The 41717-nt window shown below is 60.2% G+C and carries 39 protein-coding genes and 1 tRNA gene; 20 read left to right on the top strand and 20 right to left on the bottom strand.

The genetic code is table 11. The annotated features are described in order from the left end of the window. Together VE23_RS27375 and VE23_RS14190 are read right to left on the bottom strand one after the other, a co-directional pair. Positions 1 to 797, bottom strand: a 797-nt coding sequence (locus VE23_RS27375; protein WP_232316943.1) for an MFS transporter, incomplete at its 3' end; no start/stop codon positions are given. Between the two features lie 134 nt (positions 798 to 931). Then, positions 932 to 2092, bottom strand: coding sequence for a winged helix-turn-helix domain-containing protein (locus tag VE23_RS14190; RefSeq protein WP_049868326.1), 1161 nt, complete (start codon positions 2090 to 2092; stop codon positions 932 to 934). A 250-nt stretch (positions 2093 to 2342) separates the two neighbouring features. On the opposite strand from VE23_RS14190, the gene VE23_RS14185 reads away from it, so the two are divergent. Further along, positions 2343 to 2900: a GNAT family N-acetyltransferase gene (locus tag VE23_RS14185; protein ID WP_049868325.1), complete on the top strand. Its 558-nt coding sequence runs from the start codon at positions 2343 to 2345 to the stop codon at positions 2898 to 2900. 124 nt (positions 2901 to 3024) lie between these two features. Here the strand turns inward: VE23_RS14185 and VE23_RS14180 are convergent, their stop codons facing one another. Continuing rightward, a complete protein-coding gene (locus VE23_RS14180; protein ID WP_232316941.1) occupies positions 3025 to 3900 on the bottom strand; it encodes an aldose epimerase family protein in 876 nt (291 codons plus the stop codon). 254 nt (positions 3901 to 4154) lie between these two features. On the opposite strand from VE23_RS14180, the gene VE23_RS14175 reads away from it, so the two are divergent. Continuing rightward, on the top strand, positions 4155 to 5603 hold the full coding sequence (locus VE23_RS14175; RefSeq protein WP_048746498.1) for an HD-GYP domain-containing protein: 1449 nt from the start codon (positions 4155 to 4157) through the stop codon (positions 5601 to 5603). A 121-nt stretch (positions 5604 to 5724) separates the two neighbouring features. After that, positions 5725 to 6723, top strand: coding sequence for an L-glyceraldehyde 3-phosphate reductase (mgrA, locus tag VE23_RS14170; RefSeq protein ID WP_048746501.1), 999 nt, complete (start codon positions 5725 to 5727; stop codon positions 6721 to 6723). A 176-nt stretch (positions 6724 to 6899) separates the two neighbouring features. Here mgrA and VE23_RS14165 read toward each other — a convergent pair whose 3' ends face one another. Then, positions 6900 to 7118 carry a hypothetical protein gene (locus tag VE23_RS14165; protein ID WP_048746503.1) on the bottom strand — a complete coding sequence of 73 codons (219 nt, stop codon included), beginning with the start codon at positions 7116 to 7118 and terminating at the stop codon, positions 6900 to 6902. A 216-nt stretch (positions 7119 to 7334) separates the two neighbouring features. Here VE23_RS14165 and VE23_RS14160 point away from each other — a divergent pair, with 216 nt between their 5' ends. Continuing rightward, positions 7335 to 8867, top strand: a complete 1533-nt coding sequence (locus VE23_RS14160; RefSeq protein ID WP_069202475.1) for a sensor histidine kinase — start codon at positions 7335 to 7337, stop codon at positions 8865 to 8867. Between the two features lie 171 nt (positions 8868 to 9038). On the opposite strand, the gene VE23_RS14155 is transcribed toward VE23_RS14160, so the two are convergent. Beyond that, positions 9039 to 9473: a universal stress protein gene (locus VE23_RS14155; protein ID WP_021879319.1), complete on the bottom strand. Its 435-nt coding sequence runs from the start codon at positions 9471 to 9473 to the stop codon at positions 9039 to 9041. Positions 9474 to 9738: 265 nt separating this feature from the next. On the opposite strand from VE23_RS14155, the gene VE23_RS14150 reads away from it, so the two are divergent. Further along, positions 9739 to 9814: transfer RNA gene (locus tag VE23_RS14150), tRNA-Thr, on the top strand. 99 nt (positions 9815 to 9913) lie between these two features. Here the strand turns inward: VE23_RS14150 and VE23_RS14145 are convergent. The 3 genes from VE23_RS14145 to VE23_RS14135 all read right to left on the bottom strand — a co-directional run bounded on the left by VE23_RS14145 (position 9914) and on the right by VE23_RS14135 (position 13597). Then, complete coding sequence (locus VE23_RS14145; RefSeq protein WP_021879320.1) at positions 9914 to 10174, bottom strand: zinc/iron-chelating domain-containing protein; 261 nt, start codon at positions 10172 to 10174, stop codon at positions 9914 to 9916. A gap of 351 nt (positions 10175 to 10525) precedes the next feature. Beyond that, complete coding sequence (locus VE23_RS14140; protein ID WP_021879321.1) at positions 10526 to 12277, bottom strand: vWA domain-containing protein; 1752 nt, start codon at positions 12275 to 12277, stop codon at positions 10526 to 10528. A 24-nt stretch (positions 12278 to 12301) separates the two neighbouring features. Further along, on the bottom strand, positions 12302 to 13597 hold the full coding sequence (locus tag VE23_RS14135) for an AAA family ATPase (protein ID WP_048746508.1): 1296 nt from the start codon (positions 13595 to 13597) through the stop codon (positions 12302 to 12304). 215 nt (positions 13598 to 13812) lie between these two features. Here VE23_RS14135 and VE23_RS14130 point away from each other — a divergent pair, with 215 nt between their 5' ends. Together VE23_RS14130 and VE23_RS14125 are read left to right on the top strand one after the other, a co-directional pair. Continuing rightward, on the top strand, positions 13813 to 14316 hold the full coding sequence (locus tag VE23_RS14130; protein ID WP_049868323.1) for a metallophosphoesterase family protein: 504 nt from the start codon (positions 13813 to 13815) through the stop codon (positions 14314 to 14316). 138 nt (positions 14317 to 14454) lie between these two features. Beyond that, positions 14455 to 15339, top strand: coding sequence for a hypothetical protein (locus tag VE23_RS14125; RefSeq protein WP_049868322.1), 885 nt, complete (start codon positions 14455 to 14457; stop codon positions 15337 to 15339). Positions 15340 to 15421: 82 nt separating this feature from the next. Here VE23_RS14125 and VE23_RS14120 read toward each other — a convergent pair whose 3' ends face one another. Continuing rightward, positions 15422 to 16087, bottom strand: coding sequence for an NUDIX hydrolase (locus tag VE23_RS14120; RefSeq protein ID WP_049868321.1), 666 nt, complete (start codon positions 16085 to 16087; stop codon positions 15422 to 15424). 162 nt (positions 16088 to 16249) lie between these two features. Here VE23_RS14120 and VE23_RS14115 point away from each other — a divergent pair, with 162 nt between their 5' ends. Beyond that, the gene (locus VE23_RS14115; RefSeq protein ID WP_049868320.1) at positions 16250 to 18034 is read left to right on the top strand and encodes an ATP-binding protein; all 1785 of its coding nucleotides are present in this window, start codon (positions 16250 to 16252) and stop codon (positions 18032 to 18034) included. Between the two features lie 280 nt (positions 18035 to 18314). Next, on the top strand, positions 18315 to 19400 hold the full coding sequence (locus tag VE23_RS14110) for an FUSC family protein (protein WP_048746514.1): 1086 nt from the start codon (positions 18315 to 18317) through the stop codon (positions 19398 to 19400). A gap of 87 nt (positions 19401 to 19487) precedes the next feature. Here VE23_RS14110 and VE23_RS14105 read toward each other — a convergent pair whose 3' ends face one another. The 5 genes from VE23_RS14105 to VE23_RS14090 all read right to left on the bottom strand — a co-directional run bounded on the left by VE23_RS14105 (position 19488) and on the right by VE23_RS14090 (position 23304). Continuing rightward, positions 19488 to 19784, bottom strand: a complete 297-nt coding sequence (locus tag VE23_RS14105) for a hypothetical protein (RefSeq protein WP_021879326.1) — start codon at positions 19782 to 19784, stop codon at positions 19488 to 19490. A gap of 29 nt (positions 19785 to 19813) precedes the next feature. Further along, positions 19814 to 19957, bottom strand: coding sequence for a hypothetical protein (locus VE23_RS27050; RefSeq protein ID WP_021879327.1), 144 nt, complete (start codon positions 19955 to 19957; stop codon positions 19814 to 19816). 334 nt (positions 19958 to 20291) lie between these two features. Next, entirely contained in the window at positions 20292 to 20891 is a 600-nt protein-coding gene (locus VE23_RS14100) for a TVP38/TMEM64 family protein (RefSeq protein WP_021879328.1), read from the bottom strand. 17 nt (positions 20892 to 20908) lie between these two features. Continuing rightward, complete coding sequence (locus tag VE23_RS14095; RefSeq protein ID WP_049868319.1) at positions 20909 to 22105, bottom strand: MFS transporter; 1197 nt, start codon at positions 22103 to 22105, stop codon at positions 20909 to 20911. Positions 22106 to 22146: 41 nt separating this feature from the next. Continuing rightward, a complete protein-coding gene (locus tag VE23_RS14090) occupies positions 22147 to 23304 on the bottom strand; it encodes an MGDG synthase family glycosyltransferase (RefSeq protein WP_049868318.1) in 1158 nt (385 codons plus the stop codon). Between the two features lie 252 nt (positions 23305 to 23556). Here VE23_RS14090 and VE23_RS14085 point away from each other — a divergent pair, with 252 nt between their 5' ends. From VE23_RS14085 to VE23_RS14075, 3 genes are all read left to right on the top strand, one after another. Continuing rightward, on the top strand, positions 23557 to 24531 hold the full coding sequence (locus tag VE23_RS14085) for an aldo/keto reductase (protein ID WP_049868317.1): 975 nt from the start codon (positions 23557 to 23559) through the stop codon (positions 24529 to 24531). A gap of 409 nt (positions 24532 to 24940) precedes the next feature. Continuing rightward, positions 24941 to 25147 carry a hypothetical protein gene (locus VE23_RS27045; protein WP_049868316.1) on the top strand — a complete coding sequence of 69 codons (207 nt, stop codon included), beginning with the start codon at positions 24941 to 24943 and terminating at the stop codon, positions 25145 to 25147. Between the two features lie 293 nt (positions 25148 to 25440). After that, the gene (locus VE23_RS14075; protein WP_232316938.1) at positions 25441 to 25629 is read left to right on the top strand and encodes a kinase/pyrophosphorylase; all 189 of its coding nucleotides are present in this window, start codon (positions 25441 to 25443) and stop codon (positions 25627 to 25629) included. A gap of 850 nt (positions 25630 to 26479) precedes the next feature. Here VE23_RS14075 and VE23_RS14070 read toward each other — a convergent pair. The 3 genes from VE23_RS14070 to ilvA form a co-directional block, all read right to left on the bottom strand. Continuing rightward, positions 26480 to 26875, bottom strand: a complete 396-nt coding sequence (locus tag VE23_RS14070) for a hypothetical protein (protein ID WP_021881792.1) — start codon at positions 26873 to 26875, stop codon at positions 26480 to 26482. Next, a complete protein-coding gene (locus tag VE23_RS14065; RefSeq protein WP_049868314.1) occupies positions 26872 to 27102 on the bottom strand; it encodes a hypothetical protein in 231 nt (76 codons plus the stop codon). The genes VE23_RS14070 and VE23_RS14065 overlap by 4 nt, the downstream gene beginning before the upstream one ends. 171 nt (positions 27103 to 27273) lie before the next feature. After that, on the bottom strand, positions 27274 to 28584 hold the full coding sequence (gene ilvA, locus VE23_RS14060; RefSeq protein ID WP_084781480.1) for a threonine ammonia-lyase IlvA: 1311 nt from the start codon (positions 28582 to 28584) through the stop codon (positions 27274 to 27276). 336 nt (positions 28585 to 28920) lie between these two features. Between ilvA and VE23_RS14055 the strand changes: the two genes are divergently transcribed. The 3 genes from VE23_RS14055 (at position 28921) to VE23_RS14040 (ending at position 31045) form a co-directional block, all read left to right on the top strand. Continuing rightward, positions 28921 to 29460 (top strand): hypothetical protein, encoded by a 540-nt coding sequence (locus tag VE23_RS14055; RefSeq protein ID WP_021881795.1) that lies wholly within the window; start codon positions 28921 to 28923, stop codon positions 29458 to 29460. A gap of 335 nt (positions 29461 to 29795) precedes the next feature. Beyond that, positions 29796 to 30608: a hypothetical protein gene (locus VE23_RS14045; protein ID WP_127507203.1), complete on the top strand. Its 813-nt coding sequence runs from the start codon at positions 29796 to 29798 to the stop codon at positions 30606 to 30608. Then, on the top strand, positions 30605 to 31045 hold the full coding sequence (locus VE23_RS14040) for a flavodoxin (RefSeq protein ID WP_049868313.1): 441 nt from the start codon (positions 30605 to 30607) through the stop codon (positions 31043 to 31045). Before VE23_RS14045 ends, VE23_RS14040 begins: the two co-directional genes overlap by 4 nt. Before the next feature lie 87 nt (positions 31046 to 31132). Here the strand turns inward: VE23_RS14040 and VE23_RS14035 are convergent, their stop codons facing one another. Continuing rightward, positions 31133 to 36040, bottom strand: coding sequence for an endo-1,4-beta-xylanase (locus VE23_RS14035; RefSeq protein ID WP_049868312.1), 4908 nt, complete (start codon positions 36038 to 36040; stop codon positions 31133 to 31135). Between the two features lie 227 nt (positions 36041 to 36267). Between VE23_RS14035 and VE23_RS14030 the strand changes: the two genes are divergently transcribed. The 5 genes from VE23_RS14030 to VE23_RS14010 all read left to right on the top strand — a co-directional run bounded on the left by VE23_RS14030 (position 36268) and on the right by VE23_RS14010 (position 39284). Further along, positions 36268 to 37047, top strand: a complete 780-nt coding sequence (locus tag VE23_RS14030) for a kanamycin nucleotidyltransferase C-terminal domain-containing protein (protein WP_048749230.1) — start codon at positions 36268 to 36270, stop codon at positions 37045 to 37047. Beyond that, the gene (locus tag VE23_RS14025; protein WP_048749228.1) at positions 37044 to 37562 is read left to right on the top strand and encodes a GNAT family N-acetyltransferase; all 519 of its coding nucleotides are present in this window, start codon (positions 37044 to 37046) and stop codon (positions 37560 to 37562) included. Before VE23_RS14030 ends, VE23_RS14025 begins: the two co-directional genes overlap by 4 nt. 175 nt (positions 37563 to 37737) lie before the next feature. Next, positions 37738 to 38358 (top strand): deoxynucleoside kinase, encoded by a 621-nt coding sequence (locus VE23_RS14020; RefSeq protein WP_021880112.1) that lies wholly within the window; start codon positions 37738 to 37740, stop codon positions 38356 to 38358. Between the two features lies 1 nt (position 38359). Beyond that, complete coding sequence (locus VE23_RS14015; RefSeq protein ID WP_021880113.1) at positions 38360 to 38995, top strand: deoxynucleoside kinase; 636 nt, start codon at positions 38360 to 38362, stop codon at positions 38993 to 38995. A 61-nt stretch (positions 38996 to 39056) separates the two neighbouring features. Beyond that, positions 39057 to 39284, top strand: a complete 228-nt coding sequence (locus tag VE23_RS14010; RefSeq protein WP_021880114.1) for a hypothetical protein — start codon at positions 39057 to 39059, stop codon at positions 39282 to 39284. A 150-nt stretch (positions 39285 to 39434) separates the two neighbouring features. On the opposite strand, the gene VE23_RS14005 is transcribed toward VE23_RS14010, so the two are convergent. Beyond that, positions 39435 to 39818 carry a VOC family protein gene (locus tag VE23_RS14005; RefSeq protein WP_198156172.1) on the bottom strand — a complete coding sequence of 128 codons (384 nt, stop codon included), beginning with the start codon at positions 39816 to 39818 and terminating at the stop codon, positions 39435 to 39437. A 219-nt stretch (positions 39819 to 40037) separates the two neighbouring features. Continuing rightward, entirely contained in the window at positions 40038 to 41105 is a 1068-nt protein-coding gene (gene rsgA, locus VE23_RS14000) for a ribosome small subunit-dependent GTPase A (protein WP_373864532.1), read from the bottom strand. Between the last annotated feature and the right edge of the window lie 612 nt (positions 41106 to 41717).

The following is a 41717-nucleotide window of genomic DNA, read 5'->3' as shown; positions in this document are numbered from 1 at the left end:
GCGAACTGGAAATCGACGATCTGGATCGACAACGCGCCGAGCAGGCCGAACAGCATCGTATTGCGCAGCAGCCTGTTCCGGAGGATGAAGCTCCAGCCTTCTTTCCACATTTGGCGGAACGGCAGCGGCTTGCCGCCTTCAGAAGAATCGCTGCCATTGCGGGCAGAGCCGCAGACGGCCGCAGCTTTCCCGTCAATGGCATTGATCTTGATGAACAAAAGCATGGCATAAGAGAAAAGCCGCATGCAGACATTGAATCCGATGCACCATGCGGGGGAAAGGACCGTCAAGGCCAATCCGCCCAGCAAGGGGCCGGCGATTTTGGAGCTCTGGTTCACGAGGCCGTTCAGCGAGGCTGCCTGCAGCAGCTGATCCTCCCGCACGAGGCTGCGGGTCAAGGACTGCTGGGCCGGCACATTGAGCGCGGAAACGGCGGAACGCAGCGCGAGCACCGGCAGCAGCCAGAACATGTTCGGAACGAGCAGCAGGGCGGCGGTCAGCGCAGCGGTAAGCAGATCGCACCATCGCATCAGCTGCAGCTTGTTGAGCCGGTCTGCGGCCACTCCCGCCACGGATCCCAGCACGATGCCCGGCAGCGCCAGGCTGACCGGAACAAGCGCCAGCATGAGCGGACCGGCTTCCCAGCGATAGGCGACCAGCACTTGGATGGCGAGCATATCGAACCAGTCGCCGAAGGATGCTGCTGCGTAAGCGGTGAAGGTGCGCCTGTACAGCTTGTTGCCGAGCAGGCCTCTTTGGGTGCGTTTATGATTGATCGTCGGCATTTCAATTCCCATGGTGATCTTCCCCTGTCCGTTGGCATCGGCCGTTTGTTGAGCCGAGTATACCGCCGGATTGTCAGAGAAATATCAGGAGGAGGAACGTCTTGAAGGCCGTTGCGGTTCCCGTGCCGTCATTCATCCTTCGGATGTCAGTCCGACAAGCAGTCGTCCAGCAAGGCTTCGATATTCGGCAAGAGGCCTGGAAGTCCGCAGCGGGCTTGCGCCTCCGCGAACAGCTCCGCGTATTTGCGTGTCACCTCGGGACTGCCCTTGAAGGCGGTTCTTCGGCAAAATTGGACGATGCGGTAAAGCCCGAACAGCCTGATCGGGACGAATCCGGACAGCTCCAGCACGCCAAGTCCCTCGTCGAGCAGCGCTTCGCCGGAGCGGCGCTCGTTCTTTCTCAGCCGCCACAGCCCGCTCACGATGGAGTAGCTGCCGATTTCCCTCAGATAAGGCTTGGCCGCAAGGAGCTGCTCGATGGAAGTGGAAATGGCTTGCAGCTCCCGGTCGCCCGTGCCGCTTAGGAGATGGGCGTACATCGCGGATGTGGCGGCCGGCGTTTCGAAGCTTTCATACCCGGGATCCTCCAGGATCAGGCTGCGTGTCCGCTCGATCCGCTCCAGAGCCTTGTCCGGCGCTCCGGCCAGTGTGTACAAATCCAGAATGTTGAGCATCTCGATCTCGCGGTGCTGGGCAGGAGGAAGCTTCCCGGTCTCGAGCACCCGCTCGCAATAGTCCAGGCTGGCCTTGGGCTCCCCGGCGAACAGGTGGAACAAAAGCAGCCAGTAGACCCGTTCGGAAGTTGGCAAGCCTCCTCCCTCAAGCAGCCATCGCACGTCTCCCTGGACGAAGTGAACGTAAACCGTATAGAACGGGTCCAGCTCATAACCGAGAATATCCTGCTGCCGGGCAAGCGCGAGCATCGAAGTCCCTTGGCCGTAGCGGTGATATTTGGCGAAAATATCGCGCATCTGCTCCCGCAGCTCTTCGTCGGCAGCCGAAGGGACCGCATGGATTCCCGCCGGCCGGGAACGTACGGTGAGGCAGTAGCCGTAGCTGCGCACGGTTCGAATCGCCAGGCCTTCGATTGGAGCCAGCTTTTTGCGGAGCCTGTAGATATGGTCGTCTACGGTGCGTTCGACCGGATATTCGAGAGGCCATACCCGGTCGAGCAGCTGTTCCCGGCTGAAGGCGCTTCCTTGATTGCGGTAAAGAAATCGCAGCAGGGCGTATTCCTTGGCGAACAGCTCGACCGTTACCCCGTTCGAGGATACCTTATATCCGTTTTCGCTGAATTCCAGCATCATCCCGATCCCCTTTTCTTTGCTTCGGGTCATTATAGCATTTTCGGGGGAAATCCGGCGCGGACATGGCAACAGTGCATCCGATGGGCAGAAGCAGCCGAATCACAGAAGCCGAGGAAGAATCAGGGGGCTCGCGCGGATGAGGCCGCCGCGATACAATGGGGGTACAAGGCCCGCCGCGTCAGATGGCTTCCTCAAGCCGCGATCTTGGATGAGGAAGCGCGGGCAAACCGCTGGAAGGGACGGGATCGCTATGAATGGAATTACGATGATGCGCGCGGAAGCGGGCGGATTGACGGTCGAGAGGCTGCGGCCGGAAGGAACGGCGGAAGCGATGGATATGCTCCGGGGCATCGCCGGATGGCTGAAATCCAGCGGTTCCCTGCAGTGGAACGGCTTGCTCCGAGGAGAGGACAGCCACGGCTTGGAAGAGGCGGCGGCCAGAGGAGAGGCGTTCCTGTTCCGGGCAGGCCCGAAGGCCTCGGCGGAGGAGAGTCGGCCGCTTGCCGGAATGGTCATCCTGCTTCAGCAGCCCGGCGAGTGGGACAAGGAGCTGTGGGGAGAGCAGGGCCACGAGCCCTATCTGTACCTGCACCGGCTGGCCGTCAATCGCGACTATGCCGGTCAAGGCATCGGCGCGGCCATCCTGTCCTGGGCGGAGACGGGCGCCGCTTGCGAAGGCAAGTCGGCGATACGGCTCGATTGCATCGGCAGCAACGACAAGCTCAACGCATTTTACAGCGGTTTTGGATATACGTTCATGGGCAGATCGGACAACGGCTTCTGCCTTTACCAAAAAGAAATCCGATAATGGACATGCAACCAAAAACGGACCTGATTCCCCTTGGAGAGGGGAACAGGTCCGTTTTTGGTTTGGGCACACCAGCCGGGCACACCAGCCGGCACAGCGGCGATGCCGCAGCGGCATCAAAGCATCACAGCGTATGGGATGCGCCGATGACCAGCTCGGCCTCGACGGGCTCGCCCGGCTGGACGAGCACGAGCTCCTCCTGGCGGTTAAGCTCGCCGTTCAGAGCCATCCAGGGCTCCACGCAGACGAACGGCTTGTCCTCTACGCTCCACAGGACGACGTAGCGGAAGCTGCCGCTGTAGCGCATCCGGACCGCAAGGTTTCCGGAAGGCTTGAAGGCGATCTCCGGAGCCTCCGCATCCAGCAGAGCGGCCGATTCCTTCATGCTCCCGAGATCGAGGGAGCCTTCGTACGGCTTTTCCTGTCCGTCGTTGTAATCCAGGTACCGGGTAGCATCCGTTCGATAGGAAAGGTTTTTGGCATCCGCGGCAAAGTAGGGATGGAAGCCGGGATACATCGGCATCGGAGAATCCGACAGATTACGGTATTGCTGGGAGATGGACAGCTCGCCGTTCTTGAGGGTGTACGTGAACAGCAGCTCGAACTCGAACGGGAACTGCTCCAGCGTCCGCTCGCTGCTGCGCAGGCGGAGGGTGACGGAGGCTTCCCGGTCATCGGAGATGCCGGCGATTTCCCAGGCTTCGGTGCGCGCGACTCCGTGATTGCGCATGCGGTATTTGCGTCCGTTCCACTCGTATTCTCCATTGGCCAGCTGGCCGCTGATCGGGAAGAGCACGGGATTGCCCCCGCGTATGTTCGCTTCCGGATCCAGGAACGTGGCCTCGTCGAGATAGAACAGCTCATAGCCGTTCAGCCGGCATTGCAGGGCGATGCCGCCGCGTTCCGGACAGATCAGCACGCGGGAGCGGGTTGCCGCCTCCGTCAGCTCGACCATTTCGAATTTTTCTTTGTATGTTTTGACTTCATATTGATATGACAATAGGTCTCAACTCCTATAGAAATAATTCCTTTCAAAAGACAGCATCTTCCATCATTCGTCTTTCATACGGGACCTAAAGGTCATAAATTTGAATATTGGCTCTGTTCAAAGCTTTCCAGGATAAGGTATGCTACGGATAAAGCTTATTTTTCCCATATTAATGCAGCGGCCGTTATTTGTATAGGCATCCATAAGTCCTGCCTTTTATTCCACCATTCGTCCCGATGCGGTCATACGAGGTGATCTTCAGTCCCATGCGCGCTCCTCACCGGAAGCTGCTTACGGCTGCTGCATTCATACTGCTGCCCCTGATTCTGTTCCAGGCTTTGAGATGGTCCGGAACTCTGGACATCTATTGGCATTCCCCAGTCGGACATTTTTATATCGTGACGATCGTTTCCGTCTTCTCCTTGCTGCTGGCGGGGGCGATGGGCTACACCGGGATGAAGCTGCGCAACATCGGCGTATCGTTCCTGGCGCTGGCCTACATCTCCATGACGGCGCTGATCATGCTGCACGGACTCGCCACGCCGGGATTCATCATGGAGCACAACTCCGTCCAGGGCATTTCCTCGCAGCTGGGCATCCTCATCGCCTCCGTATGGCTGGCGCTGTCCGGCGTGAACGCGGCTCGTCCGCTCGTCCTGTTCCTGGGGCGCTTCCACCGGTGGCTGGTTCCTGCCTGGACAGTCGTTCTGATGCTTTATTTCTTCTCCGCCATGAACCACCCCCATATTCTCGCGGGGTGGTCGGAGAGGGACTCCACGAGAACCGCATCGACGGCGATCGTGCTTATCCTGCTCGCCAGCGCCGCACGGAGTTATTGGAAAGGCTACAAGGCCGCCAGGATGCCGCTGCAGCTCTCCATCGTCTACAGCTGCGGCTGGCTAGGCGCGGGTCAGCTCATCATGGTTCTCGGCGAGCCGTGGCGTCTGAGCTGGTGGCTGTACCATGTGCTGCTTCTGCTGTCCTTGCTGGCTGTGGCGGCGGGCATCCTGCTCCAATATGCCAGCTCCCATTCCTTGCTGGATTCCATGAGAGCCTTGTTCCGCTCGGATCCTAAGGAATGGCTGCAGAAATGCATCTCGCCGAGCGTCCAGGCGCTCATCCAGGCGACAGAAGAGAAGGACGGCTACACGGCGGGCCATAATTACCGGGTCGCCCTGTACGCCCTGAAGCTGGCCGAGCGCATGGGGCTGGCTTCATCCGACCTCATGGCGATCGGCCAGGGCGGCATCATCCATGACGTGGGCAAGCTGCAGATTCCGCAGTCGATCCTGAACAAGCCCGATGTGCTAACCCAGGAGGAGCGGGCCGTCGTCGAGCTTCATCCCGTACACGGCTATGAGCTGTGCCGCAAGCTAGGCTTCATGCGGGAAGAGCTTGCCGTCATCCGCTCCCATCATGAACGGTGGGACGGCACCGGCTATCCGGACCGGCTGCGGGAGAAGGAGATTCCGCTGTTCGCGCGCATTACGGCTGTCGCGGACGTGTACGACGCGCTTACCTCGTCCAGGTCCTACCGCAAGGCGATGACCCATGAGCAGGCGCTCGGGATCATCTCGGCTCAGCGCGGCCGACAATTCGATCCGGCTTGCGTCGATGCCTGGCTGAGCCTGGCGGAGGAAGAGCCCGGGTTTTTCGCGGAAACGGCTACCGACATGCATGTCGTCCCGCCGCGCACCCGCACGCTGACCGTCTGAGCCGGTCCTGGATCGGCCAAGCCAGCGCCGATTTCTCGAGGTATAATGAGCATATTAGCTGGACGCCGGTTTCATCATGACCGCTGCCGGCGATTATAGAGGTTCAAGGAGGACAATGGAGATGGGATATCAAGCTCATTCCGGGCGGTACGAATCGATGAAGTACAACCGCGTCGGACGCAGCGGGCTGAAGCTGCCGGCAATATCGCTCGGACTGTGGCACAACTTCGGAGGAAACGACCGCTACGAGAACGGCAGGGAAATGGCGCGCAGGGCATTCGACCTGGGCATCACCCATTTTGATCTGGCGAACAATTACGGGCCTCCGCCTGGTTCCGCCGAAGAGAATTTCGGCCGGATGCTGAAGGATGATCTTGCGCCATACCGGGACGAGCTCGTCATCTCGACCAAGGCGGGCTATTACATGTGGGAGGGACCTTACGGCGAGTGGGGCTCGCGCAAGTACATCCTCTCCAGCCTCGACCAGAGCCTGAAGCGGATGGGCCTGGAGTATGTCGACATCTTCTATCACCATCGTCCGGATCCGGATACGCCGCTCGAAGAAACGATGTCGGCTCTGGACCATGCGGTCCGTTCCGGCAAGGCGCTCTACGCCGGCATCTCGAACTACAGCGCCGAGCAGGCCAGGGAAGCGGCGTACATCCTGAAGCAGCTCGGCACGCCGTGCCTGATCCATCAGCCGTCCTACTCCATGTTCAACCGCTGGATCGAGGACGGGCTTCAGGATGTGCTGGAGGAAGAGGGCATCGGCTCGATCGTCTTTTCCCCGCTGGCGGGCGGCATGCTGTCGGACCGCTATCTGCAGGGCATACCCGCGGATTCCCGGGCCGGCGGACCAAGCGTATTTTTGAGCGGCAGCCAGATTACCGAGGGCCGGCTGGCGCAGATCCGCGAGCTTAACGCTCTTGCCCAGGAGCGCGGCCAGTCGCTGGCGGCGATGGCGCTTGCCTGGACGCTGCGCGGCGGGCGGGTCACCTCCGCCCTCATCGGCGCAAGCCGGGTATCGCAGATCGAGGACAATGTCCGCGCGCTCGACAACCTGGAATTCAGCGGAGAAGAGCTAGAGAAGATCGAGAGCATTTTGCGCCGCGAGGGTTAAGCAGGGAATGGGTACGGGCTGACCGGACAATCATCCATAAACGCCAAGCAGGCGCAAGGGAGACACTCTCCCTTGCGCCTGCTTGTGCTGATGCCAAAATCCATTGAGAGGCCGGACGGAGTTCAAGCCTTCTGCCGGAGCAGGGCGGCCCGGACTGAGCCGCCGGCGGGCAGGGCCTAGCCTACTTCCAGATAGAGCTTCGTTCCGTCATGATATTGGAAGATCGCCACGTCGCGCGACATCTCGACGGATGCGATCTCTTTCCATCGTTTGCGAAAATCGAAGTTGAGCTCAAGCTCCCTCAGCTTGCCCGGGAGCGCCTTCAGCGCTTCCTCCTGTCCCGGGGGGTAGTAGACGGGGACAGAACGGTTTTTGAACGTGATCGGCTGCATCATATCGGACAGCACCCCCTTGTGAAATTAATCTTTCCTTCCCTTATTTTACATTAAACGCATTAAAGGAATATGAACGAAATAGGAACATTATTCAACAAGCATCGTTATAGAGCCTGTTATTCGCATGAAGGGAGGAGGGAAATGACAGGCAATGGATGATGAAGGCTGAGAATTGATGTAGAATATAGGCATACAAAGAAACTGACGGAGGCTGGCATGGCACTATCCAAAGTTTTCTTCATGAACATCAGCCTGCTTATCACAATCGCCTATTTGTTCAATCTTGGCTATAAAACCGCCTTCCAATGGCTGCGGCCCGGCATACAGGAGGCGCTGGCCTCCATCATCTTTATCGCATCCGGCTGGCTGACGATGGTATTCGGCCTTCGGGTGAACGACCATATCCTGTTCGATCTCCGTTATGTGCCGCTGATCATGGCGGTCCTGATCCTCAGCAAGCCTTGGCAGATTATGGCTATCGGAATCGGAATCGGCTTGGGCAGGCTTCTATTCGGCATCCATGCGGCCTCTCTTGCCGGCATGGGCAACATGTTCGTCCTGGGCGCCGCCGGAGCGCTGCTCGCCTTCTTCCTCGGCCGGAGCCGCTGGACCTTTTTCCGGAAGGCCGTTGTGATCATACTCGTCATCAACATGCTCAACTGCATCAATATATCCTGGCTCGGCGTGCTTCCATTGTCCGTCTATTGGAGCGAGTACGCGCCGCTGACGCTGCTGCTCTCGCTTCTCCTCAGCGCCTTCTTCGTGTACATGATCCGCGACTTCAGCCTCGATCAGCAGCGGATGGTCGATCTCAAGAATATGAACCTGATCCTGCGCAGGCAGACCAAGGAGCTGAGGGAAGCCAAGCGGGATGTGGAGGACAAGGCTCGCCAGCTGCTGCTCTCGTCGCGCTACAAGTCGGAATTTCTGGCCAACATGTCCCATGAGCTCAAGACGCCACTGAACAGCATGCTGCTGATTTCGCAGCTGATCCAGGAGAGCGGCGACGAGGCGTACGGCGAAGAGGACAAGCGTTATGCGGGCATTATAAAAGCAGCGGGAGTGGATCTGCTGCATCTTATTGACGATATTCTCGATCTGTCGAAGGTCGAAGCCGGCAAGCTGCAGCTTACCCTGGAGAACGTTCCGGCCATCGAGCTGCTGCATTCCGTCCAGGCGCAGTTCCAGCCGGTCGCCGACCGAAAAGGGCTCCCGTTCCGGGTCGAGATCGAGCCGGATTCCCCCCAGATGCTCTTGACCGACGCTCTGCGCGTCAATCAGGTGCTTCGCAATCTTCTGACAAACGCCTTTAAGTTCACCGAGACCGGCTTCGTGGAGCTCAAGGTTTCCGGTGAACGCAGGGCGCTGCTCCCGGCACCGGACGAAGAACTGTTCGGAACCCGCGCGTCCGCACGGTTGCGTAGCAGGGGGAATTCCCGGCAGCCGATGCCGGCCTTGCCCGAAGTGGACTGGATCGTGTTCGCCGTCAAGGACACCGGTATCGGAATCGACAAGGAGAAGCAGAACCTCATCTTCGAGGCCTTCCAGCAGGAAGACGGCAGCATTACCCGCCAGTACGGCGGAACCGGCCTCGGCCTCTCCATCAGCCTGCAGCTGTCCAAGCTGCTCGGAGGCATGCTCGAGCTGCAGAGCGACAAGGGAGAAGGCAGCACGTTCATCTTCCGCATGCCTGCCGACAGCAGCTTCGGCGGGGCTGGAGAGGAAGGCGATGAACCGCAGCGGATATGAGCGGCCGCCCTTCGTTCCCGCAGCGGAAGGGCTTGTTCTACTTCCTGAGCGGCATATGGGAAGCCGACAGACATGCAAAAGCGGAAAAGAGCCGTCCGGCTCTTTTCCGCTTTTGTCCGTATGGCTCCCTTTGAAAAGCCGTGCTGGAACACGCTTTGTCCGGCTGTCCGCCTATTTGACGACGAGCACCGGCACCTTGGCATGCTGGGTCACGTAATGGCTGACGCTGCCCGTGAACAGCTCCTTGAAGCCGCCTTTCCCGTGGCTTCCCACGACGATAAGATCGGAGCCGCGTTCCTCCGCCATCGATGTGATCGTCTTGCCGGGATCGCCCTCGGCAATAAGCACCTCGATCGGAGTATCCGTTACCGAGGAGATGATGGTGCGGGCTTCCGCAGCTACCGTCTCGGCTTCGAGCTTCATGGATTCCGTTGCCGCGGGCGGCGAGCCTGCGACCGTCTCGCCAACGACGATCGGCGTCAAATTATAGACATGGACGACTTCAATCAGCGCTTTGAAGGTAGAAGAAAGCTCCATCGCCGATCTCAGGGCACGGACGGACTGTTCCGAGCCGTCGTATCCAACAATGATTTTGGAATAGGGCATGTTCGATGCGCCTCCGTTCTGTTATGCTCGCTCCGGTCCGGACCCATTCCGGCATCCTTATGCAGCGCGAGTCTTACTTGTCGTTACATTACCCGCCGCTGGCATAGCGGAAACGGCGGACATAAATTCGTCACATGTGCAGCGGCAGAAACCCGTCGACAAATGCTTGACATTATTCGCGAAAATGCGTATTCTATAAAAGTCGCCGCTGACGAAAACTTGGTTTAAAACAAGGACAAGCAGACGTCGCGACAACCAAGGATTTGCTGATGTAGCTCAGCTGGTAGAGCAACGCATTCGTAATGCGTAGGTCGGGGGTTCGAATCCCTTCATCAGCACCATTTCAACTTTTCAGGATTCATTCCCTTCGCAAAAACGTTGTTTTCGACATCTGTCGGGAGCGGCGTTTTTTTATTTTTTCCGACAAAAGCTCCCGGTCGTCATGCGCCGGGAGCGGTAGCTTTTTCGAGCCATTCCAGATAGGCGAGGGCATCGTCGCGGGAATCGCCGCACATATCGGCTGCTGCATGAAGCTCTCCGCATACGGCAGGCCTGTCGGGCTTGCCGAACAGGGCGCAGCGCAGATCCGGCAGCAGCTGCACGCAGGGAACTCCGGCGGGCTTGCCGTCAGGCATGCCCGGAATCGGAGACGAGATCGAAGGGGCGATGCAGCAGGCGGCGCAGCCGCTTCGGCAGATCATAACGAGTCACCTCTTTGCATAGAATAGATTCAATCGCCCGGCAGACCGGACGCGAAGTTTGTGAAAACGCTTCACGGGGTAAGACAAGTCAACCAAGCTCCGTCTAAATGGCGGCCGCAAGGGCCATAATGTATCCATTACGGAAAACAGGGAGAGATGTCTCATGATTCGACGGGAAGGCCATTTGCTGACCGGATTGTTGAACGGACTGGCTCTGTCGCTGCCGTTTTGGGCGGCCTGCGCGGCATGGCTGGCGACCCGCTGAACGCAGTTCAAGGCGGCGGGCGGCAAGGACGGCGGAAGAATAGAAGACAGAGGCTGCGCGCAAGCGCAGCCTCTTTGCTTTGGGAATCAAAAGAGCAGTCTCCGCCGGCGGCTCTCCCGCTTATCGCCCGCTGCGGCGAATACGTCGAGCAGGAGGCTCCCTGCTTCGGCATCGCGGGAATCCCAGGCCTGAGCGAAGCGGACCACGTGGGAAACTCCTAGAATATCATATTCCGCGGCAAGATGCTGCCTTGCCGAGCCGACAATCAGCGTATGGAGGCGTACGCTCCTGCGGGCGGAGAGCCGTGCGAGACGCTCCCGCAGCGGGGGAGTTATCTCGCCGACGCCGTCGGTCAGCATGACAAAATCGGCGGCGGCAAATCCGCGGACATGCTCCACGATGTCGATGCCTCTCGCGAGGGGAGCGTCGAAGTTCGTACCGCCGCCATAAGCGAGGGAGGCCATGCCGTAGAAACGGTCCCAGTCGGGCCGCTGATGATAGAGGCGATGCTCGATGACCTCGCCCTTCGCGCCGAACAGCAGCAGCGTGAAGTCCCTGCGTTCCGCCAGCGCGAATGCGGCGAACGCGGCCGTGAACACCTGGACGAGACGAAGCTTGGACCCGCGCATGGAATGGGAAGTATCCATCATGCAGATGACCGGGCCGCGCTGGGATTCCTCGGCCTCTCCTTCCGGAGAATAGGCGAGCAGCTTGCGGTCCAGCAGCTTCATCAGGAAATAGGGCTCGAAGTCGGGATCGGCAAGCAGGCTTGCTTCTCCCGGAAGCATGCGGGCGATGTCGCCGGCGAGCTCCAGTCCTCCATAAGCTTCATGGACGCGCAGCGAGGAGGCTTTCTTGCGCATAGCTTTCAGGGAGTGCACGCTGCGGCCGACATCCTCCAGAAAAGCGAGCAGATCCTTGCGGCCCCGCAGCTGCTCGATCCAGCGGCTGTATTCCTCGAACGTCTGGCGCCGCAGGCGGCCGAGCTCGCTTCCCCAGCGCCGGTTGGCCAGCCGCTGGCTCGCCTGCATGAGTCCGAAGATGTCGCCGCTGTCCCGGCTCTCCCGCTCCAGCGAGCCCCGCAGCGACTGGCCGAGCCAATCGCCGAGCTCATCCTCGATGCGCTGCATGGCCGCCGCCTCGCGGGCGCTGACACGGGACAGACGGCGTTCCAGCTGCTGCAGCTCGGCTTCGGCCTTGGACAGCTTGGCCCTCAGCTTGTCGCGGCGCAGGAAGTCGGTTCGCATCGCCTCGCGCAGCTCATCGACCCGCTGACGCAAGGCGCGGCGCTCCTCGAGGTCCAGCGGGCGGCTGTCCTGCTCGCGCTGCTTGTCCTCTACCGTGCGCCGGCCCTGCTGGAGCCGGTAGCCGACGAGCTGCAGCTGCTCCAGCTGGCGCTCGCTGAGCCGCTCTTGCAGCTCCCCGGCAGCCTCGCTGCCTCCGGGGCCCTTGTCCTGCTCGCCGGCCGACAGGATCGGCCTTTTCTCCCGTTCCCGCCGCTTCGCCTCCTCCTCGTAGGATTCCGCCAGCCAGGACAGCGCCTTGAGCGCCGTCTTGAACGAGGCATTCACTTCGCCGATCGTCTGCGGATGGATGAGGCGGTAGAAATGCTGCCGCCGCAGGGAGGCGAGCATCCAGCGATGGAACGGATCGCCTCCGACGGGATGCTCGAATACGGGCTCCGCCAGATAGAAGCTCATGAAGAAATCGGCGAACAGCTCCAGATCGAACCATGGGGCTTGCCGTTCGGCCTCCTTCATCCATTCGCGGGCGGTCCGCGAGGAGCGGACGAACGCGTCGAACTGATAGCGGTCTACCCGGGCGCTGCGAATCAGCATCGGCCTGCCTCCTTCCGGTTGCCGTCAAAGGGTATAGTCATAGGAAACGCCGGGAATATCCTTGTCGAACAAAGTGCGGTACAACCCCTGGAGCTGCTGGAGAACCTTCTCGCCTCCGATGCGCAGATGCGTGAAGCGGACAGCGTATTCATCGGCATGCAGGATGAACACCGATTGCGACTCGATCCATGCGGGCAGCTGCTTCTCCTTCTCCTGCCAGGCGACTAGACGTCCTTGCAAGGAACGGGCGGTTTCCTCAAGCTCGCTCCTCGCCTCGTCCGTCATCGAAGCGAGCCGTTCCGCCTGCGTGCGGCCGAGGGAAGAGCCGACCTCTTTGCGGAACTGGAAGCCGCTCAGCTCTTCCTCGCGGGACAGCCATTTCTGGAGCGTATCGCGGTAGGAGGCCAGAGGCAGCTCCTTGTCCATTTCCTTGGCCAGCAGCTCCTGCCAGACGCCGGCAAAAATGCCGCGCAGCTCCTCGAGGTCCTCGGGGAAGTCCCAGAGCAGATGCGGAGTCAGCACCGTATCCCAGACGCTGACGGCATCGCGGCCATGGATAGCGGCGCTTACCTGCCAAGTGCGGCCGATCCGGCGCCAGCGGCGGTCCGATAGGATGTATTCCTTTTCTTCCATCAGCGTCTTGAGCCGGAACAGCATGACGAGCACCGGCTCAGGCAGGGCGACCCCGGAGGCGGAGTCCTGGATGCGCCGGACATCGCCGGCATCGAGCAGGGCGGGCGGGGGCGTATCCGGCCCCTGGAACATCCGCTCGAAGCTGGCGATCTGCTGGAGATAGCGGGTTTCGTAGCGGAAGAGGAAGCGGTCGTAGAGGGCGGCGAGCCCTTCCTGCTCCTCCGGCAGCTCGTTGGACGCAGCTATGAGCGAGAGCAGAGGCACTTCCTTGGCTTCCGCCCCATTGTAGAAGATCCGCTCGTTCAGAATCGAGAGCAGCGAGTTCAGGATGGCGCTGCTCGCCTTGAAGATCTCATCGAGGAAGGCGAAGCGGGCCTCGGGCAAATAACCCTGCGTCTGGCGGACGTAGCGGTCCTGCTTGAGCTGCTGCAGGGAGACGGGGCCGAACAGCTCGTCGGGCGTCGTGAACCGGGTCAGCAAATAATCGAAGCTGCGGCTGCTGCCGAACAGGGCGGCAGCGCTCCGGGCGAGCTGGGACTTGGCCGAGCCTGGAGGCCCGACCAGCATCAGATGTTCGCCGCTCATCAGCGCCAGCAGGAGAACGCGGATCAGCTCCTCCCGTTCCTGGAAGCGGTTCTCCAGATGGGCGGCGGCTTCGCGAAGCTTATTGGGTAGGTTATGGCTCATGGCGAATGCAGCCCTCTTGCCGGAGCAGCGCCGGCGGGTCTGCTCGATCCCCCTTGTTCTTGTTCGGATGCCGCGGTAGCGGTCTTCTTATTGTACCAGAGCGGCCCGGCCGAATACGAATCGATGCGGCGATCAAAGCGTTCCTGAAGCGTATCGGGAAGGATCTTATTTGTGCTAAGCTGGAACCGAAGCTGCGAAAGAAAGGGGACGGACTCATGCGGATTGGACTCGTATCGGATACGCATCTTGGCGCTTCGGCATCCAAGCTTCCGGATGCGCTTGTGGAAGGGCTGCGCGGAGTGGACTATATCCTGCATGCCGGAGATTGGACGCATCCCCGCGTCGCCGGCCTGCTGGAGGACATCGCGCCGGTAGACGGAGTCGCGGGCAACAATGACGGCCCCGAGCTCGTGCGCCGCTACGGCAGGCGCAAGCTGATCGAGCTCGCAGGCTGCCGGATCGGCATCGTGCACGGCGACCTGGGCCAAGGCCGATGGACGGAGCAGAAGGCGCGGTCGAATTTTCCTGACGACGGGGTCGGCCTGATTCTGTTCGGCCACTCCCATGCCCCTTACAGCAAGCGGGAGGGAGACCTGCTCCTGTTCAACCCCGGATCTCCGGTCCAGAAGAGGCGCCAGCCCCGCTATTCTTACGGAATTCTTGAACTATCGGGCGGGCGGATGCACGCCGAGCATCGTTATTACGACGACCGAAGCTGACCGGAGCGGACCGGAGCTGACCGGAGCGGACCGGAGCCGAGTGGAATTCACCGGAGCAGACCGGAGCGGAAGGCACTAGCCCGAGGGCGGCTGCATATCCTGTGGTAGCAACCTATGGACCAGGGAGGGCCTTCCACGATGATTATTCCCAATTTTCCAAGCGATCTGCTTGAAGAACACCGCCGGTGGCATCATGCCAACCATGTCATGGACAACGACAATCCTCCGATTGGATGGGGAGACAAGTTCCTGAGCTTCCACCGGCAATATATCCGCAAGGTGCTCGACTGGTACCGCGGCCAAGGGCTCGACATGTCGCTGGTGGCTCCGTGGAGCGAAGTTCCGCAAGGCATCCGCATGTCCTCCTGTTACGACGGGAACGGCGAGATGCGCGTCCGTTACCAGCCGCAATCCTTTGCGACGTCGGACGATCTGGGCCGCTTTATCGAGCATATCCACGCCTGCATCCACGATGCCGGCTCCGAGGTGCTGGGCGAGCCTATCCTGCGGGATCTGGACATTGCCCCTCGCTCGACCTACTTCTACCAGATCCACGGACTGATCGACAACTGGTACTCCAACTGGCAGCGGAGCCAGGGTGCGGGCGGATTACCGGGAGGCCTATCGCCGCAGCCCGGCTTCATGCCAGGAATGCAAGGTATGGGAACAATGCCTGGAATGCCCGGAATGCAAGGTATGGGGACAATGCCTGGAATGCCCGGAATGCCTGGAATGCCTGGAATGCCCGGCTTGAGCGGCTTCGGAGGCGGAGTGCCCGGGCCGGGAGCCCCGGGACCGATTCCCGGCCTGCTGAGCAGCGTCGTTCCGGCGGGAAATGTCCGCAAGAAAGCTTCCAGACGCGGAAGCGCCCGCAAAGCGGGTGCAGGATCCGCCCGGAAGGCGGCTGCAGGATCCGCCCGCAAAGCGGCTGCGGGATCCGCCCGGAAGGCGGCTGCACCTGCCGCCCGCAAAGCCGCCAAAGCCCTGAAAACCGCCAGGGCTGCAAAAAGCCGCCAGGTCTAACAAAGCCGCCAAAGCCCTGAACGGCGTCGCATTGCCCAAAAAGCCTTGCCGGCTCCCGATGGAGAAGGCAAGGCTTTTTGGTTCAAGGAAGCTCGCTGAGACGCCTGAACAGCGAGGCGTAGTAACCGGCCGGACGAGGAACAAAGTCCTCCGAGCGGATTTTCCGGGTGACCGGCACAAGCCCGGTTTCGGATAGGGCCGTATCCGCCCCCGAGCCTGCGAGCTCCGGCCATTCGGCTCCCTGAACGGATAGCGCCTCCAGCCTGCCTTCGAACAAGCCGATCAGTCCCTCGGCCGGCGCCTCGTAAATGCCGGCCACCTCCTCATGCTGGAGCCGGTGCTCCAGAAGGGGGAGGGAGCAGCGGAGGGCGAACTCCTCCGAGCGCTCGTGGTCCACGAAAGGGACGCCTCCCGCTATTCCCTCCGACCTTTCAATCGAATAGCCGAGCGGCAGCAGGTCCTCAAAGGCGGCGGAGATTCCAAGCTCCTCCTCAAGCTCGCGGACGGCATCGCGGATATCTTCCCCTGCGGACAGATGGCCGGCGGCCGTAATATCGTACAAGCCGGGATAGGTATCCTTGCTTTCCCGCCGCTTCTGAAAGCGGATGAGGGCGCCTTCGCCGGAGCCGCGGACGAGCCAGCAATGGAAGGAGCGGTGGCGCAGGCCGAGCCGGTGCGTTTCGGCGCGGGTGGCTGTTCCGATGCGGGTCCAGCTGTCATCGAAAATATCGAACAGTTCTTTTTTCATGGGCGGATTCCTTTCATCTGCTGCTGCGGTGAACGGATGGAACGGCATCGTCAAAAAGACGATTCTTCATTCCAAAAGGATTTTTCGCGGGTACGTCGAATTTCAAGGCAAAATCCATTTTTTTGCAGCCCATTTCTTATACAGAACGGGATGATTTCGACGATGCAGCTTGACCATGCCTTCTACATGTCCTTAGCTTATACGATCATCGTCTTCTCCGCCTATACGATGTTCAGCATGGTTGGTAATTTGAACAGCCGCCGCCCGTTCCGCCATTACTGGTTTCTCGGCTCTTCAGCCGTATTCGCCCTCGGCGTATGGTCCATGCATTTCGTCGCCATGCTGGCTTCCAATTACCTGGTATCGATTACGGCGGAATCCTTCCTGGCGTTGTTCCTGCTGGGAGGAGCGGCTTATTCCGCCTTTCTGCTGCTTGGAGAAGGGGGGACAAGCAAGCTCCGGCTGGGGGCTTCTTCCCTGATTATCGCCTCTTCTGTCGCTTTCATGCACTACATGTGCGTCTTGATGCACCATGTCCGGCTTTTCGACTTGAATCCATCGCTGCTGGCCGCCGGTTTGGCTGTCTTGCTGGCCGGTACCTACTCTTCCTTGCAAGTCTATATGAAACATGGGGGAAAACGCCGTTTTCCGGCCAGCTTCGTCTTCGGAACCGGGGCGATCGCCTTCCATCTGCTCGCCCTCGAGTCCCTCTCCTACGGCCGGGGCTCGTCGGAGCAGCCGACCGCCAGGATCGACCAGTACCTGATGTTCATGGGGCTGCTGCTTGCCCTTGCAACTGTCATCATCTTCAGCTTCAGCATCGTCGCCTGGGTTGCAGACCGCCGCTACGGATTGATCAATGAACGCTACAAGCTGCTGGTGGAGAATTCCATCGATATGATTGCCGTCATCAGCGAAGGCAAGTGGGAATTCGTGAACCGTTCCGGACTGAGGATGTTCGAGGCGGCGGATGAATCCGACATGGTCGGCAAGTCGGTCTACCGGTTCCTGTGTCCGGACTGCCACGAGCGTCTGCGCAGCCATCTGGCCCGCCATCCGCGCGGAGGCAAGCCTTCAAGCAGGCCGTCTCCCCAGGCTCCCGCGGTCGCGATCGAGCTGGACTGGTTCACATTGGGAGGCCGGCCGATCAGCACGGAGCTGATCCATTCGGAATCGACCTTCTCCGGCCAGCCGGTGGCGATCGTCATCATCCGCGACATATCCGAACGGAAGAAAAACGAAGAGCTGCTGATCAACTCCGAGAAGCTCTATGTGGCCGGTCAGCTCGCAGCCGGAATCGCGCATGAGATCCGCAATCCGCTCACCTCGCTGAAAGGCTTTCTGCAGCTGATCGCCAGCGGCCGCACTTCCGGCAGCCCCTACTTCGACATCATGAAATCCGAGCTCAACCGGATCGAGAATATCGTCAGCGAGCTGCTGATGCTGTCCAAACCCCAAGTATATGAGATGGATTATACCGACGTGCGCGAAACCATGCTCGACACCGTGCTGCTTCTGGAGTCTCAAGCTTCCCTGTACGGCATCGAGATCGAGGCCGTATACGGATCCGAGCCGCTCTGGATTTACGGCGTCGAGCCCCAGGTGAAGCAAGTGTTCATCAACGTGCTCAAAAATGCGATCGAGGTCATGGTCGAGGGAGGCAAGATCATCATCTCCACCGAGCTCAGGGAGGAAGAGGTGCTCGTCACCGTCAAGGACGAGGGACCCGGCATCGACGAGGAGCAGCTGTACAAGATGGGGCAGCCCTTTTATACGACCAAGGATAAGGGGACGGGGCTTGGCCTGATGGTTTCCTACAAGATCGTGGACAACCACAAGGGAAGGATCCGGGTGGCGAGCGAGCTGGGAGAAGGGACCTCGTTCCAGATCTATCTGCCCTACTGCGCGGACGCGAGAAGAAGCTCGCTGGGCAGCCTGGGCTCGTGACGGCGGGGCGGAGGAGCGAGGAGCAGGACCTGCCGATAGGAGCGCAGATCGGGATTCATGCCCGGTCCGCGCTTCTTTTTTGATCCAAGCGATGTTGCTCTGGTTTCAAACCGGGAGGCAAGCCGATGCCAGGTATAAATTGAAATGAAAAAAATGTACAATATAGCAGTTGCCCGAATTCGAGCGGGCATGGGATACGTTACAGGCAATGGAGCAACAGGGTATAAGAGAAGAAGAAGAATACCCATTCGCCTGCCTGAGAAGGAGGATTTCAACCCTTATGACCATCGGGGCCCGAGTGCTAAAAACCGGCATCGCCGTTGCGCTGGCCATCTACCTGAGCGAGCTCTTCCAGTTCAGCTCTCCGATTCTGGCTGCCGTTTCAGCCATATTCACCCTGCAGCCGTCCATTTTCCGCTCGTGGCAGCAGGTGAGCGACCAATTCCAGACCAATCTGCTCGGCGCGATGATCGCGCTGGGAGCCGTGCAGCTTATCGGCAACAATCCGATCGCGGTCGGCATTGTCATCATAGCCGTCATACTCGTCAGCATCCGCTTGAAAATGGAATCGACGGTGGGGCTGACGCTCGTAACCGTCGTGGCCGTCATGGAAGCCAATGCGACCGGCTGGACGTTCGCCGTGGAGCGTTTCCTCCAGGTATTGACCGGCATGGGAGCGGCCTTCGCCGTCAACGTGCTCGTCTTCCCGCCGAGGCCGCGCAAGCAATTCCACAGCGACGTGCACCGATCCTACCAGCAGCTGTCGCTGCTCCTGCGCACCTCCATCTCCGACGAAATGAAAGAGCAGGTGTACAACGACGAGAAGGCCAAGCTGCACGGGACGATCGGCAAGCTGGACGAACGCTACAAGGTGCTCGTGGACGAGCGTTCCCTGCGGGCTTCGAGCCGCGCCGAGCGGGCGCGCCAGCTGCTGCTGGCCAAGCAGCTCATCAAGGCGGTCACCAAGGGAGCCGACCTGCTGGACGTCGTGGAGGAGCATTACTTCGCCTCTCCCGGAGCGGAGGATTGGGCGGTCAAGCTGGACGCCCAGATCGAGGAGCTGACCAAGTACCACGAGCATCTGCTGCTCAAGCTGGACGGCAAAATCAAGCCGCATGCCTGCGTGCCATCGGAAGCGATTACCGGAACTCGGCTGGCCCGGCAGCTGACGGATTACCTGCGGGACGATCCGGATCAGCACCGGCGGCTCGTGTTCGTCGCCGCCGCACTGTTCGAATACGGCTATCATCTCCGGCGGCTGGAGAAGATCATTGATCAGGTGCACAGCAGGGACAGGGAAGCGGAGGACAGCCGTCCGGCGCTTGCAGCCTCCGAAGAAGCAGAGCCGAGCCGAATCAAGAACTGATCCATTCGGCTTCGGCTGAATTCCGCTTGGCCGGCACCATAAAAAAGGCGTACTCTCTATGAAGAGGGTACGCCTTTTGCTTGTCGCTTATTCGTCTCCGCGATGCTCTTTGTGCTTGTGGCGGCGCGGATGCTGCAAGTGGTTCTCGGGGTCGTTCGCGCTGTCATGCGGGATTTCACGCGGGTCGGTATGGCCGGCATGATGGTTGCTGAATTCAAGCTCGGCCAGCTTCCACTCCGTCGTTCCCCACATCGGATCCGCGGGGAAGGCATCGCCGCGCTGCAGCTTTTCCTGACGGCCCCACTGGTTCGTATAAACGCCGTCGACCTCGACATGCTCACCCGAGATCGGCTCCATTTCATTATGGCTAGGCTTCTCGCTCATGCGATCCCTCCTGAGTGTATAGGGTCTGGTTAGACGCCGTGCTTGCGGACAGCGGCGGCATCCGCTTCGGACTGCTTGGCGCTGGCCGCGGCTTTGCCTTTGCCGGAGCGGTCTGCTTCCGACTGGGCTTTGCGCGCGAAGGTCTGCTTGAATGAAGGCTGTTCGCCGGACATGGCCATCCTCCTTTCGCGGGAGATGCCTATACAGTTTGTGTAGGGGAAGCGGCCGCTAATCGGAGCCGAAGCGGCCAATATCGACCATAGCCGTCAAAGAGATGCCTGATGGGGAAGGGAGTGCCGGCTTTCCTTGCCTGGCCGCCGCGCAGCTGCGCAAGCGGAACGAACGCCCAAAAGGCCCCGTCTTCCGGACGAGGCCAAACGGAGGGCGCCATATCCCCTATTTCAACCGCGGCAGAAAGGAGAGAATCTGGGGACGACAGCGAACAGAAAATGATTTCCGTCTGCTGCGACTCCTTTTTCCGAGGCCTTCCGCTGGACAAGGCTTGTCTTATTTAGCCAGGTAACGGGTTTCGAGTCTTTTTCCGCCCAGCCACATAATGACCATGACGCATACGGCAAGCACGATGCGCCATGGCGCCAGATCGCCGATATTGAAGCTCAGCAGGGAGATGATGAAGATCATGACCGCCTTGCCGAGAACGACCGCGACGAAGAAGGTGCGGAACGGGACGCTGCTGAGGCCCGATGCGATGTTGACGAGCACCGAAGGGGAGAACGGGAAGCAGGCGAGCAGGAAGATCGGCGTGAAGCCCCGGCGCTCCAGCCAGTCGAAGAATACGCCCACGCGCGGAAAGCGGCGCTCCAGCCACATCCCGAGGCCTCCGCCCATGGAGCGGGCGATCCAGAATACGCAGATGGAGCCTGCAGAGACGCCGATCCAGGAATACAGGAAGCCCCAGCCCAATCCGTAAATATTGGCATTTGCCGCAATGAACAGAAAAAGCGGCAAAAAAGGCATGAATGCCTCGGCGAGCGGCAGCAGAATTCCCGGCAAAGGGCCGTAGGAGGAAAATTGCTGCAGCGTATGCTCCAGCTGCTGGGGGTTCATGGTTTTGATTTCGCGTATCCAGTCCTGGACGATGCTCATGCTTCACACAACCTGTTCTATTTGGGATCGAGCTTGCCGGCTTCGGCCAGCGGAAGAAAACAGTAGCAGACGCCGATCAGTCCGAACAGCAGGGCGCTGATCCAGACGACGAAGGGCTCTCCTCTCCAGGAGGCGATCAGCCCTCCGAGCACCGGGCCGATCATGCCGCCGATGCCCTCCACAGTGCTGAGCAGACCCCAGCCGAGTCCTTGCTGGCCCGGTGGAATATAGGCTGCGAGCAAGGCGTTCCATGCCGGCAGGACGGCTGCGTAGGACAAGCCCAGCAGAGCGGCGATGACGATGCACAGCCAGAGGCCCGAAGCGTAGGCGAGAGCGTAGAGCGCAGCCGCAACGGCGAAAAAGCCGATGACGAGAAACCAGCGGCGGAACGATCGCAGCCGGTCCGACAGCTTGCCGAACGGGACGAGCCCGGCGAGCGTGAATACGCCTCCGGCTGTCAGCAGGAGGGAGTATTGGGCGCCGGTGAGGCCCAGCCGGCCGGTGGCCAGCGTCGGAAGCACGGTCACGAGCATGCCTGCGCCGGCCGTCTGCAGCACCATGCCCGGAAGCAGCAGCCTGATCTGGGACAAGCGCTGCTTCATGGCGGGCAGCTGCTCCCGCAGCGGCACCCGCTCGACGGCCGAGCGCTGCTGTCCGCTGATGAAGAGCGACAGAACAGATGCCAGCAGGACGCTGGACAGGATCATCAGATAAGCCGCGCGGCTGCTGTGGTCCATGACTATATTACATACAATCGGCCCTGCGCCAAGTCCCCCGAGCCAAATCATGTATAAAAACCCCATCTGGGCCGCTCTTCGTTCCTCTGTCACCTGGGTCAGGCAGACGATCCAGATCGGCGAGATTCCGATTCCGTAAATGGCGGCCGCGAGAATGAACAGCCAGGGAACGTCCGCAAAGGGGAGAAGAACGACGCCGGCGACCGATGCGATCATGCCCGCCATGACGACAAAACGGATGGAGAAGCGGTCAAGCAAATAGCCGATGGCCATCTTGAGCACGGTATCGGTGAGATAATGCGCCGTAATGGCGGCACCTACCGCATCCAGCGTAAGTCCGAGCTCACGCTTGCCGTACAAGGGCAGGAAGCTGATGAGGACAGCGCCGCGCGCGAATTCCACGAGCAGAAGAATGACGGCATAGAGGGGGATCTCGGTTCCTCCGATGCCAAGGGAGCGGTTCAGGAATCGATTCATGTACGGGTTCCTCCTTGCTCGGCTGGTAAGGCCTGTTGCCATTAAGTATACCCGCCCAGACGCCATAGCAAATCCTCGGCGACGGCATCGGCGCCGCCGGGGAGGCCCAGAGAGGAGCTTGCGAACCTTCTCTCGGTAAGACGTTCAGGACTGGCAAAGAGTTTCATGATTTCTTCCGCGAGCCGGGCCGGGGACCGGACGATTTCCACGGCTCCCTTGGAAGCGAGATAGGAGGCGTTGCCGAGCTCTTGTCCCGGCACCGGGCGGTAGACGAACAGAGGAACCCCGGCGGCCAGCCCTTCGGCCAGCGTGAGGCCGCCGGGCTTGGTCACGAGGCAGGAGGCCAGCGGCATAAGCTCGGGCATCGTCTCGACATAGCCGAACAGATGCAGCCGCGACCGTTCCGGATGCCGCTCGAACCTTCGGGCGGCCGATGCCCGAAGCGCTTCATTCCGTCCGCAGATGACGGCGATCTGAAGATTGTCCATCCTCAGCAGGCGGCTGCAGGCGTCGAGGATTCCGCTCATGACGCCGCTGCCTCCGCCCATGATCAGCACGAGCGGCAGACGGGGGTCGAGGCCGTAGCGGGCGAACGGCTCCGCCGCCCGCTCGGGGCTCTCCGGCATGCGGAAGCCCTTTTTGACCGGAATGCCGCTGACGCAGATGCGCGAGCCGGCGATGCCCAGAGCATGAAGCTCCCGGCCGAAGTCCTCGGTAGGCACATAGTAGCGGTCGATGCCGGGATGCACCCAGCGGCAATGAAGATCGTAATCGGTGACGACGGCGGCGGTGAGCATGCCGGGAAGAAGCGTCTGCTTGAAGGCGAGGCCGGCGAACAGGGGGAAGGTATGGAGCACCGCGTCTGGGCGCTCGCGCAGCAGCACCTGGCGCAGCTTGTTTCGTCCGAAAGAATGCAGCCATGCCGCGAGCCTGGAATCCGGCTTCATCGGCCGGGTACGGTCGTAGAGCCAGCCGTACAAGCCGGGCATGACCGTATAGCTGGAGCGGTAGGCGAGACGGGTCATTTCATTGAGCAGCGGGTGGGCTTCGGCCATCAGATCGATCAGCACCGTCCGGTCGTTGCCTTTGCGGGCGAGCGATTCCTTCACGGCCAGAGCGGCTTGAAGATGGCCTTCTCCATAAGAAGCGTACAGGATCATCAGCTTGGGCTGCCGGTGCGGAAGCTCTGCGTGCTGCATGGTCACGGTGGCACCTCCTGGGGCGTGGATAAGTCTGTCTTCCAGTATACGGGTCTCTTGTTAACGTAAGATCATGCGAAGATGGAGATTTTGAAATTTGCCGGTAAAGTTGTTTTCGGCGTCGGACGGCGGCGGCCTCCGGCCTACTCGCAACGGAGATTATACGCAGCAGTGATTTATGGTATAAAGGAATAGTCTGCCAGCCATCTTGCCATTGATCCTCATTTCTCTAGAAAAAGGAGTTGGAAAGCGATGGAATACACTACGCTCGGACGAACGGGGCTCAAGGTGAGCCGCCTGTGCCTGGGAACGATGAATTTCGGAGTCGGCACGGAGGAGAAGGATGCCTTTGCCATCATGGACGCGGCGCTGGATGCCGGAATCAACTTTTTCGATACCGCCAATATTTACGGCTGGGGAGAGAATTCCGGCCGGACGGAAGAAATCCTCGGACGCTGGTTCGCCCAGGGAGGCGGCCGCAGGGAACGGACCGTGCTCGCGACAAAAGCTTATGGCGACATGCATGACAGCCATGACGGCCCCAACAGCCAAGCCGGACTGTCTGCCTATAAGATCCGCCGCCATCTGGAGGGCTCGCTGACCCGCCTGCAGACGGATCATATCGAGCTGTACCAGATGCATCATATCGACCGCAGCGTCCGTTGGGACGAGCTTTGGGGCTCCTTCGAGACGGCTGTCGCCCAAGGCAAGATCGGCTACGTCGGCTCCAGCAATTTTGCCGGCTGGGATCTCGCGGTCGCGCAGGGAGAAGCCAAAGCCCGCGGCTTCCTCGGGCTCGTCTCGGAGCAGCACAAGTACAACCTGCTGACCCGCCTGCCGGAGCTCGAGGTGCTGCCTGCCGCCAAGGCGCTCGGCATCGGCGTCATTCCATGGAGCCCGCTCGACGGCGGCCTGCTTTCCGGCAACATCCGCCGCGGCGAGGCCGGCCAGCGCAGCGGCGACAAGCGCTGGGAGAAGCACAAGGACCAGCTGGAGCAGTATGGCCGTCTGTGCGACGAGCTGGGCGAGACGGAAGACCTGGTGTCGCTGGCCTGGCTGCTGCATCAGCCGGCTGTGACGGCGCCGATCATCGGCGTGCGGACGCTGGAGCAGTTCGAGCGCTCCCTGCGTGCGGTCGAGCTGAAGCTGGACGAGTCCGTCCTGCAGCGGATCGACGAAATTTTCCCCGGCCCGGGCGGGGAAGCTCCGAACGCATACGCCTGGTAAGAGAGGCGTTTCACGGAGGCAGCGCCTCTGTGAACGGAAGAGCGGCTCCAGCTTGATTCAAATCGCTTTAAGAGGCCAGAGGCCGTCCCTTGCGGACGGCCTTTTTGATTTTAGGGGGAGAGCTGCGTGAAAGTATGGGGGAGGAGCGATGGGAACGGAAGAGGAGAAGGAGGGAGAAGGAGGGAGAAGGAGGGAGAAGGAGGGAGGAGGAGGGAGAAGGAGATAAAAGAGGAGAAAGCGAGTTAAGGAAGAGGATGAGATAAGGAAGAGGATGAGATAAGGAAGAGGGCGAGATAAGGAAGAGGATGAGAGAAGGGCAGAAAGAGAGAGAAGAAGAGAGAAGAAGAGAGAAGAAGAGAGAAGAAGGTAAAGGAAGATAGGAGAAGATAGAAGGAAGGAGAGGAGGACGGTGAGAGAAGAAGAGAAGAGAAGAGAAGAGAAGAGAAGAGAAGAGAAGAGAAGAGAAGAGAAGAGAAGAGAAGAGAAGAGAGAAGGGTTGACAATTCGCGCGCCTCGCGAGGTTTCAAGGACTCTGGGGCCGAATTTGCTATGGAATGGGCGCAATGACATGAACTTGCACGTACTGGCGAGTATGTGCGTTAATGCCGTGAAATAACGCCGATGTGGCAATGGATGGAGGGGAGATAAGAGGGATCGCTGGTTTCGGCAACTTTCAACCTTGATAATGCTCATGCTCAAGCAACCTCATTTTCCTATCGGACATAGGATCCCTTATTTCCGAGGATTCCGTTCATTGACGCATTTATCGGACATAGGATCCGCTATTTCTATAGTTTATATTGCTATATAGCTAATTGTTCACAAATAACGGATCGTATGTCCGATCCGCATAGGAATGTGATGATTTTCGGCCAAATAACGGATCGTATGTCCGATCCGCAAAGGCAAGTGAGGTTTTCAAGCAGACTTCCGTCCAGCGTCAGCTATGCCAGCCTCGAGCGGGTGGCGGAGGAGCTGGAGCATGCCCGCAGCCTGTTCCGCCGGCCCGGCTGCCTCGTCGTCGACGTGACGGACCGGGCCATCGAGGAGACGGCCGGCATCATTCTCGATGCGCGCAAGCATCGGATCCAGCCTTAAGTCATGTCGACAAGCCTGATGATCGGATTCGATTGTAGACGGGTTTGAGATTTCTGCTTATATCGCAGTAAAGCCTCCGCAGTAATTTTGGGAGCTTTTGGTTTTTTTACTCTGGCTGAATGAGACGGCGGAATCTGCAAGCATAAGCTCTTTTAGCAGATGTGACTCAACAACAGAGCGAGATTGCGATAGGGATTTTATTATTTAGGAGCAGGAGCAGGAACAAGAACAGGAACCAGAGCCAGGGTCAGAGTCTCGAGTTGATCGGACATGAGATCCGTTATTTTAATAAATATCTAGGTTATGCCTGGGTATCGGACATAGGATCCGTTATTTATATGAATTCAATTGATATACAGATGAAAAATCTGGAATAGCGGAACGTATGTCCGATAGAGCTGGAAATAGGGACAAATCCCTCAGATAACGGAACGTATGTCCAATAGAGTTCAAATCTGGCCTTTCCTAAAAGCCGCCGCCTTCCTGCCATGCGGTTCCGCTTCAAGCGTAGACCTGGAAATGGGCAAACAGCCCTTTCATGAGGCGCGGTCGGCAAGAAGCCTTGACGCGAGTCCTGGCTCCGTAAAATAGGCTCCGCCAAGGCTCAGCTCGACGTGTTCCTATGCCAAGCGGGTCGTGCGTGCCTCAGCCGACTGGGAAGAGGATGGCAGTGTGCGAGCTCGGCTCGGAATGGACCTGTTCGCCGTTCATCGCGATTTCAAAGCAATCAACGCCGCAGTAACGCAATAAATTTCTCGTTTTTCATGGACTCGAAGACTTCTTCTCCTACCGTTCCTTGATGGAATCATTTTCACTCCATTTTGAAATAGAAAGCTGCGAGAGCCGCCATTCATCTTCGGTGTTTCCAAATCATTTCCAACAGCAGAAGCATGAGGCGATAGAGCAGGGCCGAAGCGGCAAAGGTCCAGTAGACTTCATATGCCCGCTCCCCGACGGCGATGGCCGGAAGCAGCCCGGCCGCAGGATACAGAAGGAGCAGTTCCGAGATGAGCCGTATGGAGGAGGGGAGAATTCCGGCGCTCAGGCTGCCGATGGCCCAGGAGGCGGGAATGCCGTAGAAGAGATGGAACGGCAGGGCATAGATGAAGACCAGGACAGCTCCAATAAGCCGCATCATCCAGGCTCCTTGGATAGGGGATTCTTCTGCCCAAAGGCTCGCCATGACAATGCCCGTCGCTGCAGCGGATAGAAATGCCGCGCCCAAGCGGAGGAGAAAACCTCTCATCGCGCCGCTCCCCGCTTTGCTCTCTCCATCCATTCCGGCAGCCGCAGCATAAGCAGGACATGCTGATAAATCCAGGCGGCGGCAGCTCCGAGAATGAGGAAGACGAAGTCATATACGTTCGGCTCTCTGGCTTCCAAGATCGTCGTATATAGGGACCAAGCAAAAAGGATGCCGAATGCCAGCGCGGACAGAGGGGCTGCTGCAAGGCGAGGCAGGTAGTCTTTCATGGAATCATCTCCTCGTTCAGGAATGGGATGAGTCCAGTTTGCCGCATCCGTCGCCGCAGCGTCAGGCCCTTCTTTTATAGAACCCTCCTCAAGCTTGGGCGTGAAAAAGACATCAAAGCCGAAAAGGCCGCTGCAATCGCAGCGGCCTTGCTTGTCCAACCTCAAGAAAGCTCAGATCAGAAGATCGAACAGCACCGGATCCTTGTTGAGTTCCATGAACTGGTAGCCTCTGGCGTTCATCCGGCTGACCAGGCTGCCATAGTCCTCGCGGTTCTTCAGCTCGATGCCGACGAGGGCGGGGCCGTTCTCCTTGTTATGCGTCTTGGTGTACTCGAATCTCACGATGTCGTCGTCCGGCCCGAGCACCTCGTCGAGGAATTCGCGCAGGGCGCCGGCACGCTGCGGGAAGTTGACGGTGAAGTAATGCTTGAGCCCCTCGTACATAAGGGAGCGCTCCTTCATCTCCTGCATCCGGTCGACGTCGTTGTTGCCGCCGCTGATGATGCAGACGACCGTCTTGCCCTCGAGCTCGTCCCGGTACATGTCCAGCGCGGCGACAGGCAGCGCGCCGGCCGGCTCGGCGACGATGGCGTTTTCGTTGTACAGGCTCAGCAGAGTCGTGCAGGCCTTGCCTTCCGGCACGAGCACGACATCGTCGAGCAGGTCGCGGCAGATCGCAAAGGTGAGGTCGCCGATCCGCTTGACGGCGGCTCCGTCGACGAACTTGTCGATGGAGTCGAGCGGCGTGACCTGCCCGCTGCGCAGCGAGGCATCAAGGGAAGGCGCGCCCTTGGGCTCGACGCCGATGATGCGCGTGCGCGGCGAGACCGCCTTGATGTAGGAGGCGACTCCGGCCGCAAGCCCGCCGCCTCCGACGGTGACGAAGATGTAGTCCGGCATCGCCTCGGCCGCATCCATGATTTCCTTGCCGACCGTGCCGTTGCCCGCGATGATGGCCCGGTCGTCGAACGGATGGATGAAGGCGGCTCCGGTGCGGGCGCATTCCTTCATCGCTTCGTCATAGGCGTCGTCGTAGGTGTCGCCGGTCAGCATGATCTCGACCTGGTCGCCGCCGAAAAACTGGACCTGCGTCACCTTCTGGCGGGGAGTCGTGCTGGGCATGTAAATCTTTCCGCGGATGCCGAGCGTCTGACAGGAGTAAGCGACGCCTTGGGCGTGATTGCCCGCGCTGGCGCAGACGACGCCCTTCTCCAGATCCTGCGGCGGCAGCGTGCGGATGCGGTAGTAAGCCCCGCGGATTTTGAACGAGCGCACGACCTGCAGATCCTCCCGCTTGAGCAGCACGTTGCAGTTGTAACGGCTGGAGAGGACGCGGTTCGGCTGCAGCGGGGTCCGGGTAATGACTTCATTCAGCGTCAGCTGGGCATGCATGATCTCCTCGAGAGGGATGCGTACCGCTTCCTCCTTGGCTTTGCCCGCTTCGGGCAGCGGACCGGGGGACTGGGGGGTGCTGGAATTCATACGCGTTCTCTTCCTTTCCGTTTGGCAAGATGATGGGGGAGGGCTAAAATAAGAAAAAACGTCCCGGTGCGGGACGTGCGTCCTGATCACGTTCGTACGGCTGCCTGTCCATCCCGGGCCGCGTCTTGGAGACGCGGCCCTTCAAGAGAGTGCCGGCCGGGAGCGGAGACTCTGCCGCCGCTTGCAGCGTCGGCGCGGCTTGGCGGCATCCGATAGGTAGTTTTGTTATACTCCCCGCACGTTCCTTTGTCAATGGAAGCCAGACAGCTGGCAGGACAGGCCGCAGAAGGCCTGCGCAGGATAAAACGGTTACGGCCGAATGGAGGTGCGTCTGAGATGCGCAAAATCATAGGGGGATTCATTGTTTCGCTGCTGGTCGTGGCGCTGCTGGCGGGAGGAGCGGCGGTCTGGTACGTCAGGCCGGCGGAGAAGCTGACGCTGGACCACACTCCTCTGGATTTCAGAAGCAAAGCCGCCGAAATGATCCAATCCGGCAAAGCCGAGGTGTTTCTCTCCCAGGAGGATATCACCAATCTGGTCCGCGCCCAGCTCGCGGAAAACCCGCAGGTCAGGCCGGAGCTGAGAATCGAGGGCGTGCGGATTCAACTGGACGGAGAACGCATGGCTGCGGATATAAGCGCCAAGTACAAAAACCTGCTGACGGTAGGCGCCAAAGCGGGCTACAAGCTGGAATGGAGAAGTCCCGATCTGATCCTCACTCCTCAGTCGCTTTCCATCCGCTCTCTGGAGCTGCCGGAGACGATGCTGGATGAGATTGTCATCCCGGTAGGGAGCCAGCTGCCGCCTCTTGTCGGCATTCGCTCCGTAACGTTCCGGGATCATGGCGCCGCTGTCGGGCTGAAGCTTCGGCTCTAAGCCGTTGCCTGATTCGATTTTTGCTCGTAAAAGAGTTCCTCCCTGTTCATCGGGAAGGACTTGTCCAGCTCTCTTGCAGCCATGCCGCCATTACTGGCGGCATGGCTTTTTTGAGCCGAAGAGAGAGGATTCAAGTTGAAATTGACATCATAATTGAGAATGGTTATCATACTTATAGTGATATTGAGAATCATTATCAAACAATGAGATGCTTTTGCATTCGACTGACGCAGATCAGATCCATACTTCCGCGCTTAACGGAGGGCAAGCCGCGCGAGGCTTGCTTGGATCGGCCGCAAAATGAAGCGGGAAGAAGAGGCTTGAAGGAGGAAAACATGGAAAACCGAACCGGAACTCAGAGCGGGCCGCTGTCCTGCTCATCGGTGCTCGCAGGAAGCCGATGCCTGTACGCCGCGGCGATGGGCGGAGCCATCTACGGAAAGCATGGGCAAGGGGAATGGGAGAGGATCAGCGCGCCGGATGAGCCGCATGCCGTCGTGAACCGCATGGTCATGGCAGGAGAGACTCTGTATGCCTGCACAAGCCGCGGGCTGATGGTCTATGACGGAGCCGAGTGGGACCAGGAAGAGCTGGAGCTGCCCTGCTACCAGTTCCGGGCGTCCGCAGGCTGCCTGTATGCCTGCACCTCCCAGGGTTTGTGGTGCTCCCACGGCGCTTCCTGGGGGGCGGCCGCCAAGAACGACCGCAAGGTTTACGATCTGCTCAACGTTCCGCAATACCTCATTCTGGGCTGCGAGAGCGGAATCGCGCTGTATGACCGGATGAGCGCGGAATGGATGGAATTCGATCTCGGCACCGGCGTGACCAGCCTGGCCGTCTACTACGGACAGCTTGTGGGAGCCAGCGAGAATGGGGAGCTGGTCGTCGGCAACCGCAAGGGCGGATTCGACCGTTACCGCTACGGAGGCTTGTTCCTCTTTTCGGTTGTCGTAAAGGGCGGGCGGCTGCTGGCTTGCACCGATCGGGGACTGTACCGGATCAGCTGGCTTGGAGGCTGCCTCACGATGATGGCGGTCAGCTCCAGAGTCCCGGTCACCGATGTGGACATCAGGGACGGCATAATCTATCTGGCTACGCTGTATGACGGCATCCAACAAGTAGAAGAGCTGCCGGGAGGGAAAGCATGAACAAGGTGATCGTGATCTGCTGCAGCATGACGGGCAATACGGAGGAGATGGCGGAAGAGATCGTCGCCGGCATCCGGCATGCGGGGGTCGAGCCGGCCGTCCGGGATATCATGGACGCCAAGGCATCCGAGCTGGAGGAGTACGATGTCATTCTGATCGGAGCGTATACTTGGGGAGACGGCGAGCTGCCCGATGAATTCCTGGATTTCTATGAAGAGCTTGATGGTGTAGAGCTGCAGGGCAAGCTCGCGGCGGTGTTCGGCTCCGGGGACAGCTCTTATCCGATCTATTGCGGAGCGGTGGACCTGATCGAGGAGAAGCTGAAGGAGCGGGGCGCGCAGATCGCAGCTCCCGGCCTCAAGGTCGAGTTCAATCCTTCGGACGAGGAGAAGGAGCAATGCCGGGACATTGGGCGGAAAATGGCTGCTGCGACCTGATCCAGATAAAAGAAACCCCCTCGCGGCCGCGGCCATGAGGGGGATTTTTGGTCTTTAACGAACAGAATGGTTCGGGACGTTAGTCCTTCACTTCATGAATCCATACAAGCCGTAGATCATGACGGCCGCCTGGGCGCGAGTGGCGGAGCTTGACGGGGCGAAGCGTCCGTCCTGCATGCCTTGCACGATGCCGGCTTGCCGGAGGGCGGCGACCGCTTCGGCCGCATAACCCGCGATCGAGGAGCTGTCGAGGAACGCTCCAGTGCCGGCGGCGCCCTTCAGCTCGATGCCTGCCTTGCCGGCGGCACGGTAAAGCATCGCGGCCATTTCCTGGCGGCTGATCCGCTCGTTCACGCCGAAGGTGCCGTCCGGCCTTCCGGAGACGATGCCGAGCTGCTGCGCCGAAGCGAGCGCTCCGGCGTACCAGGCGCCGGCCTCGGCGTCGGCGAAGCTGCTGGATCCGTCGGCGCGGCCGCTCAGGCTGAGCGCATTCATCAGCATCTGGATGAATTCCGCTCTCGTTACGCCGGCGCCGGGAGCGAACGTTTCCGGCTTCATGCCGCTTACGATTCCCCTGGCTTCCAGAGCGCCGATGGCATCCTGAGCCCACGGCACGCGGTCGAGATCGCCGAAGCGGGAGGCGTAAAGAGCGGCCGCGTAGGTGCCGAAGCTCTGCGGCTTGAAGACGACCCCTTCTGCGGCAGCCGAATACCTGGAGCTGGCTACCGGTGCCAGCGAGCCGTTATCCATCGCCTGGAAAGCAACGGCTTGGGAAGGCTTGCTTCCCGCCTTCAGCGCAAACGGGACGGTGATGGCCGCAAGGCCCTTCGTATCCGTAACGGCAGCGCCGTTCAGGCTGAGGCCGATGCGGACCAGCGGCTGTCCGGCGAGGAGGATCCGGGCGCCTTCGGTCAGCGAGCCGGAGTCCGCCAAGGCGACGGCAAGCTCCAGCGAGCCGGATGCGGATGCCAGCATCGAGGCATCCAGAGCTGCGGAAGCAAGGCCGGCATCCAGCACGAGAGAGCGCACGCGCCCTGCCGCATCCTGCAGCGGTCCGACAGGCAGCTGGATGACGATTTTCTTGAGGCCGGAGCCGGACTCGGCTTTGACCGTCACGACGGAGCCTTCAGCCGAGCCGGCGGCTTTGGCCAGATCGGCCGCCGATACCGACAGGAAGGCGGTTCCGCTCGCATCCGGTATCGCCTTGAGCGTGATGACGCTTCCCTTCACCGCTGGAGACGGAGTCGGCGAAGGAAGGACAGTCGGAATCCATGCCGGATCAGGTGTCCTGTCCGGCGACGGAGACGGGCTTGGAGTCGCCGACGGCTCCGGAGAAGCGCTCGGGCTCGCCGAAGGATCCGGCGAAGTCGGCGGACTCGGCTGCGGAGAAGGACTTGGTTCGCCGCCTTCATCCGAAGCGCCGAGCACAAGCACGCCATACTTCGATGTGTTCTGGTAGGACAGGCCGCTCGGGTCGCTCCAGTTCACGACGCTTGCGCGGGTGCCGAGACCGGCCTGGTCGTCGTTCACCTGAAGATCGAAGCCGATGAGGTCTCCGGCCTTCGCCTGGATCGAATCGAGGGAGATCGCCGCTTCCACGACGTAGCCGTCGTCCACGATGCGGGTGGCCGTTTTGAAGTTGTCCGGCGAAGCAGCGCCGTTATAGCTGCGCTCGTTGTCGAAATTCACCCTGTACTGGCCGTCGTCGGCTTCGTAGATCGGCGTCTTGCCGTTGTTCGGATCGACGAAGATCTCGACTGAATCCTGCTGGTACGCATCCGCGCTCTTCTTGCTCAGCAGCGGGTCCTTCACATGGGCATAGACGTACAGGTGGCCGTCATCCCACATCGTGCGGAAGCGGGCCGTCGCTCCGGAGGTTCCTTGCACCCAGACGCCGGTCTCCAGCTCCTCGGCATCGGCCCAGGCGGCATCCTCGTCTCCGTCGACGACAGGCGTGCCGCGGAGGGATCCTGCTACCTTGAGTTCCCCAGCCAGCGTAAGGATGCCGAATTTGGACGTATCGGAATCCTGGCTGTGCGAGGCGTCGTTCCAGGACAGAGCCTGGCCGGAATCGGCATCCGTGAACCGGATATCGAAGCCGAGCCTTCTCCCCGCAGCCGCGGCATCCAGAGGCACGGCCGCTTCGACGGCATACCCGCTGCCGTCCTTCTTCTCCACGACCCGGTAGTCGACGCCTGCCGCCGCAGACTGGCCGCGGGTCAGCGTGTAGTGCTTGTCGTCCGGCTGATAAGCCGGCGTCTTGCCATTGTTGCCGTCGATGTACAGCTCGAGCTTATCCGCCGGATTCACCGATGCATCCCGGACTTCTCCATACAGATACAGATGGCTGTCATCCCAGAGGGTGCGGAAGGAGGCTCCCCACGAAGCATCCCCGGCTTCGACCGGAGTCGGACCGACCGCGCGCCACAGCGTTTCGGCGCTGCCGTCTATGACCGGAGTGCCTTTGGACACATCCTTGGTCTGAATCAGAGCCGGGAGCCTGGAAGGATCCACGATGCCCCAGTAGGCGGGCTTCGCCTGCAGCTGCGCATCGAACAGCAGCGGGAAGTCGGCGCGCTCGGGCTTGCTCAGCCACGTATGGTCGTCGCCGATGCCCCAGAGCGTGACGTTGGTCAGGCGTCCCTCCGTCTTTTCCTTCCTGAAGGCATCGAAAATCTCCTTGAACTGATGCCCTTGCTTGTCGAGAGCGCTTTGCGGCGGAGTCGTGTACTTGTCGGAGCTGTTCGCGTAGATGCTCATGTCGAGCTCCGTCACCTGGTTGTCCACGCCGAGATCGGCGAACATTTTCATCGTCTGCTCGATGATTGCGCCGGACGGGCCGGTGACGTTGATGTGCATCTGATGGCCGACGCCGTCGACCGGAATGCCGCGCTGCTTCAGATCGGCGACCAGATTGTACAGGTGCTTGCGCTTGGTCGCTTCGGTCGTGCTGTAGTCGTTGATGTACAGCTTGGTTCCGGCCGGAGCGTACTTGCGGGCGTACTCGAACGCCTTGTCGATGTATTCCCGGCCAAGAATCTGGAACCACTTGCTGCGGCGGAAGCCATCCGGCTGCGACTCGTCGATGACTTCGTTGACGACATCGTAGACGTAGATCTTGTCGCCGAAATGCTCCACGACGTTTTTGATGTGGTTTTCCAGCCTTTGCAGCAGAAGAGCCTTGTTCGCCGGAGTCGGCGTCATGTCGGCCCCGTCGGCGTCCTTGAACACCCAGTCCGGAACCTGCTGGTGCCAGAGCAGCGTATGGCCGCGGACCCGCATGCCGTTCGCCTGCGCAAAGTCCACGATTTTGTCCGCCTGCTCGAACGTGAAGCTGCCCTCCGTCGGCTCGACTGCGTCCCATTTCATCGCGTTTTCCGCGACGATGCTGTTGAAATGCTTTTTCAGCAAGTCCGCGTGCAGCCCGGCCGTCTGCGAAGGCTCGATGGCGGCGCCGACCGGGAAGTAATCGGCCAGAACCTCATGCAGCGACGGGATATCCGTCTGGATCGGCAGCTGCGGCGGGGCGGTCGTCGATGCCAGCGAGAAATCGTCGATGTAGAAGGAGGACGTGCCCGCATTGGTCTCCACATACAGAACGAGGGAATCGAACGGTTCGCTGAGCGTATATTCGCCCGCGAGCCGAACCCACGTGCCGTCCGTCACATCCGTATTGCCGACGAGAGTACGGTAGTTCGTCGCGCTTCCGGACTTCACTGCCAGACTGACTCTGGCCTGGGCGGCAGGCTCGCCGGATGCCAGCTTCATCCATACCGAGACGTTGTACTTGGATCCGGTCTTCATATGGCCCGTCACGTCGATGGCGGGACCGCTGTAGGTCGCCGTTCGTCCGGCCGTCAGCAGGCTGGAGCTTCCGCCATGCTTCTCCGTGGATACGACCGTCAGCGTCTCGGTGCCCATCCGTCCTTGCCAGCCTTGGGCCGTACCGTCTTCGAAGCCCGCAGACAGCGCCGGAGGCTCGCCGGCTGGAGGATTGCCGCCGCCTGCGGAAGGAGCGGGCAGCAGCATGTCGACGGAGACGTCGTCCACATAATAGGAGGCGTTCGCCGAATCGCTCTCGATATAGAACATCAGGGCGGGATCGACCGGCTTGTAGACGCCGGACAGCAGGACCCAGTCCGTATCGCCGACGATCGCAGCGGACCCGATTCCTTCATACCCGGCGCTGCCGCCGGCAGGGGTATGCTTCATGGACATCTTCAGGCTGGAGCTTCCTGACTTCTGCTTGACCCAGGCGCTGATGCGGTAGGTCGCCCCGGCCTCCAGGTAGGACATGTCGGCGCTCGGACCGTTCCATGCCGCTGTCCGGCCGTCCGACAGGAGGGAGTAGGAGCCTCCATGGGCGGCTTCGGCGACGCTCGAGGCCGTGCCGCTGCCGCTAGGCGTCCATCCCTGACCGGATCCGTTCTCGAAATCGTACGTCTGCAGAGTCGTGTGCTTGAACACCGTGAAGTCGTCCAGGTAAACGTCGCTGCCGGCAGGGGCTCCCTCTACGTACAGCGTAAGCCCGGATGCTCCGGCCGGCGGCGAATAGTCGCCCTGCAGCGTGGTCCAGCCGGCATCCGATGCCGGCACCGGCTCCAGCACCTGCGTATAGCTGTCCGTGCTGCCGCTTTCCTTCATGGTGAATTTCATGCTTCCCGCGCCGCTGCCGAGCTTGACCTTGGCCGAGATCGTATACGTCTGTCCCGCCTCCATCAGGCTGGCGGCGCCGATGGCGGGGCTGCAGCCTGCCGTATCCCGCCCGGTCAGGCGCAGGGAGTGGGTGCCGGAGCTGTATTCGGCATCGCTGAGTGAGACCTGGGCGGCAGCGCCGCAGTTGAACGTCGTCCACCCTCCTGCGGTTCCTTGCTCGAAATCCTGGAACAAGCCGGTCGACGCATTGGCGTACGCGCGGCTGCCCGCAGCGCCTGTCGATGTCAGGGCGCCGAAGGCGAGCAGCATGGACAAGATGGCTGACAGAGATTTTCTCACTGGAATCCTCCTTTAAAATAAATGAAAACGCTTACCAACTTTAGGATACCGAGGCCAGCCTCCGGGCGGCACCCATCAAACTATAGAATGTACTGCAATAACTATAGGGGGTAAGGAGGATCCGGTCCTGCGCAACGGCCAAGGGAGAAGGGGGGAGCGAAACTTTTGTCGAATTAGGTGACGCAAGAAGACGATACCGGAGCTGTCCGTTCAAGGAGGTTGAAGCGATGCTGCCTTATCCGGCTGCGACTTCAAGAGAAGACAAATGGAACTTTATCCATCAGGTGAAAGAAGAAGTCCTGGAGCGGGACGGCGGGAGCATTCTGGCCATCGGCGTGTATGGCTCGCTGGGCCGGGAGACGGACGGACCCTACTCGGATATGGAGATTCGGATCTTGACGCCGGACGGCATCGATCTTCCCGGGCAGGAGGAGATCATCCCTCCCTTCAAGCTGGAGATCGGAGCGGTGCAGAGGTCGGTTTGGCTGAAGAGAGCTTCATCCGTCGACGACAGCTGGGCCGTCAAGGCGGGCTCTTACGCCGATGTGGTCGCCCTTCACGATCCGGGCCGTCTCTTTGAGGAAGCCAGGCGCATCGTTACGAGCGCTCCCGAATCCGCCTTCCGCGAGGTCATGAGAGAGTTCATGGTCTGGGAGCCCTATGAGACGATGGGGAAAATCCGCAACGCCGCCTACGCCGGGGACGGAGCATACGCGCGCCGCGCGGCATACGATCTCTCCTGGCAGGCGGCCAAGCTGATCGGGCTGGCCAACCGCCGCTACTTCACGACGAGGGCCAGCAGCTTCGAGGAAGCTTCGGCGATGCCTTCGCGCCCGGACGGCTTCCTGGAGCTGGCGGCTATGGTCATGGACGGAGACCTGCGGGATGTCCAGGAGGTCCATGCCCGCTGCGAGCGGTTATGGACCGGCTTGAACGAATGGTTCCAGGCGATGGGCATCGAGTACCGATCGGAGACGTTCCGGTGGAAGGGGGAGAGCGGCTCATGATCATGAAGCCGATTGAAGAGCGGCATTTGCCGCAGGCGCTTCACACTTACAATCATTATGTCTTGAATACGACGATCTCGTTCCATACCGAGGCGCTGAGCCTGGAAGAAATGCGCGCCAACGTCATGGGAGGAGATCCACGCTACCGGACCTATATAATCGAAGAAGAAGGGGCCTATGTCGGCTACGCCCTGCTGACTCGGCACAAAAACAAGCAGGCCTACGATACGACGGCCGAAATCACGATCTATTTGGACCCGGATCACCGGGGCAAAGGAACGGGCAGCCGGGCCGTAGCTGCTCTGGAGGAGAAGGCGGCCGGGCTTGGCTTCCATATGCTGGTCGCGACCGTCTGCACGGAGAACGAGCGCAGCATCGCCCTGTTCGAGCGGCTCGGGTACGAGAAATGCGCGCATTTCAGGCAGGTAGGCCGCAAGTTCGGCCGCTGGCTCGATATCGCGAGCTATCAGAAGATCGTCGGATCCTCCGTCTCAAGCCAGCCGAAGCGGCAATAATTTTAAGCCCGGACGGGTTCTCCTCCGCCTTCGCAGCAGATATAATGAGGAAGTCTGTTTTTGTCGGAACATGACGCGCCAGCGATGATTCCGTGCATATATGCAGGACATCCATTTCGTATGGGCAGCTGTTGGGCTCATGCATCGACTGTAATCAAGGGGGATATAAGCAACGATGAAACGCGCACCGTATATAGCCGTCGAAGGCCCGATCGGAGCCGGCAAGACGACACTCGCCACGATGCTGGCCGAGGAATGGCAGCTTCCGCTGGTCAAGGAAATCGTGGAGGAGAATCCGTTCCTGGACAAGTTCTATCAGGATATGGACGATTGGAGCTTCCAGCTCGAGATGTTCTTCCTCTGCAACCGCTACAAGCAGCTGGAGGATGCCGTCATTCCCCGCCTGAACGAAGGGCTGCCGGTCATCGCGGATTACCATATCTACAAGAACCTGATCTTCAGCGAGCGCACGTTGAAAGGAGTCAAAAGGGACAAGTACCGCCACATCTACCATGTGCTGACGGACGATCTGCCCAAGCCGGACGTCATTCTGTACATCCGGGCCGACCTGGACGTGCTGCTGGCGAGAATCGCCAAGCGGGGCCGTTCGTTCGAGGAGGAGATGTCCTCCGATTATCTGCAGCAGCTGATCCTGGATTACGATACGGCCATGGCTTCCCTGGCCGAGCGCGAGCCGGATACAGCCATCATCCCGATCGACGGCAATACGGTCGACTTTGTCGCCGACCGCGGGCAATTCGACGAGATCGTCGCCCGTTTAAAGGAGCACTTATAAAATGAATCCATTCGGCATTCCCGAGAACGCTGTTATTACTGTTGCCGGCACCGTGGGGGTCGGCAAATCGACGCTGACCTCCGCCCTGGCGAGAAGCCTCGGCTTCCGCACCTCGCTGGAGCAGGTCGATTTCAACCCTTATCTGGACAAGTTCTACCATGACTTCGAGAGATGGAGCTTCCATCTGCAGATCTACTTCCTGGCCGAGCGCTTCAAGGAGCAGAAGAAGATGTTCGAGATGGGCGGCGGCTTCGTGCAGGACCGCTCCATCTACGAGGACACCGGCATTTTCGCCAAGATGCACGCCGATCAAGGCACGATGTCCCCGATCGATTATCAGACTTATACGAGCCTTTACGAGGCGATGGTGATGACGCCGTACTTCCCTCATCCGGATGTGCTGATCTATATCGAAGGCAGCCTTCCGTCCATTCTGGCGCGGATTGCGGAGAGGGGCCGGGAAATGGAGATCCAGACCGACGTCTCGTACTGGGAGCATATGCATGCCCGCTACGCCAAGTGGATCGGCGAATTCACCGCCTGTCCCGTGCTTCGGCTGAACATCGACGAATACGACGTGAACGACGAGGCTTCCACGAAGGAGATTCTGACACGGGTGGCGGGGATCATCGGCTGACAGCTGGCTGCAGCAAGGCCGTGACAGTCATTACGAGGGTTGAACCCATCCAAGGCTGTGGATGGAGCAAGCTGGCGAAACAAAGCTTGAAAAAGTGCATGACATTGCCGAGAAAGGGCCTGAAGTGCAAGAAAATGCATGGCAGTGGATGACGTGCAAGAAAGGGCAAGTGCATTTGACAGCGCATGAAGTGCAATCAAGTGCATGGCAGTGCATGCAGGACGAAAAAGCTGTTCCGAAAGCCGAAGTCCGGCCGAGGAACAGCTTTTTTGGCTTCATGCCGATCTGAAGCGGGCCATCCGAAGCCGGTCTCATCGCCAGAGGCCGGGAATGGAGAGCTGGCCGGCAAGCCTTCCAGCTCGATGCCTGTTCAAGGCTCTGCTCAGGGTCCTGCTCAAAGCCCAGCCCAGAGCCCTGCCCAGAGCCCTGCTCAAATTGCTCAGAGCCCTGCGTTCAGCTCGATCAAATTGCCGGCCGGATCGCGGAGGTAAGCGACCCGATGTCCCCATTCGGGGGTGTCATGCGGCTCTTTGACAAACGGGATCTTCTTCTCCCGCAGCTCTTTGTATGCCGCGTCCACATCGTCCACCTTGATGGTGACGGCCATCCGGTCGCTCGCGCAAAATTCATGTCTGCGGTCCATCGCCGCCAGCCCTTCGCCGGTGAGCGGCGGTTCCAGCGCGAGCCGGATGTCCCCCGTGAGGAACTCGGCATAAGGGGTCTCTTCGGTGCCATGGAGCACATGCAGACCCAGAATGTCCCGGTAGAACAAAAAGCTGTCCCGGACACTGGGCACAAACAGGCGTATAGGGGAGATTTTCAATGACATTCCCTCCGCGTGCTATTATTCCTGCCTGCATCTCCCTCCGGCTTCAGCTGAGCAAGGCTCCCAGGGGCGGCAAGTATGATCAGAATACCACGACTTCGACGGGGCCGTTTCTTACGGATCGCTATGCCGTTCAGGCGAAAGGCAGTACTCAGCGTCAGAGGTGTTCCTATAGCGAAAAGCAGTACGCATCGGTTGGCCCCGCGCGGCGTCCGGTCAATCCCAATCGCTGGTCGCCTTCTTGGCGTTGCGTCGCTCCTGCTTGTTGCGCAGCCGGTTCTCGGCGGGCGTTATCGTCTTGCGCGCGGCGGACTGCTCCTTGCGGGCGACACGGGCGAGCTCGCGTCCGGTTTTCAAATAGTTTTCATACCGTCCGGCATCCAGCGTGCCGTCGGCAAGCGCCGACTTCACCGCGCAGCCCTGCTCGCGCTTGCTATGGGTGCAGTCGGTGTAGCGGCAGCGGGAGGCGAGCTCCTCGATATCGGAGAAGGCGCCAGCATGGCCGTCGGGGGAGCCTTCGCTGTCCCACAGCTGCAGCTCGCGCATGCCGGGGGTATCCATCAGCAGCGCGCCGCCGGGGAGCCGGAACAGCTCGCGGTGAGTCGTCGTATGCCGTCCCCTGTCGTCCCCGCCTCTAACGCCCTGCACGCGCTGCTCCTCGCTGCCGGCCAGCCAGTTGAGCAGCGTGGACTTGCCGACGCCGGAGGAGCCGGCAACCGCGATGGTCGCCCCTGGCCGCATGTACGGCCGGAGCTGCTCCAGGCCTTGATTCTCCTGCGCGCTGACGGCGTGGACCGGCACGCCGGGAGCGGCGTCCTCGACCTGCCGCACCAGATCATCCGGGTCGTCGGCGAGATCGGCCTTGGTGAGCAGGACGACCGGCGTCGAGCCGCTTTCCCAGGCCGCCACCAGGTACCGCTCGATGCGGCGCAGATTGAAGTCGTGGTTCATCGCCGTCGTGAGGAACAGATAGTCCATGTTGGCTGCGACGACCTGTCCGTCCTGCACTTGCCCGGCTTCCTTGCGGATCAGCGCGGAGCTTCGCTCGAGCAGGGCGTGGATGCTGGCGCGGGAGCTGTCGCCGGGCTTCGGCACGGAGGCCAGCACCCAGTCGCCGACCGCGGGGTAATCGGTCTTGCGTAAAGCGTCAAACGAATAGCGCCCGGTCACTTCAGCCAGATGCTCGCCGGATTCGGCAGCCAGCCGGTATAGGTGGGAGAATTGGGCGACGATGCGGGCGGGCTCCAACCCGGAGATGCCTGTTTGCTTTCGAGTCGTCTCCAGCCTTTCTTGCCAGGAGTCGTTCCAGCCGTAGCTGCGGAGCCCACGGCCTTCTTCGGATGCAGGAGATCCTTCCTGAGGGGCTTCTGGTGCAGGAGAGATATTCCCTGGATGGGTTTCCTTCCTGTCCGCGGGTAACTTCCTATCGGCTGACCCCTTCTTGCTGGCTGACCCCTTCTTGCTGGCTGGCTCATTCGTTTGGGGAAAGACATGGCTATTGATCGAATCATTCGTTTCGGTTGCTTCATTCCACTCATTTGGATTGAGGTTCAAGTCGGATTCCTCTTTTCGCAGGGTATAGTCCGTTTCTGTCCAGGTTTTAGTCCGGTTGTTCATCTCGTTAGGCTCGTTTGTATTTAAGGTCAAGGCGGGTTCCTCTTTTCGTGGGTTGGATGAAAAAAGCAAAAAGCCCGCAGCGAACATGCGGGCTTGCCTTGTCAGGCATGGCACCGCGGGCCAAGATGGCATGCGGGCCTCTAACAGGCCCGCGATCTCTGTGGATCCCGCGGGCATAAAAAAACCGCAGGAGACCATTGGTCTCCTGCGGCGCCGACGATCAGCGCCCGCCTCTGCCATCATGGCAGAGGCGGGCTGCGGATCAGAGGCGGCTTGCTC

This window comes from Paenibacillus sp. D9 (assembly GCF_001188365.1).
GTDB lineage: Bacteria > Bacillota > Bacilli > Paenibacillales > Paenibacillaceae > Paenibacillus_O > Paenibacillus_O humicus.
Note: the sequence above shows the minus strand (reverse complement) of the source record. Positions and strands in the feature narration are given on the sequence as shown.

Excerpts from the sequence above, each read along its gene's own strand:
- ilvA (WP_084781480.1), bottom strand. The coding sequence starts at position 28,584 with ATGAATTCCAGCACCCCCCAGTCCCCCGGTCCGCTGCCCGAAGCGGGC.
- VE23_RS14145 (WP_021879320.1), bottom strand. The coding sequence starts at position 10,174 with ATGATCTGCCGAAGCGGCTGCGCCGCCTGCTGCATCGCCCCTTCGATC.
- VE23_RS14045 (WP_127507203.1), top strand. The coding sequence starts at position 29,796 with ATGGAAAACCGAACCGGAACTCAGAGCGGGCCGCTGTCCTGCTCATCG.
- mgrA (WP_048746501.1), top strand. The coding sequence starts at position 5,725 with ATGGGATATCAAGCTCATTCCGGGCGGTACGAATCGATGAAGTACAAC.
- VE23_RS14190 (WP_049868326.1), bottom strand. The coding sequence starts at position 2,092 with ATGATGCTGGAATTCAGCGAAAACGGATATAAGGTATCCTCGAACGGG.
- VE23_RS14175 (WP_048746498.1), top strand. The coding sequence starts at position 4,155 with ATGCGCGCTCCTCACCGGAAGCTGCTTACGGCTGCTGCATTCATACTG.
- VE23_RS14025 (WP_048749228.1), top strand. The coding sequence starts at position 37,044 with ATGATCATGAAGCCGATTGAAGAGCGGCATTTGCCGCAGGCGCTTCAC.
- VE23_RS14100 (WP_021879328.1), bottom strand. The coding sequence starts at position 20,891 with ATGAGCATCGTCCAGGACTGGATACGCGAAATCAAAACCATGAACCCC.
- VE23_RS14115 (WP_049868320.1), top strand. The coding sequence starts at position 16,250 with ATGCAGCTTGACCATGCCTTCTACATGTCCTTAGCTTATACGATCATC.
- VE23_RS14010 (WP_021880114.1), top strand. The coding sequence starts at position 39,057 with ATGGAGCAAGCTGGCGAAACAAAGCTTGAAAAAGTGCATGACATTGCC.
- VE23_RS14055 (WP_021881795.1), top strand. The coding sequence starts at position 28,921 with ATGCGCAAAATCATAGGGGGATTCATTGTTTCGCTGCTGGTCGTGGCG.
- VE23_RS14140 (WP_021879321.1), bottom strand. The coding sequence starts at position 12,277 with ATGCTGATTCGCAGCGCCCGGGTAGACCGCTATCAGTTCGACGCGTTC.
- VE23_RS14135 (WP_048746508.1), bottom strand. The coding sequence starts at position 13,597 with ATGAGCCATAACCTACCCAATAAGCTTCGCGAAGCCGCCGCCCATCTG.
- VE23_RS14120 (WP_049868321.1), bottom strand. The coding sequence starts at position 16,087 with ATGAAAAAAGAACTGTTCGATATTTTCGATGACAGCTGGACCCGCATC.
- VE23_RS27050 (WP_021879327.1), bottom strand. The coding sequence starts at position 19,957 with ATGTCCGGCGAACAGCCTTCATTCAAGCAGACCTTCGCGCGCAAAGCC.
- VE23_RS14130 (WP_049868323.1), top strand. The coding sequence starts at position 13,813 with ATGCGGATTGGACTCGTATCGGATACGCATCTTGGCGCTTCGGCATCC.
- VE23_RS14090 (WP_049868318.1), bottom strand. The coding sequence starts at position 23,304 with ATGCAGCACGCAGAGCTTCCGCACCGGCAGCCCAAGCTGATGATCCTG.
- VE23_RS14085 (WP_049868317.1), top strand. The coding sequence starts at position 23,557 with ATGGAATACACTACGCTCGGACGAACGGGGCTCAAGGTGAGCCGCCTG.
- VE23_RS14160 (WP_069202475.1), top strand. The coding sequence starts at position 7,335 with ATGGCACTATCCAAAGTTTTCTTCATGAACATCAGCCTGCTTATCACA.
- VE23_RS14165 (WP_048746503.1), bottom strand. The coding sequence starts at position 7,118 with ATGATGCAGCCGATCACGTTCAAAAACCGTTCTGTCCCCGTCTACTAC.
- VE23_RS14185 (WP_049868325.1), top strand. The coding sequence starts at position 2,343 with ATGAATGGAATTACGATGATGCGCGCGGAAGCGGGCGGATTGACGGTC.
- VE23_RS14125 (WP_049868322.1), top strand. The coding sequence starts at position 14,455 with ATGATTATTCCCAATTTTCCAAGCGATCTGCTTGAAGAACACCGCCGG.
- VE23_RS14155 (WP_021879319.1), bottom strand. The coding sequence starts at position 9,473 with ATGCCCTATTCCAAAATCATTGTTGGATACGACGGCTCGGAACAGTCC.
- VE23_RS14015 (WP_021880113.1), top strand. The coding sequence starts at position 38,360 with ATGAATCCATTCGGCATTCCCGAGAACGCTGTTATTACTGTTGCCGGC.
- VE23_RS14070 (WP_021881792.1), bottom strand. The coding sequence starts at position 26,875 with ATGAGAGGTTTTCTCCTCCGCTTGGGCGCGGCATTTCTATCCGCTGCA.
- VE23_RS14095 (WP_049868319.1), bottom strand. The coding sequence starts at position 22,105 with ATGAATCGATTCCTGAACCGCTCCCTTGGCATCGGAGGAACCGAGATC.
- VE23_RS14065 (WP_049868314.1), bottom strand. The coding sequence starts at position 27,102 with ATGAAAGACTACCTGCCTCGCCTTGCAGCAGCCCCTCTGTCCGCGCTG.
- VE23_RS14110 (WP_048746514.1), top strand. The coding sequence starts at position 18,315 with ATGACCATCGGGGCCCGAGTGCTAAAAACCGGCATCGCCGTTGCGCTG.
- VE23_RS14105 (WP_021879326.1), bottom strand. The coding sequence starts at position 19,784 with ATGAGCGAGAAGCCTAGCCATAATGAAATGGAGCCGATCTCGGGTGAG.
- VE23_RS14030 (WP_048749230.1), top strand. The coding sequence starts at position 36,268 with ATGCTGCCTTATCCGGCTGCGACTTCAAGAGAAGACAAATGGAACTTT.
- VE23_RS14040 (WP_049868313.1), top strand. The coding sequence starts at position 30,605 with ATGAACAAGGTGATCGTGATCTGCTGCAGCATGACGGGCAATACGGAG.
- VE23_RS14020 (WP_021880112.1), top strand. The coding sequence starts at position 37,738 with ATGAAACGCGCACCGTATATAGCCGTCGAAGGCCCGATCGGAGCCGGC.